We start from the raw sequence: 56879 nt of genomic DNA on the forward strand, positions 1-56879 counted from the left end.
AATACACGTAAGTGTCCAGAACGCCCACCCCTACGACCCCGCCCCCTCCGTCTCGTAGCGCGCCTGATCCCCGGAGGGGGGTCAAAGGGGGGAACGCCCCTCCGCCACAACAACGCGCCGGAACACCGGCCCGCCGGCCGCACCTGCAAATCGGGCCAGCCCATGGAGGTGGATCGATGAGTTACTCGCGATGGCTCGACATCTACGAGTCGGCGTGGACCGACGCTTCCACGCTCGCAGGTCACACATGTCCACGCTGCGAACACGCTGATCTGAACCTGGTCTTCACGGCACCAAGGGTGCCTTCTCACGTCGTCATGGCCGCACTCTGGTGCGGTGCCTGTCTCCACGGGATCCATCTCGGGAGATGCCCCAAACCCGAGACCGCGAAGATCTGGAACCGGGACGACGCAGAACGCGAAAAGCCCATACCCAACTACACCCTCATTCCACCGGAGTAGGCCCTGCGCAATCCCTTCCCGCAGGCGCCGCGCTGCCCCCGTTGTGGCGGCGCGCTCACGTTGGCGGAGGGGCACTTTCCGTCTCACCCCCTCCGGGGATCAGGCGCGCTACGAGAGGGAGGGGGCGGGGGAGGTGGGGGCACCCCCGGCCGAAGGCTGGGGGTGGGTGGGCGTTCTGGACACTGGGCGTATTTGTGTGCGGCACAGACGGCACTGACTTGGACCGCCCGCCATGCACGTAAATATGCGTCCAGAATGGCCAGCCCCGGAGGCCCCGCACCCGGCCCACCCACATACGCAGCGGCGCGGTACCTGACCGCGCCGGATGGGGGCACCCCCGGCCGAAGGTTGGGGGAGGGCGGGAGGGTGGGGAAAAACCCAACCGCAACCACAACGGCGCCGCACACAATCACCCCGGGCAGCGCTCACCGTGAATCGGGGCGTCCACGCCCCGAAGCGGACGCCCCGATCCCCCCTTGCGGTGCGCCACGAACTCCGCCGCAATGGACAGCGCCGTCTCCTCCGGCGTGCGCGCACCGAGGTCGAGCCCGATCGGGCTGTGCAGCCGCCCCAGTTCGGCCTCGCCGAGGCCCGTCCCGCGCAGCCGCTCCAGGCGCTGCTCGTGCGTGCGCCGGGAGCCCATGGCCCCGACGTAGGCGACCGGCATGCGCAGGGCCCGCTCCAGCAGCGGCACGTCGAACTTGGCGTCGTGGGTCAGGACGCACACCACGGTGCGTCCGTCGACCCGGGTGCGCTCCAGATAGCGGTGCGGCCACTCCACGACGACCTCGTCCGCCTCCGGGAAGCGCCGGGCCGTCGCGAAGACCGGGCGGGCGTCGCAGACCGTCACCCGGTAGCCGAGGAACGCGCCGACCCGCACCAGGGCGGCGGCGAAGTCGATCGCGCCGAAGACCAGCAGGCGCGGCGGCGGGACGCTCGCCTCGACCAGCAGCGTGAGCGGCTCCCCGCAGCGGCCGCCGTCCGCGCCGATGCCGACGGTCCCGGTGCGGCCGGCGTCCAGCAAGGCGCGGGCCTCGGCCGCGGCGGTGCGGTCCAGCCCCGAGTCGCCGAGGGTGCCCTCGTACGTCCCGCCGGGGCGCACGAGCAGGGCCCGGCCGGGCAGGCCGGCGGGGCCCGCCACGACCCGGGCCAGCGCCGCCGCCTCCCCGCGGGAAGCGGCGGCCAGCGCCCCGGCGAGCTGCGGCGGCTCTCCGGGCGCGATCCGCTGGACGAAGATGTCGATGACGCCGCCGCAGGTCAGTCCCACGGCGAAGGCGTCGTCATCGGAGTATCCGAAGCGCCGGAGCACGGGTTCGCCGGTCTCCAGCACCTCCTGGCAGAGCTCGTAGACGGCGCCTTCCACGCATCCGCCGGACACGCTGCCGACCGCGGTGCCCGCGGCGTCGACGGCCAGCGCGGCACCGGGCTCCCGCGGGGCGCTGCCGCCCACCGAGACGACGGTGGCGACGGCGAAGGGCCTGCCCTCGGCGGACCAGCGGTGCAGCTCGTCGGCGATGTCCAGCATGCGTTGACTCCTCCTAACCGACGCCGAGCCAGCCCTCGATGGGGTGCAGGGCGAAGTAGACGACGAAGACGGCCGTGAGCACCCACATGAAGACGCCGGGCTCGCGGTACCTGCCCTGGGCCGACGTGATCGCGGTGTAGGCGATGACTCCGGCGCCGACCCCGGCGGTGATGGAGTAGGTGAAGGGCATCAGGGCCACCGTCAGGAAGACGGGTACGGCCACCGAGCGGTCGCCCCAGTCCACGTGCCGCGCGTTGCCCATCATCATGGCGCCGATCACGACCAGGGCCGCGGCGGCGACCTGGCCGGGGACGATCTGCGCCAGCGGGGTGAGGAACAGCCCGGCGGCGAAGAGCACTCCGGTGACCACGGAGGACAGGCCCGTGCGGGCGCCCTCGCCGACGCCGGTGGCGGACTCGATGAAGACGGTCTGGCCGGAGGCCCCGGCCACCCCGCCGATCGCGCCGCCGGCGCCGTCGATGAACAGCGCCTTGCTCAGGCCCGGCATGCGCCCCTCGGCGTCGGTGAGCTTCGCCTCCGTGCCGACGCCGATGACGGTGGCCATCGCGTCGAAGAAGCCGGCCAGCACGAGGGTGAAGACGATCATGCCGACGCCAAGTGTCCCGATGTGCTCCCAGCCGCCGAACCCGACGTGTCCGAACAGCCCGAAGTCGGGTGCGGAGACGATGCTGCCGGGCAGTTCGGGGACGGTCAGTCCCCACACCTTCGCGTCGGTGCCGCCGGCCGCGTGGACGGTCACGGCGAGGACGGTGCCGGCGACGATGCCGATGAGGATCGCGCCGGGCACCTCGCGTGCCTGCAGCATGAAGATCAGCAGCAGGGTGACGCAGAAGACCAGAACCGGCCAGCCGGCCAGCTGCCCGCCCGCGCCCAGGGTGAGCGGGCTGCCCTCGCCCCGGCCCACGAACCCGGCGTTGACCAGCCCGATCAGGGCGATGAACATGCCGATGCCGATGGTGATCCCGTACTTCAGCGGCAGCGGGATCGCGTTCATGATGACCTCCCGCAGGCCGGAGACCACCAGGAGCACGATCACCGCGCCGTACAGCACGCACATCCCCATCGCCTGCGGCCAGGTCATGTGCGGGGCGACCTGCGCGGCGAGCACTCCGGAGACGGACAGGCCCGCGGCGAGGGCGAGCGGCACCTTGCCGACGAGGCCCATCAGGAGCGTGGAGACGGCGGCGGCCAGCGCCGTCGCCGTGATCAGGCCGGTCTGGCCGAGCCGGTGGCCGTCGACGTCGGGGCCGGACAGCAGCAGCGGGTTGAGCAGCAGGATGTACGCCATCGCCATGAAGGTCGTCAGACCACCGCGGAGTTCGCGGGCGACGGTCGAGCCGCGTGCGGATATGTGGAAGTACCGGTCGAGCCGGGTCCGTACGGCGGGCCGGCGCGCCGGCGTGCCGGGGTCGTCCGGGGCGGTCGCGTGCAGGGCTGACGGGGTCGACTGGGTCATGCGGTGCCACTCCCAAGGTTCACAGGGACACCCGGACGACTTGCGCCGTACGGGATTTGGGATGGTCCGCAGCACGACCCGGGGGACGGCCCGAGAGTGGTGCGGTGGACCGCCCGGCGCCGGACGGCGCCGGGCGGGGGCTGTCTCACGTACCGGTCAGGTGCTCCGGTCGTACCGGTACGCGGCTCAGGGCGAGCCCGGTCGCCGCGCGGATCGCGGCGACGACGGCCGGGGTGGAGGACAGGGTCGGGGCCTCGCCGACGCCACGCAGCCCGTACGGGGCGTGGTCGTCGGCGAGTTCGAGGACGTCGACCGGGATCGGCGGCGTGTCGAGGATGGTGGGGATCAGGTAGTCGGTGAAGGACGGGTTGCGCACCATGGCCTTGTCGGAGACGAGGATCTCCTCCATGACGGCCAGGCCCAGGCCCTGGGTCGTGCCGCCCTGGATCTGGCCGAGGACCGACAGCGGGTTGAGCGCCTTGCCGACGTCCTGGGCGCAGGCGAGTTCGACGACCTTGACCAGGCCGAGTTCGGTGTCCACCTCCACGACGGCGCGGTGCGCGGCGAAGGAGTACTGGACGTGCCCGCGCCCCTGGCCGGTGCGCAGGTCGAAGGGCTCGGTGGGGCGGTGCCGCCACTCCCGCTCGATGTCGATCGCCTCGTCGCCCAGCACCTCGGCGAGCTCCGCCAGCACCTCGCCGCCGTCGGTGACCACCTTGCCGCCCTCCAGCAGGAGTTCGGCGGTGGCCCAGGCCGGGTGGTGGGTGCCGAGCTTGGCCCGGCCCATCTCCAGGACGCGTTCGCGCACCGCCTCGCAGGTGTGCTTCACCGCGCCGCCGGTGACGTAGGTCTGCCGGGAGGCGGAGGTGGAGCCGGCCGAACCGACCCGCGTGTCGGCCGGGTCGATGGTGACCTGGGTGACGCCGAGCTCGGTGCGGGCGATCTGCGCGTGGACGGTGACGCCGCCCTGGCCGACCTCGGCCATCGCGGTGTGCACGGTGGCCACCGGCTCGCCGGCGATCACCTCCAGCCGGACGCGGGCGGTGGAGTAGTCGTCGAACCCCTCGGAGAAGCCGACGTTCTTGATGCCGACCGCGTAGCCGACGCCGCGGACGACGCCCTCGCCGTGGGTGGTGTTGGACAGCCCGCCGGGAAGGGCGCGCACGTCCACCGCGCCGCCCGCGCTCTCCCACTCCCGCTCGGGCGGCATCGGCATCGCCTTGACCCGGCGCAGCAGTTCCGCGACGGGCGCCGGGGAGTCGACGATCTGCCCGGTGGGCATGACGCTGCCCTGGGACATGGCGTTGATCCGCCGGAACTCCACCGGGTCCATGTCGAGGGCGGCGGCCAGCTTGTCCATCTGCGCCTCGTAGGCGAAGCAGGCCTGGACCGCGCCGAAACCGCGCATGGCGCCGCAGGGCGGGTTGTTGGTGTAGAGCGCGAGGGCCTCGATGTCGACGTCCTCGATGACGTACGGACCGGCGCTGAGGGAGGAGGCGTTGCCGACGACGGCCGGGGAGGAGGAGGCGTAGGCGCCGCCGTCCAGCACGATGCGGCACCGCATGTGGGTGATCTTCCCGTCGCGGGTGGCGCCGTGCTCGTAGTGCAGCCTGGCGGGGTGCCGGTGGACGTGCCCGAAGAAGGACTCGAAGCGGTTGTAGACCATCTTGACGGGCTTGCCGGTGCGCAGCGCCAGCAGGCAGGCGTGGATCTGCATCGACAGGTCCTCCCGCCCGCCGAAGGCGCCGCCGACGCCGGAGAGCGTCATGCGGACCTTCTCCTCGGGGAGGCCCAGGACGGGGGCGATCTGGCGCAGGTCGGCGTGGAGCCACTGGGTGGCGATGTAGAGGTCGACGCCGCCGTCCTCGGCCGGGACGGCGAGGCCCGACTCGGGGCCCAGGAACGCCTGGTCCTGCATGCCGACCTCGTAGTCGCCGGTGACGATCACGTCGGCGCGCCGGGCGGCCGCGTCGGCGTCGCCGCGGACGATCGGCTGGCGGTGGACGATGTTGGGGTGCGGGACGTGGCCGCTGTGGTGGTCGGTGCGGTCCGCGTGGATCAGCGGCGCGCCGGGGGCGGTGGCGGTGGCCTCGTCGACGACGACGGGCAGTTCCCGGTACTCGACCCGGATCCTGGCGGCGGCGCGGCGGGCGGTCTCGGGGTGGTCGGCGGCGACCAGCGCGACCGGTTCGCCGTGGTGGCGGACCCGGCCGTGGGCGAGGACGGGGGTGTCCTGGATCTCCAGGCCGTAGTGCCGCACGTCGGTGGGCAGGTCGTCATAGGTGAGCACGGCGTACACGCCGGGCTGCGCCAGCGCCTGCGAGACATCCAGGGAGACGATCTCGGCGTGCGCGTGCGGGCTGCGCAGCGTGTGGCCCCAGATCATGTCCTCGTGCCACAGGTCGGAGGCGTAGGCGAACTCGCCGGTGGTCTTGAGGACGCCGTCGGGGCGCAGCGTGGACTCGCCGATGCCGCCGCGGGTCTCGCTGCCCTGGGTGGTGGGAGTGGGGGTACGGGTCACGCCCATCGCGGTCAGGCCTCCGTCCCCGTACGGGCGGCCGCGAGGCGGACCGCGTCGAGGATCTTCTCGTAGCCGGTGCAGCGGCACAGGTTGCCGGAGAGGGCCTCCCGGATGTCGGCGTCGGTGGGCTGGGGGGTGTGCTCCAGCAGTTCGTCGGCGGCGACCAGCAGCCCCGGGGTGCAGAAGCCGCACTGGACGGCACCGGCGTCGATGAACGCCTGCTGTACCGGCGACAGTTCCGTGGCGGGGCCGGCGGGACGGGCCTGCCACCGCTGTGCGGCGCCCGGGTCGGTGCCGGGGCCGGCCTCGCCCGTGTCGCGCTCCTTGGCGAAGTCCGCCAGGCCCTCGACGGTGACGACCTCGCGGTCCTGCACCTGGCCGGCGGCGACCAGGCAGGCGCAGACCGGCACGCCGTCCAGCCGGACCGTGCAGGAACCGCACTCGCCCTGCTCACAGGCGTTCTTGGAGCCGGGCAGGCCCATGCGCTCGCGCAGGACGTAGAGCAGGCTCTCGCCCTCCCACACGTCGTCGGCCTCCTGGCGCCGTCCGTTGACGGTGAAGGTCACGCGCATCGGGCGCTCCTCTCGTTGCCGCGGTACTCGTCCCAGGTCCAGCCGAGGGTGCGGCGGGCCATGACCTTCAGGGCGTGGCGGCGGTAGGCGGCGCTGCCGCGTACGTCGTCGATGGGGCTGGCGCAGCCGGCGACCAGTTCCGCGAACTGGCCTGCCACGGACGGCGGGATGATCCCGCCGCTGTCCCACAGCCCCTCCTCCTCCAGGGCCGCGGTGAGGAACTCCTCGGCGGTGCCGGCGCGGATCGGGGTGGGGGCCGCCGAACCGATGCCCGTGCGTACCGTGCGGGTGGCCGGGTGCAGGGCCAGGCCGAAGGCGCAGACCGCGATGACCATGGCGTTGCGGGTGCCGACCTTGGAGAACTGCTGGGGGCCGTCGGCCTTGGCGATGTGCACGGCGCGGATCAGCTCGTCCGGGGCGAGCGCGTTGCGCTTCACGCCGGTGTAGAACTCCTCGACCGGGATGAGCCGGGTGCCGCGTACGGACACCGCCTCCACCTCGGCTCCGGCGGCGAGCAGCGGCGGGTGGGAGTCCCCGGCCGGAGAGGCGGCGCCGAGGTTGCCCCCGACGCTCCCGCGGTTGCGGATCTGCGGCGAGCCCACGGTGCGGGCGGCCAGGGCGAGGCCCGGCAGCTCCGTGCCCAGGGCCTCGATGACGCGGGTGTAGGGGACCGCGGCGCCCAGCCGTACGGTCTCCTCCCCCACCTCCCACTCGTACAGGTCGCCGACGCGGTTCAGGTCCAGCAGGACATCGGGCCGGCGGTGGTCGAAGTTGAGCTCGACCATCACATCGGTGCCACCCGCGATGGGTACCGCCGTGGGATGCTCCGCCTTCGCGGCGAGTGCCTCCTCCCAGCTTGCGGGACGCAGGAAGTCCATGAGCGCTCTCTTCTTCGTCGGGGGGACGGGATGGCTTTTCATGTCCTGTTCACGCTGTGTGACCCAGTACACGTCCGGGTACCCTTCCGGGTGCAGTCACCGAACGCATGAAGCACTTGGCTGGTCGGTACGCTGGCCTTGTAGATTCCTCCGAAAGACGCGGACCTGAAACCTGTCGGCATCGACACGGCAACACCGATGCGACCAAGCGGGCGCCACCCTGGTACCGCCCCGGACAAGGAAGCGTTCGAGACAAGGCGACGACGATGCGGCTGCGCGCACTGCTGGACACCGATGCCCTCGGCCTGCGGCTGCTCGGCGGCGAGGACGAGCTGGACCGCACGGTCCGCGGTGTGATGACCACCGACCTGAAGGACCCCAGCCGCTACCTCTCCGGCGGCGAGCTGGTGCTGACCGGGCTGGCGTGGCGCCGCGAGCCGGAGGACTCGGAGCGCTTCGTGCGGATCCTCACGGCGGCCGGCGTCGCCGGACTCGCGGCGGGCGAGGCCGAACTGGGGTCCGTCCCCGACGACCTGGTGCTGGCCTGCGCCCGGCACCGGCTGCCGCTGTTCGCGGTGGACGAGGACGTCGCCTTCGCCTCCATCACCGAGCACGTCGTACGCCAGGTGTCCACCGAGCGCGCCGGGGATCTGGCGGCCGTGGTGGAGCGGCACCGGCGCCTGATGACGTCCGGCCCCGAGGGCGGTGGCCCCGACGCCGTACTCGACCTGCTCGGCAGCGATCTGGACCTGAGGGCCTGGGTGCTCTCCACGACCGGCCGCCGGATCGCCGGCTCGGACCACCCGCTGCCCGGCGGCGTACGGGCCGAACTCGCCGGGGAGCACCTGGCCGCGGCGCGGACCGGCCGTCCGTCGCCGCACCGCGCCTTCACCGCGGGCCGCCACTACTCGCTCTTCCCCATCCGCAGCGGCGACCCGGCCGACGACATCCGGGGCACCCTGCTGTCGGACTGGTTCCTCGCGGTCGACGCCGACGCGGGCGACTGGCCGGCCGAGCGGCTGGACCTGCTGGACGGCGTCACCCAGCTCATCGCCGTCGAACGCGACCGGCGGGACGCGGCGCGCACCGTGCGCCGCCGGCTGGCGGCCGAGGTGATGGACCTGGTGCAGACCGGCGCGCCGCCAGGCGAGATCGCGGCGCGGCTGCGGGTCGCCGCGCCCGTCCTGGTGCCGGGGCTCGGCACCGCTCCGCACTGGCAGGTCGTCGTCGCCCGCGTCGACTGGGCGGGCGGCGGGCCCGCCGCGGGACCGGTCGCCCAGGCGCTGCTGGAGGAGGCCCTGGTGGACCCCGGCGCGGTGGGCCCCGACCCGGCCGACCGCATCGCCGTCGCCCACGGGGGCGAGGAGGCGATGGCCCTGGTGCCCCTGTCCTCGCTCGAGTCCGACGGCCCCGCCCCCGAGCTGTCCGCCCGGGGACTGCTGGACGTCCTGCGCGGGCCCCTCACCCGGGGCCTCGACGGGGACGGCAGGCTCACCGTCGGCGTCAGCGCCACCGTCCACTCCGCCGAGGGGCTGCGCGGCGCCCTGGAGGAGGCCCGCCACGCCCGCCGCGTCGCGGCCGCCCGCCCGGGCCGGGTGTGCGTCGCCGGCCACGAGGAGCTGGCCTCCCACGTCCTCCTGCTGCCGTTCGTCCCCGACGACGTACGCCGCGCCTTCACCGCCCGGCTCCTGGACCCGCTGCGCGCCTACGACCGGCGGCACCGCGCGGAGCTCATCCCGACCCTCGAGGCCTTCCTCGAGTGCGACGGCTCCTGGACGCGCTGCGCGAACCGGCTGCATCTGCACGTCAACACTCTGCGCTACCGCATCGGCAGGATCGAGCAACTCACGGGGCGTGACCTGTCGCGCCTGGAGGACAAGCTGGACTTCTTCCTGGCCCTGCGGATGAGCTGACGGAGGTCCGTCCCGGCCGGTTCGGCGCCCGGGCGGGCTCGCTCGGGGATTCGGGGGCCGGGTGAATCGAGTCCGGTGCCCTGGGGCCGTTGCGGGTGCGCCGGGAGGGCCGGACGGGAGCGCCGGAAACGCGCCGCGGGAGTGCGAACCGCGGCCGAGCCCACGCGAGAGCCTCGTCGCGGTCGCCCGAACTCGCCGCCCTCCGACAGCGGCTGGGGATGCAAGGTCCCCCCATGGATCGGGCGCCGCACCAGGGACGACTGCCGCGGTACCCGGGTCGCACGGGCGCTTCCTCGGGGTCGAGTGGTACCGGTCGTTCACCAGGTCGCATCTGCCGTAGCCGCGCGCCGCGTTGGCGGCGTCCGGCGCGACGAGGCCCCGAGACGCAGTGCGGCGACGGTGGCGCCGACGGCACCGATACGGGCACGGGTCGGGACATGCGCACGGCCTGTCACCTCCACGCCACAGGCGGCCGGTGAACACCATGCGCCCCACCGGATACGGCACGGATGCGGCCCGGTTGCGGGGCGCTTGCGGCACCGGAGATCAATTCGCGGGCGGGAAATCGATCACGGTGGCGTCCGCCCTCTTGGCGTGGCACCCGGTGTCGTGCTGGACTTCGCCCCAACCGGCTCGATGACGCGCTTCGGGGAGGGCAAGTGGCGGAAACCGCCATGTCGGACGCAGAGGTGGGACCGAAGGTGCCGGGTGGCGGCACGCCGCCCGATGTGTCGCGGCTGCGGGGCCGCGGGTGCTGGACGGAGGCCGCGGAGCTGCTCGCGCCCCATGCGGAGCGACTGCCCGAGGCGGCGACGGGGCGGGCTGCCCTGCTCATCGAACGCTGCATGTTCACACTGGACGGCTGGGCGGAGGCGGAGGACGCACTGCGCGCCGCGGAGGCCCTGGCCCGCACCGACGACGAGCGTGGCGAGGCCGCCTGCGAACGCGGGCACCTGGCGTACCTGGCGACGCTCTTCGGGATCCGCGACCGGGCCGACGAGGCGCGGGCCGCCCTGATGCGCGGCGCCGCGCTGCTGGCACCGGGCGCGGCGGGGCGGCCGCTGCTGGACTTCCGGCGCGGGCTGATCGCGGAGAACCTGGGCGGCGACCCGGCGGCGGCGCGCGCCTCGTACCGCCGGGCGCACGCGGGGGCGGTGGCCCACGAGGACGTGCTGCTGACCTCCTACACCTGGCGGCACCTGGCGGGTCTCGCGGCCCTCGACGGCGAGCTCGCCGACGCACGCCGCGGCTTCGCCGAGTCGCTCCGGATCCGCGTACGGATCGGCTACGCCGTCGGGGTCGCACCCGCCCTGGTCGCGCTCGCCGGAGTGCAGCCCGACCCCGAGGCCGAGCGGCTGCGCGCCGAGGCGGCGCGGCTGTTCCGGATGCTGGGCGGCGTGCCCGTGTGGCTCGCCGAGGACGTGGACGTGGACGTGGACGCCGGCTGACGTCACGCCCCGGAGAAGTGCTCGCGCACGAGTGATTCCGCCGCGGCGAGGTCGCCGGCGACCAGCGCCTCGAGCAGGACCGCGTGCTGGGTGGCGTCGGCGATCAGCCGGGCGCTGACGCCGCGCACGGGAGCGCTCCCGCCGGGGCGGGCATGCGCGTGGTTCTCGGTGACCGGCCACTGGGCCCGGCGGTGCAGCTCGTCGGCGACGGCGACGAGCTGCCGGTTGCCGGAGAGTTCCAGCAGCGCGCGGTGGAAAGCGCGGTCCGCCTCGGCGTAGGCGACACGGTCGCCGAGGGCCGCGGCGGCCACGGTGGCCTCGGCGAGCGGGCGCAGCTGCTCCCAGCGGGACGCGGGAAGGGTGCGGGCCAGCCGGAGCACGACGGGGACCTCGAGGAGCGCCCGGACCTCGGCGAGCTCGGCGAGGTCCCGGCTGCTGCGCTCGGCGACCCGGAAGCCCTTGTTGGGCAGGGCCTCCACGGCACCCTCGCGGGCCAGCAGCTGCATCGCCTCGCGCACGGGGGTGGCGGACACCCCGAAGCGCTCGGCGAGCGCCGGAGCGGAGTACACGGATCCCGGCCGCAGCTCCCCGGTGACCAGGGCGCCGCGCAGGGCGTGCAGGACCTGGTCCCGCACGGTGTGCCGCTCGGGCAGGCGGCGCGGGCGGGGGAGCCCTTCGGCGCGCCCCGGGGCGGGCTCGGCCCCGGGTTCGGCGTGCGGGTGGGCGCCCCTGACCCGTTCGTCGTGGCCCGGGGGCTGAGCGGGGGCCGCCGCGGCGGGCGCCGCGGGGCGCCGCGCGGCGCGGGGGGCGTACTCCACAGTGGCTCCTTCGGACAGTCGTGTGCGCTGGCGCACTCCCGCGGGGAATATGCGCCGCCTCCTATTGCAACACGCTCCGGGACCTGCTTCGAGACCCCGGTGCGGCACCTCTTCCCGGGCGGGATCGACCGGGGCGGGACCCACCTCATGCGGATCCGTCGCCCATGCCCCCTGATCACCCGTCAGGCGCAGGTTTCAACTCGATCAACTGAGCTAAACCCACTTCCCAGTTCGAGCATTCTGTCCACCTCGTCCCACGCCACCCCTCCGTTGGCGTTCTCTTGCCCTGAAACCGCGTCACGCGCCCCAGGCGTTCGCCAGGATGGCGCGCGGACGCCGTCTCGCGGCCCGAGCGCGACGGTACTGCGACGCAAGGAATCGCACGATGAGACTTACGGACATAACGCTGGACTGGGCGCTGCCGGCCGCCCTGTGTCTGGCGGTCCTCGCCGCCGCGGCGGTGATCCTGCGCAACCGCAAGGCCCGCAAGGATGAAGCGGGCCAGGCCGATTCCTGGGAGCGCGCCGAGGAGCGGCGCCGCAAGAAGGAGGCCCTGTACGGCACGGCTTCCTACGTCCTGCTCTTCGGCTGCGCCTCGGTCGCCGCAGCCTTGTCCTTCCACGGCCTGGTCGGCTTCGGCCGGCAGAACCTCGGGCTCTCCGGCGGCTGGGAGTACCTGGTGCCGTTCGGTCTCGACGGCGCGACGATGTTCTGCTCGGTGCTCGCCGTGCGCGAGGCGAGCCACGGTGACGCGGCGCTGGGCTCGCGCCTGCTGGTGTGGCTGTTCGCGGGCGCGGCGGCCTGGTTCAACTGGGTGCACGCCCCCCGCGGCGGGGGCCACGCGGGCGCTCCGGAGTTCTTCGCGGGCATGTCCCTGTCGGCGGCCGTCCTCTTCGACCGCGCCCTGAAGCAGACCCGCCGGGCCGCCCTGCGCGAGCAGGGGCTGATCCCGCGGCCGCTGCCGCAGATCCGCATGGTCCGCTGGTTGCGCGCGCCCCGCGAGACGTACGGCGCCTGGTCGCTGATGCTGCTCGAGGGCGTCCGCACCCTGGACGAGGCCGTCGAGGAGGTCCGCGAGGAGCGTGCCCGCAAGGAGCAGGAGGCCATGCGCCGCCGCGAGCACGAGCGCCTGGAGCGGGCCCGGATCAAGGCGATCAACCGGCAGCACCGGATCTGGAACCGCGGGGGCAGCAAGTACGAGCTGCCCGCCTCGGCCTCGGCCGGGGCCCAGACCGGCGCGGAGCCTGCCATAGAACCGGAGAAGGCCGAACTGCCCCTGCGCTCACGGCCCGCCCTGTCGCCCGTACGTGAGGAGGCCGGTCGTACGACGATCGACCTCACGGCCGAGGACGACACCATGGCACTGCCCAAGCTGGACTCCCTGGAGCGCAAGCTCGCCGACCTGGAGCGCCAGTACGGCTGACCCCGGCATTCACGACGTCTCATCAGATCGCTGCCCCGGTCCGGTTCCCCGGCCGGGGCAGCGGCCTTTCCCGGGACGGTACGGCCGCGGCTCAGCAGGCGCCGGCGTCGAGTTCGAACCAGACGATCTTGCCGGTGCCGTCGCCGTCGGGACGGACGCCCCATGCGTCGGCGAGCGACTGGACGAGCAGCAGTCCGCGACCGGAGGTGCGGCGTTCGGAGGGGGCGCGCAGGCGCGGGTGGCGGGTGGTGAAGTCCCGTACTTCGACGCGCAGTCGGCGGTCGGCCCCGGGCGGCAGCGTCACGGTGAGGACGGCGCCGCGGTCGGTGTGGCGGAGGGCGTTGGTGACGAGTTCGGTGGTGAGGAGTTCGGCGGTGTCGGCGAGGGCGGGCACGCCCCAGTGCCGTAACGCCTCACGCAGCACCCTGCGGACGTCGGCGACGGCCGGCAGGTCGGCACGCTGGAGAGGCCGGTGCAGCCGGCGCACCTCGGCGGGCCCACCGGCGTCCCTGCCGCCCGGCTGGACAGGCTGACGTTCCATCGGCTCCGCTCCGGCCACTGAGCCCTTTCGGGTTCGAACATCTACGCGCAATGCATGCCCCACCACGGCCACGCCCAGTCATGGAGCGGGGACGGAGCGCTTTCCACATGCATTGCATGCAATGCATGCAATGGATACAGTGGTGGTGTGCAGCAGACGGACGCCGCGCGCACGCGGCTGCGGGAACTGATCCTGGACGGGGTGTACGCCCCCGGCCAGCGCCTGACCGAGCTCGAGGCCGCGGCGGCGCTGGCGATGAGCCGTACGCCGGTGCGGGAGGCGTTCCGGGCGCTGGTGGCCGACGGCCTGGTCCGCTCGTCGGGGCGCGGGGTGAGCGTGGTCGAACTGGGGCCGGAGGCGCTGCGGCACGCGTATCAGGTGCGGGGGGTGCTGGAGGGGCTGACCGCGGAGCTGGCCGCGGAGCGCCAGCGGCGCGGGGAGATAGCGCCCGCCGAACTGACCGCGCTGGAACGGCTCGCAGCGGGCGCCGAGGAGGCCACCGCCGCGGGCCGGCTGGTGGAGGCCGTCCGGCACAACCGGTGCTTCCACGCCAGGATCGCCGCCCTGTCGGCGAATCCGGTGGCGGCCGCCTCGCTGGAGCGGTTGTGGGACCAGATCCAGGTCTCCACACGGCGGTCGCTGGCCGCGCCGGAGAGGCCCGACCAGGTCGCCGCGCAGCATCGCCGGCTGCTCGAGGCCATCGTGGCGGGCCGAGGCCGGGAGGCCCACGCGGCGGCCCGCGAACACGTCATGGACACCTGTGCCGCCTCCGAGCGGAACGGCACGCAGGAAGAGGAGCGTTAGCCGTGCCGGACATCAGCAGACGCCACACCTACGCGACCGAGGTCACCTGGACGGGGAACCGGGGCCCGGGCACCAGCACGTACCGCGGCTACGGCCGGGACCACGAGATCACCGCCCCCGGTCTGCCCGTGCCGCCGATATCCGGAAGCTCGGACCCCGCCTTCCGCGGCGACTCCGCCCGATGGAACCCCGAACAACTGCTCCTCGCGGCGCTCTCGCAGTGCCACATGCTGTCGTACCTGCACGTGTGCACCGTCGCGGGCGTGGTGGTCACCTCGTACACCGACCGGGCCGAGGGCACGCTGCAGGAGACCGCCGACGGCGGCGGCCACTTCACCGACGCCCTGCTGCGGCCCCGGGTCGAAGTGGCCTCCGCCGCCATGGTGGAGGCTGCGGCCGCGTTGCACGCCGAGGCCAACCGGTTGTGCTTCATCGCGAACTCGGTGGACTTCCCCGTACGGCACGAGGCGGAGGTCACCGTCGCGGCCGGCGCCTGACGGACCGCACCGCACCGCCTCGACCGCCTCGCACCGACTCGCACCGCTCAGCGCAGGCCGCGCAGGACGTTGCCCTCGGTGGTGAGGTGGTGCGAGCGGTAGTCGAAGCGGCGTGCCCTGGCGAACAGCAGGTAGTAGTACTTCGCGTTCTCGCTGAACCAGTAGCCCGGGGTCAGGTCGCCCAGTTTCATCGGGCGGGCGGTCACGTCACGCACCACGGTGTAGCCGTTGGCCACCTTGCAGTACCGCTTCTGGCGCCGGAACATCTCGGCGGCCCGCTGCCGGTAGAGCTCCTTGCCCGTGGCGAGCCACAGGAACAGGCAGGAGTCCACGTATTCCGGGCGCAGCGGGTAGGAGGCGTCCAGGACCCGCATGCGGTGGTAGTCGACGCTCTCGGGCGGCAGGCGGAACGTGCCGAGGACCGTGGCCCAGCTGTCGTGGTAGGCCTCCCCCTCGGCGACCCGGCCGCTCTGGGCGAGCAGCCCGGCGTAGAAGGCGGTGAGTTCGGACTGGGCGTGCCCGGTGGCGGCGCCGGTCCGCATGTCCGCCTGGCGGAACCAGAGCCGTCCGGAGCGGCGTTCGGCGAGGTGCTCGAGGACGGCCCCGGTGAGGGTGGTGTACCAGATGCGGAGTTCCTCGTCGCCGTACAGCTCCCAGCCGTCCCAGAGGTACTCGTAGAAGGAGTCGACGGGCGGATCGAGGGTGGCGGTGGTGCCGGTCCACACGCCCGTCTCGACGTTCATGCCGGTGCCGAGCAGGTTCAGCCGCGAGCGGCGGTCGTAGACGGCGCGCAGGGCCTTCTTCGCGGCGTCGTAGTACTTCCGGTCGCCGGTGAGCCGGGACAGCTCGCCGAACTCCGTGATGCAGGTGCCGATCTCGGCGAGGTAGTTCTCCTTGCCGGAGACCGCGCCGGTGGCCAGGTTGACGTAGCGGTAGGGGGCCCCGGTGGGCGACCGGGTGAAGGCGGGCAGCAGCCGGTCCCCCAGTTCGCGGGCGCGGTCGAGCAGGACGGTGTCCTTGGTGGCGAGGTGCCCCGAGAGCAGACCGCCCACCAGGCGGATGATCGTCTCGAAGACCTGTACGGGGGCGTCCTGGCGGAGTACGAGGTCGTCGCGCACCCACTGGACCCCGGCCTCCAGTTCCTCGTCCAGCTCCATCAGGTAGAGCGTGTCGAGCGCCTCGACGATCGTCAGGCCGAGCGTGCCGCCCGGGATGAAGAAGTCCGAGCCGCCCCCCGCGAGCGGCCGCAGTTCGTCCCGTCCCCAGGCGAGCCTGCGGTAGGCGTCCCAGGCGCTGCGGAACTCGGTGACCGCGTCCCGGGCGAGCGCGGCGTACGGGTCGGGGGCGGCGACGGCCGTGCCGGGAAGGGACACGGACGGAACGGCGGCGAGGGGGCCGAGCCTGGCGGCGGCACCGAGCAACCTGCGCCGGGAGAGCCCGCCGGGACGCGCGATTCTTCTCATGCCCCGAAAACCGCGTCCGCCTTCCGGGCGTTACGGGACGCCACCGCATTGACGGGGAATCCATCCGGTGAGCCGACGCGAGGAGCCGCGATGCACGACGACCGTCTGCTGGTCGAAGGCCGTCTGACCAGGGCCATGAACCAGTTCGTCAGGCCCGCCCTGTACGCCGACCGGGTGCCGCTGGGCATGTCGGTGTGGCACGTCCGGGATGTGCCCGTCCCGCCCGGGGGCGGACTCGGCGGTCCGGTGCCGGTGGCGGAGGCGCTGAAGGCCTCGGCCACCGGCCGTTTCGAGCCCTTCTCGGTGGGAACGCCGTGGGGACCGCCCTGGTCCACCAGCTGGTTCCGGCTGGAGGGCACGGTCCCCGCTGCGTGGGCGGGCCGCCGGGTCGAGGCCGTGATCGACCCGGGGTTCGGAGGCGACGGCCCGGGGTTCGTGGTGGAGGGACTGGTCCACGACGCCGAGGGCGTGCCGGTCAAGGGGCTCCACCCGCTCAACCGCCATGTCCCGGTGGCCGCTCCCGCCGCCGGCGGCGAGCGGGTGAGCCTGCTGCTGGAGGCCGCCGCCAATCCCGCCGTGCTGCGCGACTGGCGGCCCACCCCGCTGGGCGACGTGCTGACCGCGGGAACCGATCCGCTCTACCGCTTCGACACCGCCGACCTGGCCGTCCTGGACGAGGACGTCTGGCATCTCGTCCTGGACGTCGAGGTCCTCGAAGGCCTCATGCACGAGCTGGACTTCCACGATCCGCGCCGCCACGAGATCCTGCGCTCGCTGGAAGACGCCCTCGACGCGCTCGACCTGCACGACGTGCACGGCACCGCCGCCGCGGCCCGCCGCGAACTGGCCGGGGCGCTGTCCCGGCCCGCGCACGCCAGCGCGCACCGCGTCTCGGCGACCGGTCACGCGCACATCGACTCGGCCTGGCTGTGGCCGCTGCGGGAGACCGTGCGCAAGGCCTCCCGTACCTTCGCCAACGTCACCGCGCTCGCCCGCGACTACCCCGAGCTGGTCTTCTCCTGTTCCCAGGCGCAGCAGTACGCCTGGGTCAAGGAGCGCCAGCCGGTGGTGTGGCAGCGCATCCTGGAGGCGGTCAGGAAGGGCAACTGGGCGCCGGTCGGCTCCATGTGGGTCGAGTCCGACGCCAACATGCCCGGTGGGGAGGCGCTGGCCCGGCAGCTCGTCCACGGCAAGCGCTTCTTCCTGGACGAACTGGGCGTGGAGACCGAGGAGATCTGGCTGCCGGACACCTTCGGCTACACCGCCGCCTTCCCGCAGCTCGCACGGCTGGCGGGGGTGCGCTGGTTCCTCACCCAGAAGCTGTCCTGGAACCAGTCGAACAAGATGCCGCACCACACGTTCTGGTGGGAGGGCATCGACGGCACGCGGGTCTTCACCCACTTCCCGCCCGTCGACACCTACAACTCGCAGCTCGCGGGCCGCGAACTGGCGCATGCCGTGCGCAACTTCGCGGAGAAGGGGCGTGCCACCCGCTCCCTGGTGCCGTTCGGCTGGGGCGACGGCGGCGGCGGTCCGACCCGGGAGATGATGGAGAAGGCGCGTCGGCTGCGCTCCCTGGAGGGCGCGCCGCGCGTCGAGATCGAGAAGCCCGCCGCCTTCTTCACGGCGGCCGAGGCCGAATACGGCGACCGGGCACCGGTGTGGTCCGGCGAGCTCTACCTGGAGCTGCACCGCGCGACCTACACCACGCAGGCCAAGACCAAACAGGGCAACCGGCGCAGTGAACACCTGCTGCGCGAAGCCGAGTTGTGGTGCACGACGGCCGCGCTGGCCGCCCCGTCCGCGTACGCCTACCCGTACGGGGAGCTGGACCGGATCTGGAAGACGGTGCTCCTGCACCAGTTCCACGACATCCTGCCGGGCAGTTCCATCGCCTGGGTGCACCGCGAGGCCCGTGACACCTACGCCGCGGTGCGGGAGGAACTGGAGGCCCTCGTGGACGCGGCGGTGCGGGCACTCGGCGGTTCGCCGGACGGCCCCCCGGTGCTCCTCAACGCCTCGCCCTACGCGCGCCGGGAGGTGGTGGAGCTGGGCGCCCCGGCGGCGGCCGCCCTGCCGCCGGGCGGCGGGGCGCAGCCCCTGGCGGACGGCCGGGCGGCGGTGGCGGTCGACATTCCGGCGCTGGGTTCGGCGGCCGCCGGGGCGTCGGCGGCCGGTGCCGCCGCGGACCCGGTGCGGGCCGCACGGGAGGACGGCCGGATCGTGCTCGACAACGGCCTGCTGCGGGTGGCCGTCGACGCGGACGGGCTGCTGGCCTCCGTGTACGACCTCGCCGCCCGCCGCGAGGTCCTGGCACCGGGGGCCCGCGGCAATCTGCTGCAACTGCACCCCGACCACCCCACCAAGTGGGACGCCTGGGACATCGACCGCCACTACCGGCGCAGGCACACCGACCTGACGGCGGCGGAGTCCGTCGAGCTCGCCGAGGAGGGCCCCCTGCGGGCCGCGGTCCGGGTGGCACGTGCCTTCGGCGGCAGCCGCGTCGTCCAGGAGCTGCGGCTGACGGCGGGCAGCCGGCGGCTGGACGTGCTCACGGAGGTCGACTGGCACGAGTCGGAGAAGGTGCTGAAGGCGGCCTTCCCGCTCGACGTGCTCGCCGACCGCTCCACCGCCGAGATCCAGTTCGGGCACGTGCACCGCCCCACCCACGCCAACACCGGCTGGGACGCGGCCCGGTTCGAGATCTGCGCCCACCGCTGGCTGCACGTCGCGGAACCCGGCTACGGGATCGCCCTGCTCAACGACTCCACCTACGGCCACGACGCGGGCCGCTCCGGCACCGACACCACCGTCCGGCTCACCCTGCTGCGCGCCCCGCACAGCCCCGATCCGCAGACCGACCAGGGCACACACCGCTTCCGCTACGCCCTGCTCCCCGGCGCGGACATCGGCGACGCGGTCGCGGAGGGGCTCGCGCTCAACCTGCCGTTGCGGCACACCGCTTCGCTTCCACCGGTCGAGCCGCTGCTGCGGATCGGCCACCCCGGCATCACGGTGGAGTCGGTCAAGCTCGCCGACGACCGCTCCGGCGATGTCGTGGTGCGTCTGTACGAGTCGCGGGGCGGCCGCGCCTCGGGGGCGCTCACCGCGGGTTTCCCGCTCGCGCGCGCCCGGGTCGCCGATCTGCTGGAGCGGCCCCTGGAGGACGCCCCGCGCGACGGTGACGCGGTGGCCGTCGCGCTGCGACCGTTCCAGATCCTGACGCTGCGGCTCACCCCGCGGGCGCGTCAGGCGTCCCAGACGGCGACCGCCGTACGGTCGTCGGCGTAGCCCTTGACGCGGGTCTGGGTGTCGCCGAGGAAGGCCGGAAGGCCCGGGGGCTCGGCGGCACCCCACCGCTGCGCCAGGCGTGCGACGAGGTCGGGCTCGCCGCGCAGCGGGCCGGCCAGCCCGCCGCTGCACAGCAGCAGGGTGTCCCCGGAGCGGGCCACCGAGGCGCGGAAGCGGAAGCGGATGGCCGGGCTGTCCTCGGCCTCGGCGTGCTCGTCGGGACGCCAGGGGTCGAGGTCCTGCCACTCCCCGCCGCGGATGCGGAACAGACCGCCGTCGCCGACGCCGAAGAAGAGGCGGATGCGGCAGTCCGGGTCGACGGGCAGCAGCAGGCAGCGGAGCGTGGCACTGTACTCGGCCGGGTCCAGGCCCAGATCCTCGCCACGGGCGCGCAGCCGTCCGTAGCAGCGGTCGGTGAGCCGGTGCAGCCCCGACTTCAGGGAGGCGCGGCGGGAGGTGCGGATGTCCTCGGAAAGCCTGGGCTGGCTGCGTCCCACCGCCGACGCCATCCAGGCGCAGGCGTCCCGGGCGGCGCGGTGGGCGGTGTCGGAGGTGCGCGGGCCGGTGGCGACGGCGATCAGCAGCAGCGCGTCGTCGCCGGTGCCGAAGCGGGCGGTCAGGACGGCGTCCCGGCGCGGCTCTCCCCGGTAGCGGGCGGAGTCGCCGCGCACCGAGGCCGTACGGACCGTCAGCAGGCCGTAGTGCGCACCGTCGAGCACCGTGTCCGGGACGAGGTCGTCGAGGTCGCCCGGGTCGGCGGGCGGCCAGGCGGTCGGCTCCGGGTCGTAGGTGGGCGGGCCGTCCCCGACGTACGGCACTTCGGCGAGGGTGGGCTCGGGCCGGGGGGAGGGAACAGGCGCAGCGAGCGGGGCGGAGGGGCCCGGCGAGGCGGCGGGCACCCCGGGCTCCGCGGACGGGTCGGCGGGGGCCCAGCCCGGGGGCAGTCCGGGCGGCTCGGCCGCCGGTTCGAAGGCCACCCGGGGGTGGGGCGGGCCCTGGTACTGCCACGGACGCGGCGCGGTGGCCGGGGGCGGGGCCGCGCGGCGCAGCCGCAGGGTGTCGGGCGGTCCGGCGTCCTCACCCAGGGCGCCGTCTTCGCCGTCGGCGCCGGTTCCGCCGTACGACCTGTCGTACGGCACGTCGTACGGCACGTCACCCGGTCCGGCGTCCCCGGACCGGGGCGCGGTCTCCTCCGCCGGCGCCTCGTCCCGCGGGGCGGCCTGCGGCGGCAGCGGGTGCCCGGTGCCGGGCTCGCCGCCGAGCGCGCTGACCGCCGAGCTGTAGCGGTCGTCGAGCGTGTCGCCGGGCTCCCGGCCCCCGGGGTCCGGCTGCCCGTACAACTGCCGCCACCACTCGTCCTCTTGGCGGCGGTCCGTCTCCCCCTGCTGGCTCATGCCCCTATTGTCCACCGGGAGGCCCGCGGCGAAACAGAGTTCGGGTACGCGAATGGCCCGACGGGCGGCCGGCCCCCTCCTCGGGCCGCACGTCGGACGATCCAGTAGGGACACCTTGCCAGGACAGGGGTTCGAACAGGGATGATGGCGTGCGGCGGGATTGCGCCATGGCTCATTTCCGCCACGTCCGCGTGTTGTGTTCTTCGGATCCGGGGAAGGGGCGCCCGTGCTCGGTGCCATAGGGCTGGATGATGCCCAGGAGGCGGCGTACCGCGCCCTGGTGGGGCTGGGAGCCGCCGAGGTCGTCGACCTCTCGCACCGGCTCGGCCTGCCCGAGGACGAGGCGGCCAGGATATTGCGGCTGCTCGAGCGGCAGGGGCTGGTCGCGCAGTCCTCCGCCCGGCCCGGCCGCTGGGTGGCCGCCCCGCCCACCGTCGCGCTCGGCGCGCTGCTCAACCAGCAGCGGCATCAACTGGAGATGGCCGAGCTGACGGCCGCCGCACTGGCCCAGGAGTACCGCGGGGAGGCGGCCGAGCCCTCGGCGCACGACCTGGTCGAGGTGGTGACCGGCGCGAGCGCGGTGGCGCACCGCTTCCACCAGCTCCAGTTGGGGGCGGAGAAGGAGGTGTGCGCGCTCGTGACGGGCACCCCGATGGTCGTGTCGGGCATGGAGAACACCGCCGAGGAACGCGCCGTCGAACGGGGTGTGGCCTTCCGCGTGGTCGTCGAGCGGGAGGTCATCAGCGGGCCCAACGGCATCGCGGAACTCACGGCGGCGCTCGGCCGCGGCGAGCAGGTGCGGGTGGTGGAACGGGTCCCCACCAAGCTGGTGCTGGCCGACCGTTCGCTCGCGATGGTGCCCATGGCCCGCGACGCCTCGGGCCCCGCCGCGCTGGTCGTCCACGGCAGCGGCCTGCTGGACTCGCTGACGGCCCTGTTCGAGAGCGTCTGGCGGGAGGCCCTGCCGATCCGCCTGGACACCGGGGGCACCCCGCGGGAGGAGGCACCCGACGCGCCCGACGCCGTCGATCTGCAGATCCTCTCGCTGCTGCTGGCCGGACTGACTGACGCCAGCGCCGCCAAGCAACTGGAGCTGGGGCTGCGGACGGTGCAGCGCCGGGTCAAGCGCCTGATGGAGCTCGCGGAGGTGACGACCCGGCTGCAGCTGGGCTGGCACGCGTACGAGCGCGGCTGGGTGGACCGCTCCCCCGGCTGAGGCCCGGGGGCCCGTGGCGGAATGGAACGGAACGGAACGGACCGCCGCGAAGCCGGGAAACCCGGGGGCGCGGCAGGCCCCGTTCCGGCAGGCTGGGCTCATGGGGACCGGACAGCTGTGCCTGATCGGCGCCGTCATGCTGTCCGGGCTGCTGGGCGTGCTCGTACCGGGCGCGCCGGGCCCGCTCATGTGCTGGGCCGCGGTCCTGTGGTGGGCGACCCATCTGCACACCCCGCTGTCCTGGGGCGTCCTGGCCGCGGCCACCGGTGTGCTGTTGCTCAACCAGGCCGTGCAACTGCTGCTGCCGCCCCGTTCGGTGCGGGACGCCGGGGTCTCGCGGCGCGCCTTCCTCGTCGCCGGGCTGTGGGCCGTGGCCGGCTTCTTCCTGCTGCCGGTCGTCGGCGCGCCGGCCGGCTTCGCCCTCTCCCTGTACGGCGGTGAGCGCATGCGGCTCGGCAGCCACGGCGCGGCCTGGTCCTCGACGCGTACGGCGATGCGGGCGGCCGGGACGGCCGTGCTCGTGGAGCTCTTCGCGTGCCTGCTGGTCGCCGGGGCGTGGCTCGGGGCCGTCCTCACGTCCTAGCCGCCCGGACCCGGCACCGCGGGGCAGGAGCCCGGGCAGGTGAACGGGACGGGCCGGCCGCGCCGTTCGGCTCGCTTCGTCGCCGTACTCCGGCGAAATGGTCAGAGATCCGTAACACGCGGATCCCCTCTGTCCCCTCCCCCGTCCTCCCTGGTGGCCCGACCGGAACACGAGCACGAGCACGAGGAGCGGAGCGGACATGGGGTGGAGCGGGATACGCGGGACGAACGGCCGTGTGCTGGCGGCGGCGCTGGGCGTGGCGGGGGTGGCGGCCCTGGCGTCGGTGTGGACCGCCCATGCCGGCACCGCCGACGCGCGGCAGGCGGCGGCGGAACGCCCGGTGAAGCCCGCCGCCTCCGCCAAACCCCGGCCCATCCCCGGGCAGACCTCCGTACCCGATGCGGAACTGCCCGCCCCCGTCGTCAACATGGACATCGCGCACGCCTCCGACAAGGGCCCCAGGGGCGTCAACATCACCGTCGACGACGGACCGGACCCGGAATGGACCCCGCGGGTCCTGCAGGTGCTGAAGGACAACGGGGTCAAGGCGACCTTCTGCATGGTCGGCACCCAGGCGCGGGCCCACCCCGAGCTGGTGAAGGCGGTGGTGGCCGCCGGGCACCGGCTGTGCGACCACTCCGTCACGCATGACACGACCATGAACAACAAGTCGCGGGAGTACCAGGCGAAGGAGATCCTGGACGCCGAACGCATGATCACCCGGGCCTCGGGGGGCGTGCGGCCCCTCTACTACCGCGCTCCGGGCGGCGCCTTCACGCCGTACAGCCGCCAGCTGGCGGCCTCCCGCGGCATGCGCCCGCTGGGGTGGAACGTCGACTCCGAGGACTTCAAGCAGCCGGGCAGTGCCGCTCTGGTCTCCACCGTGGAGAAGGAGATCTCCAACGGGCCGACCGTGCTCTTCCACGACGCGGGCGGCGACCGCGGCCAGACCGTCGAGGCGCTGCGGCAGCTCCTGCCGTGGCTGAAGCAGCAGGGCTATGCCTTCGGCTTCCCGGTGCGCTGACCCGGCGCCCGGACCGCCGCCGGACCGCCGCCGGACCGCGGCCGGACCGCCGCCGGACCGCGGCCGGCCGGACAGCACAGAGAGCGCTCTCAGAGCCGTTCGCCGAGCGACGGGGAGAGCGCTCTCTCCCCGGTTCCGGGAAGGACTACGCTGTTCCCGTCCCGAGAGGAGCCCCCCTTGTCCGACCAGATCTCCGCAGCGCGCCCGACCCTCGAAGCCGTCGCCGAACGGGCCGGCGTCTCCCGGGCCACCGTCTCCCGGGTCGTGAACGGCGGGACGGGCGTGCGCGAGGCTCTGGTGGAGAAGGTCCGCAGGGCCGTCGAGGAGCTGGGCTACGTGCCCAACCAGGCGGCGCGGTCGCTGGTCACCCGGCGCACCGGCGCGGTCGCCGTCATCGTCGCGGAGCCGGAGACCCGGGTCTTCGCCGACCCCTTCTTCGCCCAGCAACTGCTGGGCATCAGCCGCGAACTGGCGGTCCACGACTCCCAGCTCGTGCTGCTGCTGGTGGAGGGCACGGCCGACTACGACCGGGTCGGCCGCTACCTGGCCGGCGGCCACGTGGACGGCGCGCTGGTCTTCTCGCTGCACGCCGAGGATCCGCTGCCCGGCATCACCCGCCGGATAGGGCTGCCCACCGTCTTCGGCGGGCGCCCCGGCTGGCCGGGCGCGGACGGGGACCGCAGCGTCCTGTACGTGGACTCGGACAACCGCGGCGGCGCCCGCGAGGCGGTACGGCACCTGGCCTCGCTGGGGCGCGAGCGCATCGCCACCATCACCGGGCCCCTCGACCAGACCGCCTCGGTGGACCGGCTCGACGGGTACCACGACATCCTGATGGACGCCGACCCGCGGCTGATCGCCGAGGGCGACTTCTCCGAGGCGGGCGGGGCGCGCGCCATGGCCGTGCTGCTGGACCGGGCGCCGGGCATCGACGCCGTCTTCGTCGCCTCCGACCTGATGGCCTCCGGCGCGCTGCGGGTGCTGCGCGAACGGGGCCTGAGGGTGCCGGAGGACGTCGCGATCGTCGGCTTCGACGACATGGCCTCGGTGGCCGAGCTGACCGATCCCCCGCTGACGACGATCCGTCAGGAGATCGAGGAGATGGGCCGGTTGATGGTGCGTCTGCTCGTCCGGGGCTTGGAGCGGCGGGCGGAGGAGGACAGCGGCGGCCGTCCGCTGTCCTCGCTCGTCACCCCGACCCGACTGGTCCGGCGCGCCAGCGCCTGACCGGCCGGGGTTCAGAGCGCGCCCTGCTCCTTGACCACCCGTCGGGCCTGGGCGAAGAGCATGCCCACGTTGACCGACCGGCGGCAGACCACGACGGCGACGACGTCCTCGTTGGTGTTGTTGCGCAGGAACAGGTGGGTCAGGTTCTCGCTGTTGACGAGGATCTCCTGGAAGTAGTGCTGGTCGCTGGTGACCCCGCGGCGCTCCTTGAAGACGTCCTCGATCATCACCACCGTACGCCCCTGGAACAGGTCGAGGGTCGCCGCGGCGAGCAGGTCCAGAACCTCCGGGGGATGGCTGTCGACGGTGTCGACGGAGAGCAGCATGCCGGTCGACATGTCGACGATACCGGCGGCGAGGCAGTCGGGGACCTCCTGGCGCAGGCTCTTCACCAGGACCATGACCTGGTCGGACAGATTGCCGTGCGGGCGTTTTCCGGTCGTGCTCACAGCGCTCCTCCTACGGTCGCTTCAGGGTCTTCGGTCGTCATCCGAGAACTCCCTCGGGATCGTGTGCGGGTTCCGGCACGCGCGCGGCCGCCGGCTCGGGATCGGGTTCGAGCAGGATCGCGCCGATGCGCTCGACGGCCGACCGCGCCTCCACGTGGAGTTGGGGGACGTTCACGCCCTCGTCCCCGACGACGACGAGGAGCGCGGTCTCGCCCACCGCGTACACGGCGGTGTAGCCGCCGCTGCTGCAGGTCACGGTCCGGCGGAGCGGGCCGCGCAGGGCGGCCGCGGCGATCCTCCCGGCGAGCCCGAGGCTGGCGGCGGCCAGCGCGGCGAGCCCGTTGGGGTCGATGGCGTCCTCGGTGTCGGCCGCGATCAGCAGGCCGTCGACGGCCGCCACGGCCGTGTCGGTGACTCCGACCACCCGGTCCCGCAATGTGCGCATCTCGGCGACCAGGGCGTCATGATTCATGCACGTGCACCTCCTTGAATTCCCTTCGGTCGATGTTCCTTGGGTCCCCGGGGATTTCGGTCACGGGGAATCGGGACGGCTCCGCCCTCGCGGCCGGAGAAATCCTTTCCAGCCCGATTGCGGGCGGGTGGCGTCGAGTGCCTCGCGGATACCGCTGGCACCCGGTTCACGGCGCGGCAGCCCCTCGCCGGCCGGACCCGGGGCGGATGCCTCCCCCGGCTCGCCCTCCGGCCCTCGCGGCGGTGGGGGCGGGTAGGGGTACGGTTCCGCATCCGGGGCCGGATACGGGTACGGAGCCGGGGCGCCGGCCGCGGGAACGGCGGGCGGGTACGGCGCGACGGACTCCGCCGGCCCGACCGGAACCGCCGTGGGCGGCTCGGGGCCGGGAGCCGCCGCGGGCGGCGGTGCCGGGGGCGGCAACGGGTACGCGGGCGGGGGCGGGACGGTATCGACCATGCCCTCGGCCCGCATCCGGGTGACCTCCACGGTGATCGTGTAGACCCCGCGGCCGATCAGAAAGGCGATGTCCCGGGGGCTGCGCCGGCCGTTGGCGCAGCCGAGGATCTCCCGGCGCACCGGGGCCAGGGGCTCGTCCGCCCAGGCGGGCGGCCCCACGGCGGCGACCCGGTCGCGGTCGGGGGAGACCGGGTGCGGCAGCGCGGCCAGCGCGGCGATCCGGCGGCCGCCCTCGACCAGCAGTTCCTCCGGTTCCACCCCGGCGCCTACGCCGGGCGGCAGCACGGGCCGCGGCGCGCCGGCCGGGGCGGGGTCGAAGGCGCAGTCGTCCATCCGCCCCGCCAGCACGGCGAAGACCGCGTCCTGAACGGCCATCATGTGCAGCACCTGGAACTCGGCCGTGCCGAGCCTGCCGCAGCCGGCGATCGCCGCCCCCGGCCACAGCGCGGTGCCGGCCGCGTCATGGGCCGCGTTCCACTCCTCGGCGTCGATGCGTCCGGAACGCACCAGCAGCGTGCCCACACCGGGGGCCCCGGGGCTCTCCACGGCCACGACCGAGCCGCCGAGCAGATGGAACGCCCCGCCGGGGCTGCCCTGCACCCGCAGCACCCCGGTGGCCCGTTCGTCGCGGCACCTGGACAGCGCGCGGCCGAGCAGACCGTGAGCGGCATTCCGGGCGGGCACGGAACCGGATGGTGCCGAGGTCATCGCTCCCCTTGCTGCGGTTGTTCGGGCCTACGGGCATGCGGGTTCACGGGCATACGGACGGGAGTCACGGAAATGCCGTACGCATGCACGAACAATCACGCCGGCGGGTAATTTCTAGCAGCCCTCCGAGACGTTCTTCCGGTCATCACACGACATGGCCGAGGGCGAATACTTGAGTCCTACAGATGTCGATTTCATGTGCCTCCCCGACCGTTTCCGCGACAACGGACGAAGTCATCCGGAGAAGGCGGCGGAGGGTCACGGCGCGGGGGCCGTGCCGTCAGGACATGGACCCGCGGCGTGGCCCGGACGCCCCATCGACCGTTACGCGTTCGACTCTTGACGAATCACCGGATGCGGCGGCAATCTCCTGGGCATCGCTTGAGAGCGCTCTCAAAAGCCGCGTCCGAGGGTCCTCTCACCCGTCCCGAAGCCATGGGAGGCTTCCATGCCCATTGCCCGAGCCGCCAGACGCGCCACCCTCCGACTCGGGGCGGCCGCACTCGCCGGGGCGCTCCTCGCAGCCTGCGGATCCGGCTCGACCGGCACGTCCGCGGAGAAGGACGGCAAGGTCACGATCACCGTCGACCTGTTCGGCACCTTCGGCTACAAGGAAGCCGGTCTGTACGACGACTACGAGAAGCTCCACCCGGGCGTCACCATCAAGCAGACCAGCACCGAGAACGAGGCCGACTACTGGAAGGCCCTGCAGACCCGGCTCGCGGGCGGTGGCGGACTCGCCGACGTCCAGGGCATCGAGGTGGGCCGCATCGCGTCGGTCACCCAGCAGCAGGCCGACAGGTTCGAGGACCTGAACGCCCTGGGCGCCAAGGACCTGAAGGACGACTTCTCCGCCGCCAAGTGGGCCGCCGCCACCACCTCGGACGGCCGGACCCTGGGGCTCGGCACCGACGTCGGGCCCGAGGCGATCTGCTTCCGCACCGACCTGTTCAAGAAGGCCGGCCTCCCCACCGACCGGGCCGAACTGGCGCAGAAGTGGTCCACCTGGGAGGGGTACCTGGAGCTCGGCAGACAGTACAAGACCAAGGCGGGGGCCAAGAGCGCCTGGATGGACAGCGTCGGCAGCCTCTACTCCGTGATCGTCGGCCAGGAGAAGGAGCGCTACTACGACGCCTCGGGCAAACTGATCTACGACGGCAACCCGGCGGTCAAGACGGCGTGGGACCTCTCGGTGAAGGCCGCCCGGGACGGGCTGAGCGCCAAGCTCGCCCAGTGGACGCCCGCCTGGAACCAGGCCTTCAGCAGCGGCTCCTTCGCCACCATCGGCTGCCCCGCCTGGATGCTGGGCTACATCAAGGGCCAGGCCGGGGACGCCGGCGAGGGCAAGTGGGACGTCGCCCCCCTCCCCGGCGGCGCCGCGGGCAACTGGGGCGGGTCCTACCTGGCCGTCCCCAAGGGCTCCGCGCACGCCAAGGAGGCCTTCGCCCTGGTCAAGTGGCTCACGGCCGCCGAGCAGCAGGCCAAGCTCTTCAAGAAGCAGGGCAGTTTCCCCTCCAACGTCGGGGCGATCGAGTCCGTCAAGGACGTCACGGACCCGTACTTCAGCAACGCGCCCATCGGGCAGATCTTCGGCGCCGCGGCCGAGGCCTCGCCGGTCCAGGTCCTCGGCGTGCACGACGGTGACGTGAACCAGCAGATCACCAACGCGCTCGGCGAGGTCGAGCGCAAGGGCACGGACTCCGCGACGGCGTGGAGCCACGCCCGGAAGGGCGTCGAGAACGCCGTCGGCTGACGGTCCCCGCCCCCGCCCGCGTCGGGCGCGGAGGGCCGCTTCCCCCGGACCTCCGCGCCCGACCGCCTCCGACGCCCCGGGGTGACCGCGCGTCACCCCGGCCCGACCCGAAGGCCCCGCCCCCATGACCCTGACCGCCACCGCGCCGGCCCCCTCCGCCCGGCCCTCGGCGCCCCCGCCGCGCCTGCTCGCCCGGCTGTCGCCGTACGCCTACATCGCGCCGTTCTTCGCCCTCTTCGCCGCGTTCGGGCTCTTCCCGCTGCTCTACACCGCGTACGTCTCCCTCTACCGCGTCGAGCTCCAGACCCCCGGCGACATGGAATGGCGGGGCCTGGACAACTACACCGCGCTCCTCGGCGACGGCTTCTTCTGGACCGCGCTGCGCAACACCTTCACCATCGGCGTCCTCTCCACCGTGCCGCAGCTGCTCATGGCGCTCGGCCTCGCCCACCTGCTCAACTACAGACTGCGCGGCCGGACCCTCTTCCGGGTCACGATGCTCCTGCCGTACGCCACGTCCGTGGCCGCCGCGACCCTGGTCTTCGCCCAGCTCTTCGGCCGTGACTTCGGGCTGATCAACTGGCTGCTGGGGCTGGCGGGGATCGGGCCGGTCGACTGGCAGTCCGGCACCGTCGCCTCTCAGATCGCGGTGTCGGCCATCGTGACCTGGCGCTGGACCGGCTACAACGCGCTGATCTACCTCGCGGGCATGCAGACCATCCCCGAGGAGCTGTACGAGGCGGCGGAGCTGGACGGCGCCTCACGATGGAGGCAGTTCCTGCACGTCACGCTGCCCGGACTGCGGCCCACGATCCTGTTCACGATCGTGGTCTCCACGATCGGCGCCACCCAGCTGTTCGGCGAACCGCTGCTGTTCGAGGGCAGCATCTCGGGCGGGATCTCGCACCAGTACCAGACCCTCGGGCTCTACATGTACGAGCAGGGCTGGGGCTACTTCCATCTGGGGCGCGCCGCCGCCATCGCATGGGTGATGTTCGTCCTCATCGTTCTGCTCGTACTGGCCAACACCGCGCTCGCGCGGCGGCGTTCACGGAAGGGGGCACGCCGGTGAGCGCGCTTCTCACACGGCCCGGGTCCGAACGGGAGGCGAGTGCCCCGCGCACCCTGCCGCGACCGCGGCGGTCCCGCGCCGGCCGGCAGCACCACGGTGGCCGCCTGGCCTACGCGATCCTGATCCTCGCGGCCCTGGTCTCCGCCTTCCCCTTCTACTGGACGATCGTCGCCGCGACCCGGTCCAACGCCGAACTGGCCGCGACCCCGCCGTCGCTGATGCCCGGCGGCAACCTCATGCACAACTTCCGGCAGGTGCTGGAACAGGCCGACATCGGCAAGGCGCTGCTCAACTCGCTGATCGTGTCGGGGTCGGTGACGGTCGGGACCGTGCTCTGCTCCACGCTCGCCGGGTTCGCCTTCGCGAAGCTGCGCTTCCGCGGCCGCAACGCGCTGCTCTCGCTGACGGTGGGGACGATGATGATCCCGCCGCAGCTCGGCGTGATCCCGCTGTTCATGCTCATCGCCGAACTGCACTGGGTGAACCAGCTGCAGGCCGTGATCCTCCCGGGGCTCGTCTCGGCGTTCGGGGTCTTCTTCATGCGGCAGTACCTCGCGCAGTCGCTGCCGGACGAGTTGATCGAGGCGGGGCGCGTCGACGGCGCCTCGACGGCGCGGATCTTCCGGAGCATCGTCGTGCCCATCGCCCGGCCGGGGATGGCGGTGCTGGGGATGCTGACGTTCATGGCCTCGTGGAACGACTTCTTCTGGCCGATCATCGCGCTCACGTCGCAGGAGCCCACGGTGCAGGTCGCCTTGCGGCAGCTGGGTGGGGGGTACGTCCACGACCAGTCCGTGATCATGGCGGGCACGCTGCTGGGGACGGTGCCGGTGCTCTTGGTCTTCGGCGTGCTGGGGCGGCAGATCGTGGGCGGGATCATGCAGGGCGCGGTGAAGGGGTAGGGCGGTGCCCTTGTGTGTGGCCGGTGTTCGTGTGCGGCGCCGTTTGTGGTGGCGGTTGCGGTTTCTCCCCCACCCTCCCACCCGATTGCCCGGCGCGGTCGGTGCGGGCCGCGCACCATGTGCCTGGGGTCGGTGCCGCGCCGGCGCACTCCCCCAGCCTCCGGCCGGGGGTACCCCCACCAGCGCTCGCGGTTTACGCCGACATCATGCGGCGCCGGGTTCGCCGCTCGTCTCCCCCAGCCTTCGGCCGGGGGGAGCACCCCGCCACACCCCCTCCGGTCGTATAGGCGCACGACGACCAGTGGGGGGTCAGCAAGGCACCTGCGGCGACCCCGAACCGCTTCCTCACCCCCTGCATCCCCCAGCTACCGGTGGGGGTCGGCTAGGCAACCGGGGCGACCCCGGACCGCCCTTTGACCCCCCTCCGGGGATCAGGCGCGCTACGAGAGGGAGGGGGCGGGGTCGGAGGGGTGGGCGTTCTGGACACTGGGCGTATTTGTGTGCGGCACAGACGGCACCAACATGGACCGCCCGCCACGCACGTAAATATGCGTCCAGAATGCCCAGCCCCGGAGGCCCCGCACCCGGCCCACCCACACACGCGCGAGGCGGCACCTGACCGCGCCGGGCAATCGGGAGGGCGGGCGGGGAAAAACCCACCGCAACCACAAACGGCGCCGCACACAGACACCGCGCACCACCGAACCGCACACGAGGAGACCCCGTGACCACGACCGCCCCCCACCCCACCAACACCCCGCACACGACACCGGCCTTCCCCGAAGGGTTCCGGTGGGGCGCCGCCACCGCCGCCTACCAGATCGAGGGCGCCGCCGACGAGGACGGGCGGACGCCCTCGATCTGGGACACGTTCAGCCGGACGCCCGGCAAGGTGCGCAACGGGGACACCGGGGACATCGCCGCCGACCACTACCACCGCATGCGCGAGGACGTCGCGCTGATGGCGGAGCTGGGCCTGACGGACTACCGCTTCTCCGTGTCGTGGCCGCGCGTGCAGCCGACGGGCCGGGGCCCGGCCGTGCAGAAGGGGCTGGACTTCTACCGCGCCCTGGTCGACGAGCTGCTGGACCACCGCATCCGTCCCGTGCTGACGCTGTACCACTGGGATCTCCCCCAGGAGCTGGAGGACGCCGGCGGCTGGCCCGTGCGGGCCACCGCGGAGCGGTTCGCGGAGTACGCGGGCCTCGTGGCGGACGCGCTCGGAGACCGGGTGCCGTTGTGGACGACGCTGAACGAACCCTGGTGCTCGGCCTTCCTGGGGTACGCCGAGGGGGTGCACGCGCCGGGGCGGACGGAGCCGGAGGCGGCGCTGCGGGCGGCGCACCATCTGAACCTGGGGCACGGGCTCGCCGTCGGCGTGCTGCGCGAGCGGCTGCCGGTGCGGGCGGAGGTGTCGCTGACGCTCAACCTCGCCGCGGTGCGGCCGCACACGGCGAGTGCCGCGGACGCCGACGCCGCGCGCCGGGTCGACGCACTGGCCAACCGGATCTGGCTGGATCCGCTGTTCCACGGCCGCTACCCCGAGGATCTGCGGCGGGACACGGCGGCGCTGACGGACTGGTCCTTCGTCGAGGACGGCGACCTGGCGGCGATCTCCCGTCCGGTCGACCTGCTGGGTCTCAACTACTACGCCCCGACGGTGGTGGCCGCCGGCGCCCATGCCGGGCCGTCCCCGTGGCCGGGGGCGCTGGAGCATGTGCGCTTCGTGCCGGCGCCGGGGCCGCGGACCGCGATGGACTGGCCGGTGGACGCCGAGGGCCTGTACGAGCTGCTGGCCCGGCTGCGGGACGAACTGCCGGACACGCCCGTGCTGATCACCGAGAACGGCGCCGCGTACGACGACTACGCCGACCCTGAGGGCGAGGTCCACGACCCGGAGCGGATCGCCTATCTGCGTTCGCACCTGGACGCGGTGCACCGGGCGATCGCGGACGGCGCCGATGTGCGGGGCTACTTCCTGTGGTCGCTGCTGGACAACTTCGAGTGGGCCTATGGCTACGGCAAGCGGTTCGGCATGGTGCACGTGGACTTCGCGAGCCAGCGCCGCACGCCGAAGGACAGCGCCCGCTGGTACGCCGGGGTCGTCGCCCGGGGCGGCCTGCCACCGAAATGAGCGGCACATGCGGACAACTCGGGCCCGCAGTCTGTGAGTTGGACCGCCCGGCGTGTGAGACGGTTCGGCCACGGGAAGGTCACGGACAGACATCGAAGGTGAAGGTGCGGTAAAACGCGCCGCGAACGGGATGGAGAAGCCATGGTCTACTCGATCGTCCTCGGCGTCGTCATCGTCGCACTCGGCCTCGGCAGCGTCGTCTACACGTTCTGGCACGAGGGCAGTCCGCTGTCCTTGCGCCGCGAGCAGCGCCACGACGGCGCCGGATGACCGCCGGCCCGGCTCCCCGCCGGGGAGCCGGGCCGGAACCGGTCAGTACACCTTGCGGTGCCCGCCGCCGCGCTTGCGTTCGTACATCTCCCGTCCCGCGGCGGAGCGCAGCTTCCACTCGCGGCGCATCTCCGAGCGGAGCCGGGCGTCGGTACGGGAGGCGATCCACGCGTTCTCGCGGAGCAGCTTGCGGTAGCTGTCCAGCCGGCGGTGGGTCAGGGCGCCGTCCTCCAGGGCGGCGAGGACCGCGCAGCCGGGCTCGGAGGTGTGCGAGCAGTCGTGGAAGCGGCACTCGCCGGCCAGCGCCTCGATGTCGGAGAACGTCTGGGTGAGACCGGCGTCGGCGTCCCACAGACCGACCCCGCGCAGCCCCGGGGTGTCGATGATCACCCCGCCGCCGGGCAGCGGCAACAGGTCGCGGGTGGTCGTGGTGTGCCGTCCCTTGCCGTCGCTGTCGCGGATGGTCTGCACCTCCTGGACCTCGCGGCCCAGCAGGGCGTTGGTGAGCGTCGACTTGCCCGCGCCCGACTGCCCGAGCAGCGCGGATGTGCTGCCGGTCAGCGCCTCCGCCACCTCCGGGACGCCCTCGCCGGTGGCGGCGCTGACGACCAGGACCTCCACGCCGGGCGCCGCGCCGCGGGCGTCGTCCAGCAGATGGGCGGGGTCCTCCACCAGGTCGGCCTTGGTGAGGACGACCAGCGGCTGCGCGCCGCTCGTCCAGGCCAGGGAGACAAAGCGTTCGAGCCGCCCGAGGTCGAGTTCGGCGGCGATCGACACGGCGATGACCGCGTGGTCGACGTTGGCCGCCAGGACCTGGCCCTCGGACCGCTTGGACGAGGTGGAGCGGACGAAGGTGGTGCGGCGCGGGAGCAGGGCGCGTACGGCGGGACCCGTGTCCGTGGTCTCGTCGACGGCGGCCCAGTCGCCGGTGCAGGCGATCCCCATGGGGTCGCGGGTGAAGACGTCCTCGGTGTCGGCGCGTACGGTCATCAGGCCGCCGGAGCCGTCGGGGAGGACGACGTCGCACAGCCCGCGGTCGACGCGGACGATGCGGCCGGGTGTGAGTCCCCGCTCCGCGTGGACGGCGAAGTCGGAGTCGAGTGCGGAGTCCCAGCCGTAGGCGGTGAGCGCGGTGGACGGCTGCGGGACGGATCCGTTGTTCAACGGGGAGGGAGCCCTTCGGGAGGGCGGTCGCGCGCGGCTGTGCCGTCGGTTGCTTCGCGACGGGCGGGGTCAGCCGGCGACCGCTGAGGTGGGGTTGATGATCTTCTGAATGCGGGCAGCGCCCAGCTCGACGGCAGTCATCGTTCCAACACCTCCCGGTTTGCTCGCGGTCTGACGGCGACACTTTAGCCGGTGCGCCGGGAGACCCCGCAACTGGTTTTCCGCGGCCGTCTCAGGCCGTCTCGGTGTAGCGCTCCCCCGCGTACGCCCGGATCACCGGGACGACCGCGTCCACGCCGCCGGGCAGCCGGTCGAGACGCACCAGGGCGAAGGCCTTGTGACCGTCGACGATATAGCTGGGGTTGGCCTGCGGACGGGTGCCCGGCAGCGGCCACACCACCAGCCAGGGCCGGGGGTCGGTCTCGGTCGGCGGGCGGCCGACCGAGACGGCCGCGAGGTCCTGCCAGGAGAAGAACGCCTCCTCCTCGGCGACGTCGCGCATGCCGATGCCGGCGGGGCCGACGCGCAGCCGCAGCGGCTTGCGCCAGCGCCCGTACGAGCGGATCGCGAGGGTCCAGCAGCCGATCGCGCCGAGCGGACCGAGGGCGGCGAAGGGCTCGGGGCCGACGATGCGGCCGTGGACGAGTTCCCAGAACGAGTAGGTGAAGACGAGGGCGAGCGCCGCCCAGACCAGGGTCCGGGTGCCGGCCCGCCGGCCGTCGACGAAGTACCGCTCCCCGCCGGGCACGACGAGTTCGGGCCCCGAAACGGTCACGGGGATCGGCGGACGCACGGCTCGCGGCGCGGTCTCGAAGGCGGCGCCGCCGTGTTCGGCGAGGGCGGCCGTCAGCACGGAGACGCTCTGGTCGAGGTCCGCGCAGTCGACGAGCGTGTAGCGCGACGGGGTGTCCCACCTGCGGTCGGGCTTGCGGGGGAACGTGACGCCGGGGGCCGTCCGGAGCGTGAGCCGGGGCTTGGGCGGCGTGGTGGTCTCGCTGTCCTCACCGGTGTTCGGGACGTGCCAGAGGGAGACCGCCTCGATCTGCTCCCAGGCGAGTTCCGCGTCATGGAGCGTGATGCCGAACGCGTCGATCCGCAGCCGGAACGGCAGCCGGGCCTTGCGCAGATCCTTCACCCCGCCGTAGACCGCCGCGATCGCCAGGAACCCCACCAGGGCCGGCCCCGTGCCCTCCCGGGTCAGGATCAGCCAGACCAGGGCGCCCGCCAGGGCGACCAGACCTCCGGTCACCCACCGCCGGCCCCGTCTCACCAGTGTCCGCTCGACTGTGAACTCCACTGCTCACGCCCCCTTTTTGCGCGTCCGCGCCCGGCTCTCATGATGCGCTCGAGGGGGTGCGCGGCTGCGGCCGCGAGCCGGGTGTTGCCCAACCGTGACGCCCGGCCGCGTGACGGCTCCGGCAGGTCGCCGCCGCGTCGCCCGCCGTTCACCGAAGGCCCCTCCGACGCGGCTTTGCCTGTTCTTTACAACCCGGTCCCGCGCCGCCTCGTCTCTTCGCGCGATCAGTTGCCCCACCCGTCCTGCCCCACCCGGGAGCAGGACGGGGTGACGAAGGAGAGCGATACATGCGCAGGAGAGTTCTCACCGCCGCGGCCGTCGCGTGCGCCGCGGTGCTGGCGGGGACGGCGCCCGCGTTCGCCGACGGACCGAGCGCCCAGCCCTCGCAGGCCCCCAGCGCCGCGCCCACCCGGAGCGCGAGCCAGGCGCCGTCCCCGGTGCCGACCTCACGCCAGGTGCGCACCGTGCCGGCGGGTGCGCCCGACACCGGTGTGCAGTCCCCGGCCGACGCGAACGGTCCCGACGGCACGGTGATGGCGGCTGCCGCGGGAGGCCTGCTGCTCCTGGCCGGCGGCACGTTCGTGGTGACGCGACGCAGGCGCAGCACCGCCGGATGACCCCGCGGGCACGGTGGGCCGCGGTCGCGGCGGTCCTGGCGGCACTGCCCTGGGCGGGCGGGTGCGCGAGCGGTTCCGGCGACGGGCCCGTCGCCGCGCCGTCCGTCGTCACCGCTCCGCCCGCGGCGGCCCGGACCCGGCCGTCTCCGCCGGCGCCGCTCGCCCGCTCGGTCCCGGTTCGGCTGCGGATCCCGGCCATCGGGGTCGACACGCCGGTCATGGAGCTGGGGCTGGCCCCGGACGGCACGGTGGAGGTCCCGCCGGTGGCGCGCGACTCGCCCGCCGGCTGGTACCGCCACTCCCCCACGCCGGGCCAGCTCGGCCCGTCGGTGCTCCTGGCCCACGTCACCGTCGGCCGGTACGGCGACGGGGTGTTCCGCGACCTGGCGCGGCTGCGGCCGGGCGACCGGATCGTGGCCGGGCTGCGGAACGGCGCGTCGGCGCGGTTCACCGTGGACCGCGTGCAGACGGTCGCCAAGGCGCACTTCCCGACAGAGCGGGTCTACGGCGACGTGGACCGGCCGGAGCTGCGCCTGATCACCTGCGGCGGCCCTCGCACCGCCGACGGGAGCGGATACCGCGACAACGTCGTGGTGTACGCCTCCCTGACCTCGGCGGGCCGCCCCTAGGGCGCGGCCGGCCGGCCCGGAGCACCCCCCGGGCCGGCCGGCCGGCGGCATGCCTCGGGCATGATGAACGACGGAATGTGGAGAGTGTTGAAACGGTCTTCCCGGGACGAAGCGGCGTCCGAGCTGTTCGCCGCCCTCTACCCCCGCCTCGCCGGCTGGTGCCGGCGGCTGGTCGACGACGACGAGACGGCCCACGAGATCGCCTCGGAGGCCTTCACCCGGTTGTGGGCACGCTGGACGAGCGTGGACGAGCCGCGCGGCTTCCTCTACGTCACGACCGCCAACCTCGTGCGCGACCACTGGCGGAAGCTGGAGCGCGAACGCCGGGCGATGCGGCGCGCCACCGCGGAAGTGCTCGTCGACGGACAGGGCGAGGGACGTGACGGGCAGACCGACCCCTCGGTGCGGATGCTCGTGCAGTCGCTGCCCGAGCGGCTGCGGGTGACCGTCCTGCTCTACTACTACGCCGACATGCCGGTCCGTGAGGTGGCCGCTGTGACGGGCCGGAAGGAAGGAACCGTGAAGGCCGATCTCCACGCGGCCAGGGAACGCTTGCGAGCCGGACTGAGGAGAAGCCTTGATCACACCCATTGAGGGCCCGGACGAAAAGCGCGACCCGGCCCTGGACGCACTGCTGCAGCCCGCCCCGATCCTCCTCGGACCGCCGCCCGGCCGGTTCCGGGAGGTCCGCCGCGCGGCGGCACGGCGCAAGCTGCTGCGGACCGCCGCGGGAGCCGGGGTGTCCCTGGCCGTGGCGGCGATCGTCGCCGTGCCGCTGCAACTGCTGTCGACCCCGGGACAGCCCCCGGCGGTCGGACCGGCGGTGCCCGCGATCTCCGTCCCCCCGGCGGCCCACCCGACCTCGCCCGCGCCGACCGAGTCCCCCACACCGGAACCCACCCGGACGCACCAGCAGAACCCCCGCACCGGCTCCCCGCCCCCCGTCCCCGACCCGCGCCGCTCGGCCTCCTCCGCCCGGCAGTCGCGCTCCCTCCCGGCCACGCCGCTCCGCGGTGTCACGGCGGAGGCGACCCCCAGTCCCCGCGGCTGACCCGGGGGCGCGCAGCGCCCGTGTCCGATTCCTTCAAGACGACCCGGGCGGACGGCACCTACCGTTGCGGCATGACTCTTCGCATCGATGTCGTCGAGATCGTCGTGGCCGACATGGCCGCCTCCCTGGCCTTCTACCGGAGGCTGGGCCTGGACATCCCCGCCGGGGCGGACGCCGAACCGCACGTGGAGGCGGCGCTGCCCGGCGGGCTGCGCCTGGCGTGGGACACCGTGGAGACCGTCCGCTCCTTCGACTCCTCGTGGACGCCGCCGCAGGGCGGGCACCGGATGGCGCTCGCCTTCGCGTGCGACGGACCGGCCGAGGTGGACGCGGCGTTCGCCGAGCTGACCGGGGCCGGGTACGCGGGGCACCTCAAGCCCTTCGACGCTCCCTGGGGCATGCGCTACGCCGCGGTCCTCGACCCGGACGGCAACCCGGTCGACCTCTTCGCGGGACTTTCCTGACCATGTGCCCCCCGGGGCCGGCTGCGGCCTGAGCGGTACGCGCGAGCGGTACGCGCGAGCGGCCGGCTGGCCGGGCGCCGGGAGGTACTGCTAGTGGACGGGCGCGGGTTCGTCTCGCTCCCTTCGGTCGCAAGGCGGCGGGCTGCGGATGGGAGGGTGGAGGCGGGGCCTTCGTGGCAGTGTGCGGGTCCTTGCGTGGTCGGGGTTCAGGCGCCGGAGCGGGGTCGGTTGTTCGTGGGGTGCCGGTCTCGTTGCCGTCCGCGGGTATAGATGGCCGCTTCCACGCCTACCCTTCGTGCGTGGCGCGCCTGCCGTGACCGGCGTCTGCGGGTGATTCCCCTACAGAAAGTGGGCTCGGCAGGTCGATTTCCGAGATCGGGCTCTGTTTCGCCGACATAATCGGTGAAAGCGGGCCCGATCTTCTCCGGCTCAAAGATCGGGCTCTGTTCCGCCGACTATGTCGGCGAAAGCGAGCCCGATGTCCCATGGCCCCCTCGACAGCACCCCGAAGCAGCCGCAGACGCCGGTCACGGCAGGCGCGCCCACCACGAACGGTGGGCGTGGAAGCGGCCATCTATACCCGCGGCCGGGAACGAGACCCCAGCCGCGGGAAAGGCAACCCGCTCCGGCGCCTGAACCCCCGCCGACCACCCACCCGCACCCCGCTGCAAAGGCCCGCCCCCACCCTCCCATCCGCAGCCCGCCGCTTTGCGACCGAAGGGAGCGAGACGGCGAGACAGCCGAACCATCCAGCCCACCACAACCGGCCTGCCCAGCCACCCACCTCTAGCGCAGCAGCTCGCCCAGCGGCACCCCGGCCAGGGCGCGGACGTCGCGGGCGAGATGGGCCTGATCCGCGTAACCCGCGCAGGCGGCCACCTCGGCGAAGGCGTGCCCGCGCCGGGCCAGTCGCAGCGCGTGCTGGAGGCGCAGGATGCGGGCGAGGGTCTTGGGACCGTAGCCGAAGGCGTCCAGGCAGCGGCGGTGGAGCTGGCGTTCGCTGAGCCCGGCGTCCTCGGCGACGGCGTCGACCCGGGCGCCCGCCGCGAGGTTCGCGGCGACCTGCGGGGCCCATGGCGTCGCCGCGCGCGGAAGGCCCCGCCGCAGCACGAGAGCCTCGAGGACGGCACCGGGGTCCGCGGCCGCCGCGACCCGTTCGGTGAGCCGACGCACCTCGGCGCCGGGCCACAGCGCCTCCAGCGGCACCCGCTGGTCGCGCAGTTCGTGGGCGGGCAGCCCGAAAACGGCCGGGCCCACGCCGGGGGCGAAGCGCAGTCCGGCGAAGCGGGTGCCGGGCGGGTCCGCGGAGAGATGGGCGGTGGTGTCGGGCCCGGCCGCGAAGAGCCCGGTGCCCTCACCCCAGATCAGGTCGATGCAGCCGTCGGGCAGCACGCGCGCGGCGCCGGCACCCGCTGTCTTCGTCCACAGCACGGCGCCGGGCACTGTCGACATCCGCTCCCGGTACACCGCTCCAGCATGGCACCGGCCACCGTCACCGGGACGGCTTGCCGCCGCCCTTGCCCGAAGGGCGCCGTCCGCGCAGCCGGGACCGCACGTCGTCCGGGGGCAGGAAGCCCGCCCAGCGCTCGGGGAATTCGGCGGGCGGGTCCTCCGGCCCGACCTCGTCGTCCGGGGCGGACTCGAAGGCGGCGCGGCGGGCGGCGGCCTCGGCGACGAGGTCGGCGGCGGCGCGTTCCCTGGCGCGGGCGTTCTCCTCCCGGGCGGCCGCGGTCTCGATCGACGGCCAGACCCGGTCGATGGCGGCGTTGACGGCGGCGCCGACGAGTACCGCGAAGGCGGACACGAAGATCCACAGCAGCACCGCGACGGGCGCGGCCAGCGATCCGTAGATGGTCGGACCCTCGACGGTCTGGGTGAGGTAGATGCGCAGCACGAAGCTCCCCAGCACCCACATCAGCAGGGCGACGGCCGCCCCCGGCATGTCCTCGTACCAGGGCGACCGCACCGGTACGGAGACGTGGTACAGCGTGGTGAGGAACGCGATCGACAGCACCAGGACGACCGGCCAGTACAGCAGCCGGATCACGGCCTCGCTCCACGGCAGGAACGACACCACCGCGTCCGGGCCGACGACCATCAGCGGCATCACGACGGCGCCGATGACGAGGGCCACGATGTAGAGGAGCAGGGCCAGCAGCCGCGTCTTGACGATGCCGCGCCTGCCCTCCAGCCCGTACATGATCGTGATCGTGTCGACGAAGACGTTGAGGGCGCGCGACCCGGACCACAGGGCGATGACGAAGCCGATGGAGATCACATCGGGCCGGCCGCCGCCGAAGACGTCGTCGACGAGCGGCCGCATCAGCTGGTCGACGCCCTTGTCGGACAGGACGGTCGCGGCGGCCGTGAGGATGTTGCGGCGGATGTTGTCGATCGTGTCGGTGCCGATGATCTCGTCGACGTAGCCGATGGCACCGACGAGGCTGAGCAGCAGCGGCGGCAGCGAGAGCAGGACGAAGAAGGCGGCTTCGGCGGCGAGTCCGGTGACGCGGTACTCCATGCAGGAGTCGACCGTGTCCTTGAGCAGCAGCCAGCCCACCTTGCGCTTGGACACGTTCCGGTAGAGGGCCCGCGCCCGGTGGAGACGGCCTCGCCTGGGCCGCTCGGGTGTTTCGTCTGCTGCCTGCACGCGCCTACCGTAACTGTCATGAGTCCCCCCACACACACCGTGACCAACCAGGCTCCGCCCCTGGTCGGGTATGACGTGTACGCCGCCGACGCCGCCCTGGTGGAGGGGGTGGCGCGGCATGTGGCGCCCGATCTCCGGGAGGAGGTCGACCGGGAGCTCGGCGGCATCGGCCGGGCCGCCGGTTCCGCGCAGGCGCGGGGCTGGGCGGAGGCCGCGAACGCCCATCCCCCGGTGCTGCGCACGCACGACCGGTACGGGCACCGGATCGACGAGGTGGAGTTCCACCCGTCCTGGCACCGGCTGCTCGGGCGGGCGGTCTCGTCCGGGCTGACCGACGCCTGGTCGCGTCCCGGCGGGCACCTGCGCCGTGCGGCGGGCTTCCTGGTGTGGTCGCAGGCCGAGGCGGGGCACGGCTGCCCGGTGTCGATGACGCACGCGGCGGTGCCGGCGCTGCGGACCGACCCGGTGCTGGCGGCGGAGTGGGAGCCGCGGCTGGGCTCGCGCGTCTACGATCCCGGGCTGCTGCCGCCGGGCGGAAAGCCCGGGGCGCTGTTCGGCATGGGGATGACCGAGAAGCAGGGCGGCTCGGACATCCGGGCCAACACCACGCGCGCGGAGCCGCTGGCGGAGGAGGGCGCCTATCTGCTCACCGGGCACAAGTGGTTCTGCTCGGCGCCGATGTCCGACGCCTTCCTCGTGCTGGCCCAGGCTCCCGGCGGGCTGACCTGCTTCCTGCTGCCGCGGGTGCTGCCGGACGGCTCACGCAACGTGTTCCTGATCCAGCGACTCAAGGACAAACTGGGCAATCGCTCCAACGCCTCGGCCGAGGTGGAGTTCGACGGGACGTGGGCGCGCCGGGTCGGCGAGGAGGGGCGCGGGGTGGCGACGATCATCGAGATGGTGGCGGCCACCCGGCTGGACTGCGCGACCGGTTCCGCGGCGCTGATGCGGCAGGCGGTGGCGCAGGCGGTGCACCACGCCGGGCACCGCAGCGCGTTCGGCGGGCTGCTGATCGACAAGCCGCTGATGCGCAACGTCCTGGCGGACCTGGCGCTGGAGTCGGAGGCGGCCACCACGACGGTGCTGCGACTGGCGGCGGCGTACGACGCGGGCAGCGAGCAGGAGCGGCACTTCCTGCGGCTGGCGGTGCCGGTGTCCAAGTACTGGATCACCAAGCGCTGCGCGCCGCTGGTGGCCGAGGCTCTGGAGTGCCTGGGCGGCAACGGCTACGTGGAGGAGTCGGGTCTGCCGCGGCTGTTCCGGGAGTCGCCGCTGAACTCGGTGTGGGAGGGCTCGGGCAATGTGCAGGCGCTGGACGTGCTGCGGGTGCTGCAGCGGGAGCCGATGGCGCTGAACGCCTTCCTGGGCGAGATCGGCCTGGCGCGCGGCGTGGACCATCGACTGGACGGCGCGATCAAGTCGCTGCTGACGGAACTGGCCGATCTGGAGGGCATCGAGGCGCGGGCCCGCCGGGTGGTGGAGCGCATGGCGCTGGTGCTGCAGGGCTCGCTGCTGGTGCGGTTCGCGCCCGTGGAGGTCTCCGACGCCTTCTGCGCCTCGCGGCTCGGCGGTGACTGGGGGGCGACCTTCGGGACGCTGCCGCGCGGCCTGGACGTGGCGGCGATCGTGGAGCGGGCGCGACCGGTGGTGTGAGGGCGGGGGCGGCGGCGGTCCTCCCGGGGTCCCCACGGAAGGACCGGGACCACGGGGAAACGTTCCGCCGCCGCGCCGCACTGAGGGTGGTGCCGCGCCGACTCGGCACCACCCCCGGTCTCGCTTCACCGTCGCACGGATTCAGGGTTCCGTACGAGTGGCGTGATGCGCCGTCACTGTCCGTCGAATGCGCGCATATTCGCAACCGTTGCAGACAGTTGCAAGGTATTGGCCGGATATCCCACCGGACGGACCGGCCCGACGGCACCATATGCACATGGTGTGGCCGCGGAGTACCGCCGCGGCCACTGCCGGGGCGCAGAACGCGCTGCGCACACGGACGCGGGGAGCACCATGAGCCAGGATCCGATCGACGCGCGGTCGTTGTCGGTCCAGTCCGTCCGGGAACCGCGTCGTTCCGCGCGGTTGCTGGCCGACATGCGGGACGCCGCCCTGGGCGGCGGATCGCGGGGCGCGGTCCCCAGACCGGTGATCCAGGACTCCTGGCGGCGCGCCCTGGACCTCGGCGTGGACCCGGACAACGGCAGCCCGGCCGGCATGCTGACCGCCGACGAGATCGAGCTCCGCAGGCGCCGTACGCCGCTGAACGACGTGCTGCCCGCGCTGCGTGACGGCCTGGTCTCGGTGGCCGACGAGGCCCGGCACATCATGGTGGTGACCGACCCCGAGGGCCGGGTGCTGTGGCGGGACGGCAGTCTCGCCGTCCGCAGGAGCGCGGACCGGCTCGGCTTCGCCGAGGGCGCCTCGTGGTCGGAGGAGGCCGTGGGGACCAACGCGATCGGCACCGCCCTGGTCACCGGGCGGCCGGTGCAGGTGCACTCCGCCGAGCACTTCGTACGGGTGCACCACCAGTGGACCTGCGCCGCCGCCCCGCTGCACGACCCGCGCGACGGACGGCTGCTGGGCGCGGTGGACGTCAGTGGTCCCGCGGCGGGCATGCATCCCGCGATGCTGTCCCTGGTCACCGCGGTGACCAAGGTCGCCGAGGCCGAGTTGCGCAGCCGGCACTGGGCGGCGGTCGACCGGCTGCGCTCGCTCGCCGCCCCGCTGCTCTCCCGGCTGCCGGGCCGGGCCGCGGTCGTGGACCCCAACGGCTGGACCGCCGCGGTGACCGGGATGCCGCCGGTGGAGCGCATCACCCTGCCCGCCGCGCCGAGCGCGGGGCGGACCTGGGTGCCCGCGCTGGGGACGTGCACCCTGGAACCGCTGCCGGGGGGCTGGCTGGTGCGGGTCGCCGCGCCGGAGGAGGAACGGACGGCGCCCGGACACGTGCTGCTGGACCTCGGTCGCCCCCGCTCCTGGACGGTGAGCGTCTCCGGCGCGGCGGGCGGCTGGTCGCAGGAGCTCAGTCCGCGCCATGCCGAACTCCTCTTCGTCCTGGCCCTGCACCGCGACGGCCGCTCCGCCGCGGAGCTGGCGGGCGACCTGTTCGGCGACCCCTCCCGCACGGTGACGGTGCGCGCGGAGATGTCCCGGCTGCGCCGCACCCTGGCCGGGGTGCTCGACCACCGCCCCTACCGCTTCGCCGACGGAGTCGAGGTCGAACTGCTGCGCCCGGCCCACCCGGCCGACCTGTTGCCGCACTCCACGGCACCGGCGGTGCGGGCGGCGCGCTTCGCGACGTGAGGGGGCGGCCGGGATCCGGCCGCGGCAGCGAGCCGGGAACCGCTCCCGCCCCGCGAGGCCGCAGAATGTGGCGCATGAGCACTACCGTCACGGTGACCACCTGGTCCCTGGAGCAGACCTCCCACGCCGATCTGCGGCCCTCCCTCGAACCGGACCCGGCGGCCTCGGGCATCCGCATCGCGCGGGCCGAGGTGCCGTCCCCGGAGTTCAGCCGCTTCCTCTATACCTCGGTGGGCGCCGACTGCGCGTGGACGGACCGCCTGCCGTGGTCGTACGAGCAGTGGCGGGAGTTCCTGGACCGCCCGGGGGTCGAGACCTGGGTCGCGTACGACCGGGACACGCCCGCCGGCTACATCGAACTGGACCCGCAGGAGGACGGCCAGGTCGAGATCGCCTACTTCGGGCTGCTGCCCGCCTTCCGGGGGCGGCGGATCGGCGGGCATCTGCTGTCCGTCGGCATCGCCCGCGCCTGGGACCTGGCGGAGCGCCGGCCCGACCGCACCCCGACGAAGCGGGTGTGGGTGCACACCTGCAGCCTGGACGGACCGCACGCGCTGGCCAACTACGAGAAGCGGGGCTTCCGCATCTTCCGCACCGAGACGGGGGAAGAGGAGGAGAGGCCCGTCACCGGGCCGTGGCCCGGAGCCCGGTAGGGACCGGCCGGCGGAAAGGGGTGGGCATGGACGTCGTCGGGGTCGGGGCGCTCAACCTGGACCTGATCACGGGTGCGTCCGCCCTGAACGGAACCCCCGTGCTCGCCCGGCTCGCCGGGCACATGCGGCTGCGTCCGCCACCGGTGAGCGGTGGCGAGCGCATGGTGGACGAGGCCGCCGTCCGCGCCGGGCTGGAGTGGCTGCGCACCGAGGGGGTGCCGCTCACCCCCGAACCGGGCGGTTCGGCCTTCAACACCCTGCACGCGCTGGCCCGCCTGGGCCGGGGACTGCGGCTGGGGTACGTGAGCGTCGCGGGCCGCAGCCCCCTGGGCACGGACGACCCCTTCTCCGTCCTCGACGGGCTCGGCATCGACCGGCGGCTGGTGGCGCCCGACCCCGCCCGGCTCTGCGGGATCTGCCTGTCCGTATACGACGACGGGGAGCGCACGCTGCTGACGCACACGGGGGCGAACACGGGCATCGCCGGCCATGTGCGGGAGCGCTTCGACGAGATCGCCGGCTATCTGGCGGCGGCCCGGGTGGTCCATGTGACCTCGTTCCTCGATCCGGACGGCGGTGCGGCGCTGCATCGGCTGCTCGCGGAGGTACGGAGGCGATCGGCGCGGACGCTGATCAGCTTCGACCCGGGACACGCCTGGTCGGCGGAGCCGACCCCCGATGTGCTCGCCATGGCCGCGCTGAGCGACTATCTGCTGGTCAACGGGCGGGAGTTCGCGCAGCTCGGCCGGTCGCGGACCCGCCGCGACGGTGCGGCCGTGGTGAAGTACCCGGACCGGGTGGAGGTGCACCGGCCCGGAACCGTGGAGCGCTACGCCCATCGTCCGCTTCCGGACAGCCAGGTCGAGGACGCCACCGGTGCGGGCGACGTCTTCGCGGCGGGCCTGCTGGCGGCGCTGGTCGCGGACCGCGCCCAGTTGGGCGCCGGGGTGCGGCTCGGCTCGGCGCTGGCGGGCCACAAGCTGCGCCATGTGGGGGCGCGCGGACACGGTGGATTCCGGGCCATCGCGGCCGATTTCCTCCGCCCGCCGAGCCCCGCCAGGTGACCGACCGCGCCATTATCTCGCCATGCGAGATGATCAAGTCCACATTTTGGATAATGGTGGACTGGCCCGAGATCCCCGTGACACGCTTTCGACATGTCCCGCACTGGAATCGCCTTGGTAGGTCGGCTGCACGTCGATCTCGGACGCATGTCCAGCGCCATCTGTCAGGCGTGCTGAGCACTCGCCGCCGTCCCGTCCAGGACTGACCCGGCCGTCCCCGGCCTCGCCGGCGCAATGATGCGCCCAGGCTTTCCGCTGATTTCGGCGGATCGTCGTATCCGCAGGCCAAGGGGACTTTTCGCGCTACGCCCAACCCGTTTCCAGCCTGCCAGAAGGAATGCATCGCCATGGCTTCCACCCCTGACCAGCCGAACGCCGCCGCGCCGCGCCGCAAGGTGAGCCGCCACCGCGGCGAGGGCCAGTGGGCGGTCGGCCACATGACGCCGCTCAACGCCAACGAGCAGTTCAAGCGGGACGACGACGGTCTCAATGTGCGGACACGCATTGAGACGATCTACCGGTACCGCGGCTTCGACGCGATCGACGGCGCCGACCTGCGCGGCCGCATGCGCTGGTGGGGTCTGTACACCCAGCGCAAGCCCGGGATCGACGGCGGCAAGACCGCGATCCTGGAGCCGGAGGAGCTGGACGACAAGTTCTTCATGCTGCGGGTCCGCATCGACGGCGGCCGGCTCACCACCGAGCAGCTGCGCGTCATCGGCGAGGTCTCCCAGGAGTTCGCCCGCGGCACCGCCGACATCACCGACCGGCAGAACATCCAGCTGCACTGGATCCGCATCGAGGACGTCGCCGAGATCTGGCAGCGCCTGGAGGCCGTGGGCCTTTCCACCACCGAGGCGTGCGGCGACACCCCGCGCGTCATCCTCGGCTCGCCCGTCGCAGGGATCGCCGAGGACGAGATCGTCGACGGGACCTGGGCCGTGGACGAGGCCCACCGCCGCATCGTGGGCAACAAGGAGTTCTCCAACCTCCCCCGCAAGTTCAAGTCGGCCATCTCCGGATCGCCGCTGCTGGACGTGGCCCACGAGATCAACGACGTCGCCTTCGTCGGCGTCCGCCACCCCGAGCACGGCCCCGGCTTCGACGTATGGGTCGGCGGCGGCCTGTCCACCAACCCCAAGATCGGCGTCCGGCTGGGCGCGTGGGTGCCGCTGGAACAGGTCCCGGACGTCTTCGAGGGCGTGATCTCGATCTTCCGCGACTACGGCTACCGCCGGCTGCGCACCCGTGCCCGGCTGAAGTTCCTGGTCGCGGACTGGGGCGCGGAGAAGTTCCGCCGGGTGCTGGAGGACGAGTACCTGGGACGCGAGCTGACCGACGGCCCCGCCCCCGACCAGCCGGTCGAGCAGTGGCGCGACCATGTGGGCGTGCACCGCCAGAAGGACGGCCGCTACTACGTCGGCTTCGCGCCGCGCGTCGGCCGGGTCGACGGCGCCACACTGAGCAAGATCGCGGAGCTGGCGGAGGACCACGGCTCCGGCCGGCTGCGGACCACCGCCGAGCAGAAGATGATCGTGCTGGACGTCGAGCAGGACCGGGTCGACTCGCTCGTCGCGGGCCTGGAGGCGCTGGACCTGCAGGTGAAGCCCTCCCCGTTCCGGCGCGGCACGATGGCCTGCACCGGCATCGAGTTCTGCAAGCTGGCCATCGTCGAGACCAAGGCGCGCGGTTCCTCGCTGATCGACGAACTCGAACGCCGGCTCCCGGAGTTCGACCAGCCGATCACGATCAACATCAACGGCTGCCCGAACGCCTGCGCCCGCATCCAGGTCGCCGACATCGGCCTCAAGGGCCAGCTGGTCCTCGACGACGACGGCAACCAGGTCGAGGGCTACCAGGTGCACCTGGGCGGCGCCCTGGGCCTGGAGGCCGGCTTCGGCCGCAAGGTCCGCGGGCTGAAGGTCACCGCGGAGGAACTCCCCGACTACGTCGAGCGCGTCCTGCAACGCTTCCAGGCCGAGCGCGAGGACGGCGAGCGCTTCGCGCAGTGGGCGGCGCGGGCGAGCGAGGAGGCCCTGTCGTGAGCGAGCGCGCCGCCCCCTTCTACTGCCCCTACTGCGGCGACGAGGACCTGCATCCCGCGGAGCAGGGCCACGGCGCCTGGGAGTGCCGGTCGTGCAACCGCGCGTTCCAGCTGAAGTTCCTGGGCCTGCTGGCCCGGGGGCTGCGGACCGAGACCCCTGAGGGAGGCCCTTCGTGACCACCGCGCAGCGGCACACCGCCGACGGACTGCGGGCACTGGCCGAGCAGGCGGGCCGCGACCTGGAGGACGCCGCGGCGCCCGACATCCTGCGCTGGGCCGCCGACACCTTCGGGCCCCGCTTCTGCGTCACCTCCTCCATGGAGGACGCGGTCGTGGCGCACCTGGCCTCGCGCGTCGCCCCCGGCGTCGACGTCGTCTTCCTCGACACCGGCTACCACTTCCCGGAGACCATCGGCACCCGCGACGCGGTCGCCGCCGTCATGGACGTCAACGTCATCACGCTGACGCCGCGCCAGACGGTCGCCGAGCAGGACGCCGAGTACGGGCCGGCGCTGCACGACCGCGACCCCGACCTGTGCTGTGCGCTGCGCAAGGTCAAGCCGCTGGAGGAGGGCCTGACCGGCTACGACGCCTGGGCGACCGGCCTGCGCCGCGACGAGTCCCCCACCCGGGCGGGCACCCCGGTCGTCGGCTGGGACGCCCGGCGCGGCAAGGTCAAGGTCTCCCCGATCGCGCGCTGGTCGCAGGAGGACGTGGAGACCTACGTCGCCGAGCACGGCGTACTGACCAACCCGCTGCTCATGGACGGGTACGCCTCGGTCGGCTGCGCCCCCTGCACCCGCCGGGTGCTGGAGGGCGAGGACGCCCGGGCCGGCCGCTGGGCGGGGCGGGCCAAGACCGAGTGCGGGCTGCACGGCTGATGACGACGGAACGGACTCCCGGGGAGCGGCGGATGAGCGGGACGGGCACAGGGGCCACGGTGTGGCTGACGGGGCTGCCGAGCGCGGGCAAGACCACCATCGCCCGCGCACTGGCGGAGCGGCTGCGCGAGGACGGGCACCGCGTGGAGGTCCTGGACGGGGACGAGATCCGCGAGTTCCTCTCCGCGGGCCTCGGCTTCACCCGCGAGGACCGGCACACCAACGTGCAGCGCATCGGCTTCATCGCCGAGCTCCTCGCCTCCCACGGGGTGACGGTCCTGGTCCCGGTCATCGCGCCGTACGCCGACAGCCGCGAGGCCGTCCGCAAGCGCCACGACGCGCGGGGCACGACCTATCTGGAGGTGCACGTCGCCACACCGGTGGAGGTCTGCTCGGTGCGGGACGTGAAGGGCCTGTACGCCCGGCAGGCCGCGGGCGGGATATCCGGGCTGACCGGTGTCGACGACCCGTACGAGGCACCCGAGGCACCCGATCTGCGGATCGAGACCCAGGACCACACCGTCGAGGACTCGGCGGCGCTGCTCACCGCGCTGCTGGTGGAAAGGGGACTTGCGTGACCACGGTCGTCGCGGTCGACGAGAGCACCGGGAATCCCTTCGCGCTGTCGCACCTGGACGCGCTGGAGTCGGAGGCGGTGCACATCTTCCGGGAGGTGGCGGGCGAGTTCGAGCGGCCGGTGATCCTCTTCTCCGGCGGCAAGGACTCCATCGTCATGCTGCACCTGGCGCTGAAGGCGTTCGCGCCCGCGGCCATCCCGTTCTCCCTGCTGCACGTCGACACGGGCCACAACTTCCCCGAGGTGCTGGAGTACCGGGACCGCACCGTGGCGAAGCACTCGCTGCGGCTGCACGTCGCCTCGGTACAGGACTACATCGACGACGGCCGGCTGCGCGAGCGCCCCGACGGCACCCGCAACCCGCTGCAGACCGTGCCGCTGACCGAGACCATCCAGGAGCGGCGCTTCGACGCGGTCTTCGGCGGCGGCCGCCGCGACGAGGAGAAGGCCCGCGCCAAGGAGCGGGTGTTCTCCCTGCGCGACGAGTTCTCCCAGTGGGATCCGCGCCGTCAGCGCCCCGAGCTGTGGCAGCTCTACAACGGCCGGCACGCCCCCGGCGAGCATGTGCGCGTCTTCCCGCTCTCCAACTGGACCGAGCTGGACGTGTGGCAGTACATCGCCCGCGAGGGCATCGAGCTGCCGGAGATCTACTACGCCCACGAGCGCGAGGTGTTCCGGCGCGGCGGCATGTGGCTGACCGCGGGCGACTGGGGCGGGCCCAAGGACGGCGAGAGCGTGGAGACCCGGCTGATCCGCTACCGGACGGTGGGCGACATGTCCTGCACCGGCGCGGTGGACTCCGACGCCGCCGGCATCGAGGCCGTCATCGCCGAGATCGCCGCCTCCCGGCTCACCGAGCGGGGCGCCACCCGGGCCGACGACAAGCTCTCCGAGGCCGCGATGGAAGACCGCAAGCGCGAGGGGTACTTCTAGCCATGACCACCGGCACCACCGCCGAGCAGCTCTCGGCCACCTCCCTGCTGCGCTTCGCCACCGCGGGCTCCGTCGACGACGGCAAGTCCACGCTCGTCGGCCGGCTGCTGCACGACTCCAAGTCCGTGCTCGCCGACCAGCTGGAGGCCGTCGAACTGGCCTCGGCCCGGCGCGGGCAGGAGGCTCCGGACCTGGCGCTGCTCACCGACGGCCTGCGGGCCGAGCGCGAGCAGGGCATCACCATCGACGTGGCGTACCGCTACTTCGCCACGCCGCGGCGGCGGTTCATCCTGGCGGACACGCCCGGGCACGTGCAGTACACCCGAAACATGGTGACCGGCGCCTCGACCGCCGAGCTGACCGTGGTCCTGGTGGACGCCCGCAACGGCGTCGTGGAGCAGACCCGGCGGCACGCTGCGGTCGCCGCTCTGCTGCGGGTGCCGCACGTGGTCCTCGCGGTCAACAAGATGGATCTGGTCGACTGGTCGGAGGCCGTCTTCGCCGCCATCGCCGAGGAGTTCACCGCGTACGCGGCGTCCATCGGCGTACCGGAGATCACCACGGTCCCGATCTCGGCGCTGGCCGGCGACAACGTCGTGTCCCCGTCGGCGAACATGGACTGGTACGGCGGCCCGACGATCCTGGAGCACCTGGAGACCGTGCCGGTGGGCACCGACCCCAGCAGCCATCCGGCGCGCTTCCCGGTGCAGTACGTCATCCGCCCGCAGACCGCCGAGCACCCGGACTACCGCGGCTACGCGGGGCAGATCGCCTCCGGCGTGCTGCGCGTCGGCGACCGGGTGACCGTGCTGCCGTCCGGGCTGAGCAGCACGATCACCGGCATCGACGCGCTGGGCACGCCGGTCGACGTGGCCTGGGCGCCGCAGTCGGTGACGCTGCTGCTCGGCGACGACGTGGACGTCTCCCGCGGCGACCTGATCGCCCCGGCCGACGCCGCCCCCGCGACCACCCGCGACGTCGAGGCGACCGTGTGCCACCTGCACGAGCGGCCGCTGAAGGTCGGTGCCCGCGTGCTGCTGAAGCACTCGACGCGCACGGTCAAGGCGATCGTCAAGCGGCTGCCGTACCGGGTCGACCTGTCCCGGGGCCTGGAACACCAGGACGAGCCCAGCGAGTTCGGCGTCAACGACATCGGCACGGTGGTGCTGCGCACCTCGGAGCCCCTGCCGCTGGACGCGTACGCGGACTCCCGGCTCACCGGCTCCTTTCTGTTGATCGACCCGGCGGACGGCACCACGCTGACCGCCGGCATGGCGGGCGAGGCCTTCGCCGCCCGCAACGCCACGGCCGCCGAGAACGCGGCCGGTGACGACGAGGGGTGGGACTTCTGATGGCGTTCGACGACGCCTTCTCGGGATTCGCCAAGGAGGGCGGTCGCGTCGGCAGCGGCTGTCTGGGCAGCGGCACGGGCGGGGTGACGCGATGTGCGCGCTGACCCGGCCTGAACACCGCACCCGCGCCGTGCACACGGCACCGCACCACCGAGAACCAGACAGCCACCACCCCGGCGCACCCTAGAGGGCACGAGCCGGGGCCATCGAGAGGAACGCCTCCCGTGACTGCCGATCGCACCACCGCCCCGAGAACGTCCGCCCGCCGCCGCCTCATAGCGGGCGCCGCCCTTCTGCCGCTGCTGGCGCTAGCCGCCTGCGGCTACGGCTCCGAGAAGAAGGACGACACCACCAACGCGGCCGCGAGCAGCGGCACCAGCAAGAAGCTGTCCGCCTCGACGGTGAAGATCGGCTACTTCGCGAACCTCACCCACGCCACCCCGCTGGTGGGCCTCAAGGAGGGGTTCTTCGCCGACGAGCTCGGCTCCGGCACCACCATCAAGGAGTCGGTCTTCAACGCCGGCCCCGCGGAGATCGAGGCCCTCAACGCCGGTTCCATCGACATCGGCTGGATCGGCCCCTCCCCGTCGATCAACGGCTGGACCAAGTCCGGCGGCGAGAGCCTGAAGATCATCTCCGGCTCCGCCTCGGGCGGCGTCAAACTGGTCGTCAACCCGGACAAGATCAAGACCCTGAAGGACGTCAAGGGCAAGAAGATCGCCACCCCGCAGCTCGGCAACACCCAGGACGTGGCGTTCCTCAACTGGATCGCCGAGCAGGGCTGGAAGGTCGACGCGACCAGCGGCAAGGGCGACGTCTCCGTGGTCCGCACGGACAACAAGGTCACCCCCGACGCCTACAAGACCGGTTCCATCGACGGCGCCTGGGTGCCCGAGCCGACGGCGTCCAAGCTGGTCGCCGAGGGCGCGAAGGTGCTCCTGGACGAGCGCGACCTGTGGCCGGACAAGAAGTTCGTCATCACCAATGTGATCGTCTCCCAGAAGTTCCTCAAGGAGCACCCGGACGTCGTCGAGGCCGTGCTGCGCGGTTCGGTGAAGACCAACGCCTGGATCAACGCCAACCCCGACAAGGCGAAGGCCGACGCCAACGCCCAGCTGGAGAAGCTCTCCGGCAAGCCGCTGCCCGCCGACGTCATCGACCCGGCGTGGCAGAGCATCCAGGTCATCGACGACCCGCTGGCGTCCACCCTGCAGACCGAGGCCGACCACGCCGTCACCGCCGGCCTGCTGGAGAAGCCCTCGCTGGGGGGCATCTACGACCTGACGATCCTCAACAAGATCCTCACGTCCGAGGGCAAGACCAAGATCGACGACGCCGGTCTCGGCGGCTGACGCCCGGCAGCACCCGACGAAGTCCGCAGCCCAGCCCTCAGGAGGTGACGCCATGGCCACCGCACTCACCAACCAGCCCGCCGTGACGGTCGACGCGGCCCCGTACGCCGCACGGCTCGAGCACGTCTCGAAGTCCTTCGGCCGCCCCGGCGAGCAGACGCACGTGCTGGACGACATCAGCATCGATGTCGCCCCGGGCGAGTTCGTCTGCCTCCTGGGGGCCTCGGGCTGCGGCAAGTCCACCCTGCTCAACCTGGTCGCGGGACTCGACCGGCCGTCCGCCGGGGGCATCGAGACCCCCGGCGGCCGCCCGGCCCTGATGTTCCAGGAGCACGCCCTGTTCCCGTGGCTCACCGCGGGCAGGAACATCGAACTCGCCCTGCGCATGCGGGGCGTGCCGCGCGCCGAGCGGCGCCCGGAGGCCGAGCGCCTGCTGGAGCTCGTCCGCCTCAAGGGCGCGTACGGCAAGCGGGTGCACGAACTCTCGGGCGGCATGCGGCAGCGCGTCGCGCTGGCCCGGGCGCTGGCGCAGGACAGCCAGCTGCTGCTGATGGACGAGCCCTTCGCGGCGCTCGACGCCATCACCCGCGACGTCCTGCACGAGGAGCTCACCCGCATCTGGGCCGAGACGCGTCTGTCGGTGCTGTTCGTGACCCACAACGTCCGTGAGGCGGTGCGGCTCGCGCAGCGGGTCGTACTGCTCTCCTCGCGGCCGGGACGGATCGCCCGGGAGTGGACGGTCGACATCCCGCAGCCGCGCCGCATCGAGGACTCGGCGGTCGCCGAGCTCTCCGTGGAGATCACCGAGCACCTCCGGGGGGAGATCCGCCGTCATGGCCAGCACTGAGACGAAGGCAGAGGCCAGGCCGGCCGGCGACCTCGCGGGACTGGAGGCCGGCCTCGACGCCCTGGAGACCCGCTCCACCACACGTGTGCCGCTGGCCCGCGTACTGCTCCACAAGGCCGTTCCCCCGCTCGTCGCCATCGCGCTGGTGCTGGTGGTGTGGCAGCTCGCCTACCACTTCGAGCTCAAACCGCACTACCAGCTGCCCAGTCCGGCCGAGGTCGGGCGCGCCCTGCAGGACAAGTGGCTGGACGGCACGCTGCTCGGCTACGTCTGGACCAGCCTGTCGCGCGGCGCGCTGGGCTTCGTGGCCTCCGTCGCGATCGGCACGCCGCTCGGCCTGCTCGTGGCGCGGGTCCGGGTGGTGCGGGCCGCGATCGGGCCGATCCTGTCCGGCCTGCAGTCCCTGCCGTCGGTGGCCTGGGTACCCGCGTCGATCATCTGGTTCGGCCTTTCGGACGCCACGATCTACTGCGTGGTGCTGCTGGGCGCGGTGCCCTCGATCGCCAACGGACTGGTGGCGGGCGTCGACCAGATCCCACCGCTGTTCCTGCGGGCGGGCCGCACCATCGGCGCCACCGGCGTCCACGCCGTGCGCCACGTGCTGCTGCCGGCCGCCCTGCCGGGCTATCTCGCGGGCCTCAAGCAGGGCTGGGCCTTCTCCTGGCGCTCCCTGATGGCCGCGGAACTCATCGCCACCTCCCCGGACCTCGGGGTGGGCCTGGGCCAACTGCTGGAACAGGGACGCGAACTGTCCGACATGCCGAGCGTGCTGGCGGCGATCCTGCTGATCCTGATCGTCGGCATCGGCATCGAACTGCTGGTGTTCGCGCCGCTGGAGCGTACGGTGCTGCGCAGCCGCGGCCTGTTCGCACGGGGCTGACCATGACCGCGCACCCCGTCCTCCTCGTCATCGCCCACGGCAGCCGCGACCCGCGGCACGCCGCGACCGTGCACGCGCTGACCCAGCGGGTGCGGGCCGCCCGCCCCGGGCTGCGGGTCGAGACCGCCTTCCTCGACCACTGCGCGCCCGGTGTGCCGCAGGTCGTGGACCGGCTGGCCGCGGAGGGCGTGCTCGACGTGGTGGCGCTGCCGCTGCTGCTGACCCGCGCCTTCCACGCCAAGGCCGACATCCCGGCGGTGCTGCGGGAGTCCGCCGGGCGGCACGCCCGGATGCGCGTGCACCGGGCCGACGTACTCGGCCCCTCTCCGCTGCTCCAGGCCGCGCTGGAGCGGCGGCTGCGCGAGGCCGGGCTCGGCCCCGGCGACCGCCGCTCGACCGGGGTCGTCCTGGCCTCGGCGGGCTCCTCCGACCCGGAGGCGATCGCAGTGATCGCAGAAATCGCGCGGGAGTGGCGGCGTACCGGTTGGTGCGCCGTGCGGCCTGCGTTCGCCTCCGCATCCCTTCCCACCACGGACGAGGCGGTGCGCGCACTGCGCGCCGAGGGCGTACGGCACATCGCCGTAGCGCCGTACGTCATCGCGCCGGGCTTCCTGCCCGACCGCATCGCCCGTGGTGCGGTGACCTCCGGGGCCGACGTCGTCGCCGGCGTCCTCGGTGACGCCCCGGAGGTCGCCCGCCTGCTGCTGCGCCGCTTCGACGAGGCACTGCGGCTCCGGCCGGCGCTGGCGCTGGCCTGAGGCGCGGCGCGCGGCGGAGGACGCGCCGTCAGGACACGACGTCCGCCAGGCGCTCCACCTGACCGGTCTCCGACGACCAGCAGTAGAGCATCACTTCGTCGGCGCCGATGCCCTCGTAGCCGGCGACGGCCTCACCGATCTGCTCGGGGGTGGTCAGCAGGCCCTCCGCGACGCGGTCGGCGAAGTCGGTGAAGGCGTAGTAGGCGCGGATGTTCTCGCGGGCCGCGGTGACCACCGCGGCCGGTCCGAGCGCGACATTGGCCTGGGCGACGAGCCGGGGCCGGCCGGGCCGTGCGTGCCGGTCCCAACTCCGCTCCGCCTCCCGGAAGAGGCGGTCCATCGCCTTGGGCGGCATTCCGGCGCCGAGGAAACCGTCGCCGTGGCGGCCGACCCTGTCGAGTGCCGCCGGGGCGAAGCCGCCGAAGAGCACCTCGGGTCCGCCCTGGGTCGCCGGGGCGGGCCCGACCGGCCCGGCCCCGTCGCCGTACGGCTCACCCGCCCAGAGGCGGCGCAGCACGGCCATCTGCTCGTCGAGCAGGCGGCCGCGGCGGCGGAAGTCGGCCCCCGCGGCGCGGAAGTCGTCCTCGCGCGCGCCCACCCCGATGCCGAGGGTGAAGCGGCCTCCGGAGAGGCGGTCGAGCGTCGCGGCCTGCTTGGCCAGGACGGCACTGTCGCGGAGCGGGCTGATCAGGACCTCGGTCTGCAGCCGGATCCTGCGGGTCGCCCCGGCGAGCACGGCGAGGGTGACCAGTGGTTCGGGGTTGTCGTACACGAGGCGGTCGAGCAGGCCGAGGCTGCTGAAGGGACCGTCGTCGGCACGGCGGGCCCAGGTCGTCAGCGCGGCGGGGTCGTCGACGGGAAGGCCGAGACCGATCTTCATGCGGAACTCCTCCGGAAGGGCAGGGACATGTGGTGCCGCCCCTCCGTGACCGCGCACCGACCGTGCGGGCCGCTCCCGTTCTGCGGCGTCCTTCAAGGGAGCGTGATCATCGAGTGTTGCCACCGTAACCCGGCTCCCCCGGTCCTCGCCCCTTCATTTCTCCCGTGTCGGACCGGCCTAGTAGTAGTGGCGCA

General features: G+C 73.2%; 53 protein-coding genes (1 of these 53 running past the window's edge). 35 read left to right on the plus strand and 18 right to left on the minus strand.

Annotated elements, in window-relative coordinates; genetic code table 11:
* Positions 1-870: 870 nt before the first annotated feature.
* The 5 genes from AB0F62_RS13520 to AB0F62_RS13540 all read right to left on the minus strand — a co-directional run bounded on the left by AB0F62_RS13520 (position 871) and on the right by AB0F62_RS13540 (position 7434).
* A complete protein-coding gene (locus tag AB0F62_RS13520; RefSeq protein ID WP_361796692.1) occupies positions 871-1986 on the minus strand; it encodes an XdhC/CoxI family protein in 1116 nt (371 codons plus the stop codon).
* A gap of 13 nt (positions 1987-1999) precedes the next feature.
* Positions 2000-3463 (minus strand): NCS2 family permease, encoded by a 1464-nt coding sequence (locus AB0F62_RS13525; protein ID WP_361796695.1) that lies wholly within the window; start codon positions 3461-3463, stop codon positions 2000-2002.
* A gap of 145 nt (positions 3464-3608) precedes the next feature.
* Positions 3609-5990, minus strand: a complete 2382-nt coding sequence (pucD, locus tag AB0F62_RS13530) for a xanthine dehydrogenase subunit D (RefSeq protein WP_361796698.1) — start codon at positions 5988-5990, stop codon at positions 3609-3611.
* Between the two features lie 5 nt (positions 5991-5995).
* On the minus strand, positions 5996-6556 hold the full coding sequence (locus AB0F62_RS13535) for a (2Fe-2S)-binding protein (protein ID WP_361796701.1): 561 nt from the start codon (positions 6554-6556) through the stop codon (positions 5996-5998).
* The gene (locus AB0F62_RS13540; RefSeq protein ID WP_361796704.1) at positions 6547-7434 is read right to left on the minus strand and encodes an FAD binding domain-containing protein; all 888 of its coding nucleotides are present in this window, start codon (positions 7432-7434) and stop codon (positions 6547-6549) included. The genes AB0F62_RS13535 and AB0F62_RS13540 overlap by 10 nt, the downstream gene beginning before the upstream one ends.
* Before the next feature lie 266 nt (positions 7435-7700).
* Between AB0F62_RS13540 and AB0F62_RS13545 the strand changes: the two genes are divergently transcribed.
* Positions 7701-9347, plus strand: a complete 1647-nt coding sequence (locus AB0F62_RS13545) for a PucR family transcriptional regulator ligand-binding domain-containing protein (protein ID WP_361796707.1) — start codon at positions 7701-7703, stop codon at positions 9345-9347.
* A 674-nt stretch (positions 9348-10021) separates the two neighbouring features.
* Positions 10022-10795, plus strand: a complete 774-nt coding sequence (locus AB0F62_RS13550; protein ID WP_361796710.1) for a hypothetical protein — start codon at positions 10022-10024, stop codon at positions 10793-10795.
* 2 nt (positions 10796-10797) lie between these two features.
* Here AB0F62_RS13550 and AB0F62_RS13555 read toward each other — a convergent pair whose 3' ends face one another.
* Positions 10798-11613, minus strand: coding sequence for a GntR family transcriptional regulator (locus tag AB0F62_RS13555; RefSeq protein WP_361796713.1), 816 nt, complete (start codon positions 11611-11613; stop codon positions 10798-10800).
* Between the two features lie 385 nt (positions 11614-11998).
* Here AB0F62_RS13555 and AB0F62_RS13560 point away from each other — a divergent pair, with 385 nt between their 5' ends.
* The gene (locus tag AB0F62_RS13560) at positions 11999-13036 is read left to right on the plus strand and encodes a DUF2637 domain-containing protein (RefSeq protein ID WP_361796716.1); all 1038 of its coding nucleotides are present in this window, start codon (positions 11999-12001) and stop codon (positions 13034-13036) included.
* A gap of 91 nt (positions 13037-13127) precedes the next feature.
* Here the strand turns inward: AB0F62_RS13560 and AB0F62_RS13565 are convergent, their stop codons facing one another.
* Positions 13128-13577 (minus strand): ATP-binding protein, encoded by a 450-nt coding sequence (locus AB0F62_RS13565; protein WP_361796719.1) that lies wholly within the window; start codon positions 13575-13577, stop codon positions 13128-13130.
* A gap of 147 nt (positions 13578-13724) precedes the next feature.
* On the opposite strand from AB0F62_RS13565, the gene AB0F62_RS13570 reads away from it, so the two are divergent.
* Positions 13725-14381, plus strand: coding sequence for a GntR family transcriptional regulator (locus AB0F62_RS13570; RefSeq protein WP_361796722.1), 657 nt, complete (start codon positions 13725-13727; stop codon positions 14379-14381).
* A 2-nt stretch (positions 14382-14383) separates the two neighbouring features.
* Positions 14384-14878: an OsmC family protein gene (locus AB0F62_RS13575; RefSeq protein WP_361796725.1), complete on the plus strand. Its 495-nt coding sequence runs from the start codon at positions 14384-14386 to the stop codon at positions 14876-14878.
* A 47-nt stretch (positions 14879-14925) separates the two neighbouring features.
* Here the strand turns inward: AB0F62_RS13575 and AB0F62_RS13580 are convergent, their stop codons facing one another.
* Complete coding sequence (locus tag AB0F62_RS13580) at positions 14926-16341, minus strand: glycoside hydrolase family 47 protein (protein WP_361796728.1); 1416 nt, start codon at positions 16339-16341, stop codon at positions 14926-14928.
* A gap of 90 nt (positions 16342-16431) precedes the next feature.
* Here AB0F62_RS13580 and AB0F62_RS13585 point away from each other — a divergent pair, with 90 nt between their 5' ends.
* Complete coding sequence (locus AB0F62_RS13585) at positions 16432-19632, plus strand: glycoside hydrolase family 38 C-terminal domain-containing protein (RefSeq protein WP_361796731.1); 3201 nt, start codon at positions 16432-16434, stop codon at positions 19630-19632.
* Here AB0F62_RS13585 and AB0F62_RS13590 read toward each other — a convergent pair.
* A complete protein-coding gene (locus tag AB0F62_RS13590; protein WP_361796734.1) occupies positions 19590-21026 on the minus strand; it encodes a protein phosphatase 2C domain-containing protein in 1437 nt (478 codons plus the stop codon). The genes AB0F62_RS13585 and AB0F62_RS13590 overlap by 43 nt on opposite strands.
* A gap of 226 nt (positions 21027-21252) precedes the next feature.
* On the opposite strand from AB0F62_RS13590, the gene AB0F62_RS13595 reads away from it, so the two are divergent.
* The 4 genes from AB0F62_RS13595 (at position 21253) to AB0F62_RS13610 (ending at position 25076) form a co-directional block, all read left to right on the plus strand.
* Positions 21253-22242: a helix-turn-helix domain-containing protein gene (locus tag AB0F62_RS13595; RefSeq protein WP_361796737.1), complete on the plus strand. Its 990-nt coding sequence runs from the start codon at positions 21253-21255 to the stop codon at positions 22240-22242.
* Between the two features lie 100 nt (positions 22243-22342).
* Positions 22343-22825: a DUF456 domain-containing protein gene (locus AB0F62_RS13600; protein WP_361796739.1), complete on the plus strand. Its 483-nt coding sequence runs from the start codon at positions 22343-22345 to the stop codon at positions 22823-22825.
* A gap of 199 nt (positions 22826-23024) precedes the next feature.
* Positions 23025-23849 (plus strand): polysaccharide deacetylase family protein, encoded by an 825-nt coding sequence (locus AB0F62_RS13605; protein ID WP_361796742.1) that lies wholly within the window; start codon positions 23025-23027, stop codon positions 23847-23849.
* A 177-nt stretch (positions 23850-24026) separates the two neighbouring features.
* Positions 24027-25076, plus strand: coding sequence for a LacI family DNA-binding transcriptional regulator (locus AB0F62_RS13610; protein ID WP_361796745.1), 1050 nt, complete (start codon positions 24027-24029; stop codon positions 25074-25076).
* Positions 25077-25087: 11 nt separating this feature from the next.
* Here AB0F62_RS13610 and AB0F62_RS13615 read toward each other — a convergent pair whose 3' ends face one another.
* From AB0F62_RS13615 to AB0F62_RS13625, 3 genes are all read right to left on the minus strand, one after another.
* Positions 25088-25477 carry a hypothetical protein gene (locus tag AB0F62_RS13615; RefSeq protein ID WP_361797012.1) on the minus strand — a complete coding sequence of 130 codons (390 nt, stop codon included), beginning with the start codon at positions 25475-25477 and terminating at the stop codon, positions 25088-25090.
* Between the two features lie 85 nt (positions 25478-25562).
* The gene (locus AB0F62_RS13620) at positions 25563-25997 is read right to left on the minus strand and encodes a roadblock/LC7 domain-containing protein (protein WP_361796748.1); all 435 of its coding nucleotides are present in this window, start codon (positions 25995-25997) and stop codon (positions 25563-25565) included.
* Between the two features lie 60 nt (positions 25998-26057).
* Entirely contained in the window at positions 26058-27137 is a 1080-nt protein-coding gene (locus tag AB0F62_RS13625; protein WP_361796751.1) for a MarR family transcriptional regulator, read from the minus strand.
* Between the two features lie 472 nt (positions 27138-27609).
* On the opposite strand from AB0F62_RS13625, the gene AB0F62_RS13630 reads away from it, so the two are divergent.
* The 5 genes from AB0F62_RS13630 (at position 27610) to AB0F62_RS13650 (ending at position 33292) form a co-directional block, all read left to right on the plus strand.
* The gene (locus AB0F62_RS13630; protein WP_361796754.1) at positions 27610-28914 is read left to right on the plus strand and encodes an extracellular solute-binding protein; all 1305 of its coding nucleotides are present in this window, start codon (positions 27610-27612) and stop codon (positions 28912-28914) included.
* 124 nt (positions 28915-29038) lie between these two features.
* Positions 29039-29986, plus strand: coding sequence for a sugar ABC transporter permease (locus AB0F62_RS13635; protein ID WP_361796757.1), 948 nt, complete (start codon positions 29039-29041; stop codon positions 29984-29986).
* A gap of 53 nt (positions 29987-30039) precedes the next feature.
* Entirely contained in the window at positions 30040-30888 is an 849-nt protein-coding gene (locus AB0F62_RS13640; RefSeq protein ID WP_361797014.1) for a carbohydrate ABC transporter permease, read from the plus strand.
* A gap of 724 nt (positions 30889-31612) precedes the next feature.
* Positions 31613-33022: a GH1 family beta-glucosidase gene (locus tag AB0F62_RS13645; protein WP_361796760.1), complete on the plus strand. Its 1410-nt coding sequence runs from the start codon at positions 31613-31615 to the stop codon at positions 33020-33022.
* A 141-nt stretch (positions 33023-33163) separates the two neighbouring features.
* A complete protein-coding gene (locus AB0F62_RS13650; RefSeq protein WP_361796763.1) occupies positions 33164-33292 on the plus strand; it encodes a hypothetical protein in 129 nt (42 codons plus the stop codon).
* A 42-nt stretch (positions 33293-33334) separates the two neighbouring features.
* Here AB0F62_RS13650 and rsgA read toward each other — a convergent pair whose 3' ends face one another.
* Both rsgA and AB0F62_RS13660 read right to left on the minus strand, forming a co-directional pair.
* Positions 33335-34456, minus strand: coding sequence for a ribosome small subunit-dependent GTPase A (rsgA, locus tag AB0F62_RS13655; protein ID WP_361796766.1), 1122 nt, complete (start codon positions 34454-34456; stop codon positions 33335-33337).
* Positions 34457-34688: 232 nt separating this feature from the next.
* Positions 34689-35753: a hypothetical protein gene (locus AB0F62_RS13660; RefSeq protein WP_361796769.1), complete on the minus strand. Its 1065-nt coding sequence runs from the start codon at positions 35751-35753 to the stop codon at positions 34689-34691.
* Positions 35754-36040: 287 nt separating this feature from the next.
* On the opposite strand from AB0F62_RS13660, the gene AB0F62_RS13665 reads away from it, so the two are divergent.
* The 5 genes from AB0F62_RS13665 (at position 36041) to AB0F62_RS13685 (ending at position 38514) form a co-directional block, all read left to right on the plus strand.
* Entirely contained in the window at positions 36041-36370 is a 330-nt protein-coding gene (locus AB0F62_RS13665; protein ID WP_361796772.1) for an LPXTG cell wall anchor domain-containing protein, read from the plus strand.
* Complete coding sequence (locus AB0F62_RS13670; protein ID WP_361796774.1) at positions 36367-36999, plus strand: class F sortase; 633 nt, start codon at positions 36367-36369, stop codon at positions 36997-36999. Before AB0F62_RS13665 ends, AB0F62_RS13670 begins: the two co-directional genes overlap by 4 nt.
* A gap of 87 nt (positions 37000-37086) precedes the next feature.
* Positions 37087-37593: an RNA polymerase sigma factor gene (locus tag AB0F62_RS13675; protein ID WP_361796777.1), complete on the plus strand. Its 507-nt coding sequence runs from the start codon at positions 37087-37089 to the stop codon at positions 37591-37593.
* On the plus strand, positions 37577-38050 hold the full coding sequence (locus AB0F62_RS13680) for a hypothetical protein (protein ID WP_361796780.1): 474 nt from the start codon (positions 37577-37579) through the stop codon (positions 38048-38050). Before AB0F62_RS13675 ends, AB0F62_RS13680 begins: the two co-directional genes overlap by 17 nt.
* A 71-nt stretch (positions 38051-38121) precedes the next feature.
* Positions 38122-38514 carry a VOC family protein gene (locus AB0F62_RS13685; protein ID WP_361796783.1) on the plus strand — a complete coding sequence of 131 codons (393 nt, stop codon included), beginning with the start codon at positions 38122-38124 and terminating at the stop codon, positions 38512-38514.
* A gap of 786 nt (positions 38515-39300) precedes the next feature.
* On the opposite strand, the gene AB0F62_RS13690 is transcribed toward AB0F62_RS13685, so the two are convergent.
* Both AB0F62_RS13690 and AB0F62_RS13695 read right to left on the minus strand, forming a co-directional pair.
* Positions 39301-39966: a helix-turn-helix transcriptional regulator gene (locus tag AB0F62_RS13690; protein WP_361796786.1), complete on the minus strand. Its 666-nt coding sequence runs from the start codon at positions 39964-39966 to the stop codon at positions 39301-39303.
* A 40-nt stretch (positions 39967-40006) separates the two neighbouring features.
* On the minus strand, positions 40007-41164 hold the full coding sequence (locus AB0F62_RS13695) for a YihY/virulence factor BrkB family protein (RefSeq protein WP_361796789.1): 1158 nt from the start codon (positions 41162-41164) through the stop codon (positions 40007-40009).
* A gap of 18 nt (positions 41165-41182) precedes the next feature.
* On the opposite strand from AB0F62_RS13695, the gene AB0F62_RS13700 reads away from it, so the two are divergent.
* From AB0F62_RS13700 to AB0F62_RS13770, 15 genes are all read left to right on the plus strand, one after another.
* Positions 41183-42817: an acyl-CoA dehydrogenase family protein gene (locus AB0F62_RS13700; protein ID WP_361796792.1), complete on the plus strand. Its 1635-nt coding sequence runs from the start codon at positions 41183-41185 to the stop codon at positions 42815-42817.
* A gap of 354 nt (positions 42818-43171) precedes the next feature.
* Positions 43172-44464: a GAF domain-containing protein gene (locus AB0F62_RS13705; RefSeq protein ID WP_361796795.1), complete on the plus strand. Its 1293-nt coding sequence runs from the start codon at positions 43172-43174 to the stop codon at positions 44462-44464.
* A gap of 74 nt (positions 44465-44538) precedes the next feature.
* On the plus strand, positions 44539-45117 hold the full coding sequence (locus tag AB0F62_RS13710; RefSeq protein ID WP_361796798.1) for a GNAT family N-acetyltransferase: 579 nt from the start codon (positions 44539-44541) through the stop codon (positions 45115-45117).
* A gap of 26 nt (positions 45118-45143) precedes the next feature.
* Complete coding sequence (locus tag AB0F62_RS13715; RefSeq protein WP_361796801.1) at positions 45144-46181, plus strand: PfkB family carbohydrate kinase; 1038 nt, start codon at positions 45144-45146, stop codon at positions 46179-46181.
* Positions 46182-46274: 93 nt separating this feature from the next.
* Positions 46275-46358: a putative leader peptide gene (locus tag AB0F62_RS13720; protein WP_322975673.1), complete on the plus strand. Its 84-nt coding sequence runs from the start codon at positions 46275-46277 to the stop codon at positions 46356-46358.
* A gap of 170 nt (positions 46359-46528) precedes the next feature.
* Positions 46529-48226, plus strand: coding sequence for a nitrite/sulfite reductase (locus AB0F62_RS13725; RefSeq protein ID WP_361796804.1), 1698 nt, complete (start codon positions 46529-46531; stop codon positions 48224-48226).
* The gene (locus tag AB0F62_RS13730; protein ID WP_361796807.1) at positions 48223-48402 is read left to right on the plus strand and encodes a hypothetical protein; all 180 of its coding nucleotides are present in this window, start codon (positions 48223-48225) and stop codon (positions 48400-48402) included. Before AB0F62_RS13725 ends, AB0F62_RS13730 begins: the two co-directional genes overlap by 4 nt.
* Positions 48399-49106 carry a phosphoadenylyl-sulfate reductase gene (locus AB0F62_RS13735; protein ID WP_361796810.1) on the plus strand — a complete coding sequence of 236 codons (708 nt, stop codon included), beginning with the start codon at positions 48399-48401 and terminating at the stop codon, positions 49104-49106. The genes AB0F62_RS13730 and AB0F62_RS13735 overlap by 4 nt, the downstream gene beginning before the upstream one ends.
* Before the next feature lie 32 nt (positions 49107-49138).
* Positions 49139-49684 carry an adenylyl-sulfate kinase gene (gene cysC / locus AB0F62_RS13740; protein WP_361796813.1) on the plus strand — a complete coding sequence of 182 codons (546 nt, stop codon included), beginning with the start codon at positions 49139-49141 and terminating at the stop codon, positions 49682-49684.
* Entirely contained in the window at positions 49681-50616 is a 936-nt protein-coding gene (gene cysD, locus AB0F62_RS13745) for a sulfate adenylyltransferase subunit CysD (protein WP_361796816.1), read from the plus strand. The genes cysC and cysD overlap by 4 nt, the downstream gene beginning before the upstream one ends.
* Before the next feature lie 2 nt (positions 50617-50618).
* A complete protein-coding gene (locus AB0F62_RS13750) occupies positions 50619-51968 on the plus strand; it encodes a GTP-binding protein (protein ID WP_361796819.1) in 1350 nt (449 codons plus the stop codon).
* A 224-nt stretch (positions 51969-52192) separates the two neighbouring features.
* Positions 52193-53320, plus strand: coding sequence for an aliphatic sulfonate ABC transporter substrate-binding protein (locus tag AB0F62_RS13755; RefSeq protein ID WP_361796822.1), 1128 nt, complete (start codon positions 52193-52195; stop codon positions 53318-53320).
* Between the two features lie 52 nt (positions 53321-53372).
* On the plus strand, positions 53373-54167 hold the full coding sequence (locus tag AB0F62_RS13760) for an ABC transporter ATP-binding protein (protein ID WP_361796825.1): 795 nt from the start codon (positions 53373-53375) through the stop codon (positions 54165-54167).
* Positions 54154-55047: an ABC transporter permease gene (locus AB0F62_RS13765; RefSeq protein ID WP_361796828.1), complete on the plus strand. Its 894-nt coding sequence runs from the start codon at positions 54154-54156 to the stop codon at positions 55045-55047. Before AB0F62_RS13760 ends, AB0F62_RS13765 begins: the two co-directional genes overlap by 14 nt.
* Positions 55048-55049: 2 nt before the next feature.
* On the plus strand, positions 55050-55805 hold the full coding sequence (locus tag AB0F62_RS13770) for a sirohydrochlorin chelatase (protein WP_361796831.1): 756 nt from the start codon (positions 55050-55052) through the stop codon (positions 55803-55805).
* Between the two features lie 28 nt (positions 55806-55833).
* On the opposite strand, the gene AB0F62_RS13775 is transcribed toward AB0F62_RS13770, so the two are convergent.
* The gene (locus AB0F62_RS13775) at positions 55834-56685 is read right to left on the minus strand and encodes an LLM class flavin-dependent oxidoreductase (protein WP_361796834.1); all 852 of its coding nucleotides are present in this window, start codon (positions 56683-56685) and stop codon (positions 55834-55836) included.
* Positions 56686-56862: 177 nt separating this feature from the next.
* Positions 56863-56879, minus strand: partial view of a glycosyltransferase family 39 protein gene (locus AB0F62_RS13780; protein WP_361796837.1) — the end only. It continues 1459 nt past the right edge of the window; 17 of the gene's 1476 nt are visible here — the last part of the coding sequence; its start codon lies beyond the right edge, outside the window; its stop codon occupies positions 56863-56865.

It is taken from the genome of Streptomyces sp. NPDC026673 (genome assembly GCF_040638135.1).
Classification (GTDB): Bacteria; Actinomycetota; Actinomycetes; order Streptomycetales; family Streptomycetaceae; genus Actinacidiphila.

Coding starts and splice junctions, on each gene's coding strand:
- AB0F62_RS13520 (WP_361796692.1), bottom strand. CDS start 1,986: ATGCTGGACATCGCCGACGAGCTGCACCGCTGGTCCGCCGAGGGCAGG.
- AB0F62_RS13525 (WP_361796695.1), bottom strand. CDS start 3,463: ATGACCCAGTCGACCCCGTCAGCCCTGCACGCGACCGCCCCGGACGAC.
- pucD (WP_361796698.1), bottom strand. CDS start 5,990: ATGGGCGTGACCCGTACCCCCACTCCCACCACCCAGGGCAGCGAGACC.
- AB0F62_RS13535 (WP_361796701.1), bottom strand. CDS start 6,556: ATGCGCGTGACCTTCACCGTCAACGGACGGCGCCAGGAGGCCGACGAC.
- AB0F62_RS13540 (WP_361796704.1), bottom strand. CDS start 7,434: ATGGACTTCCTGCGTCCCGCAAGCTGGGAGGAGGCACTCGCCGCGAAG.
- AB0F62_RS13545 (WP_361796707.1), top strand. CDS start 7,701: ATGCGGCTGCGCGCACTGCTGGACACCGATGCCCTCGGCCTGCGGCTG.
- AB0F62_RS13550 (WP_361796710.1), top strand. CDS start 10,022: ATGTCGGACGCAGAGGTGGGACCGAAGGTGCCGGGTGGCGGCACGCCG.
- AB0F62_RS13560 (WP_361796716.1), top strand. CDS start 11,999: ATGAGACTTACGGACATAACGCTGGACTGGGCGCTGCCGGCCGCCCTG.
- AB0F62_RS13565 (WP_361796719.1), bottom strand. CDS start 13,577: ATGGAACGTCAGCCTGTCCAGCCGGGCGGCAGGGACGCCGGTGGGCCC.
- AB0F62_RS13580 (WP_361796728.1), bottom strand. CDS start 16,341: ATGAGAAGAATCGCGCGTCCCGGCGGGCTCTCCCGGCGCAGGTTGCTC.
- AB0F62_RS13585 (WP_361796731.1), top strand. CDS start 16,432: ATGCACGACGACCGTCTGCTGGTCGAAGGCCGTCTGACCAGGGCCATG.
- AB0F62_RS13590 (WP_361796734.1), bottom strand. CDS start 21,026: ATGAGCCAGCAGGGGGAGACGGACCGCCGCCAAGAGGACGAGTGGTGG.
- AB0F62_RS13600 (WP_361796739.1), top strand. CDS start 22,343: ATGGGGACCGGACAGCTGTGCCTGATCGGCGCCGTCATGCTGTCCGGG.
- AB0F62_RS13605 (WP_361796742.1), top strand. CDS start 23,025: ATGGGGTGGAGCGGGATACGCGGGACGAACGGCCGTGTGCTGGCGGCG.
- AB0F62_RS13615 (WP_361797012.1), bottom strand. CDS start 25,477: ATGGTCCTGGTGAAGAGCCTGCGCCAGGAGGTCCCCGACTGCCTCGCC.
- AB0F62_RS13620 (WP_361796748.1), bottom strand. CDS start 25,997: ATGAATCATGACGCCCTGGTCGCCGAGATGCGCACATTGCGGGACCGG.
- AB0F62_RS13630 (WP_361796754.1), top strand. CDS start 27,610: ATGCCCATTGCCCGAGCCGCCAGACGCGCCACCCTCCGACTCGGGGCG.
- AB0F62_RS13635 (WP_361796757.1), top strand. CDS start 29,039: ATGACCCTGACCGCCACCGCGCCGGCCCCCTCCGCCCGGCCCTCGGCG.
- AB0F62_RS13650 (WP_361796763.1), top strand. CDS start 33,164: ATGGTCTACTCGATCGTCCTCGGCGTCGTCATCGTCGCACTCGGCCTC.
- AB0F62_RS13665 (WP_361796772.1), top strand. CDS start 36,041: ATGCGCAGGAGAGTTCTCACCGCCGCGGCCGTCGCGTGCGCCGCGGTG.
- AB0F62_RS13670 (WP_361796774.1), top strand. CDS start 36,367: ATGACCCCGCGGGCACGGTGGGCCGCGGTCGCGGCGGTCCTGGCGGCA.
- AB0F62_RS13685 (WP_361796783.1), top strand. CDS start 38,122: ATGACTCTTCGCATCGATGTCGTCGAGATCGTCGTGGCCGACATGGCC.
- AB0F62_RS13690 (WP_361796786.1), bottom strand. CDS start 39,966: ATGTCGACAGTGCCCGGCGCCGTGCTGTGGACGAAGACAGCGGGTGCC.
- AB0F62_RS13700 (WP_361796792.1), top strand. CDS start 41,183: ATGAGTCCCCCCACACACACCGTGACCAACCAGGCTCCGCCCCTGGTC.
- AB0F62_RS13705 (WP_361796795.1), top strand. CDS start 43,172: ATGAGCCAGGATCCGATCGACGCGCGGTCGTTGTCGGTCCAGTCCGTC.
- AB0F62_RS13710 (WP_361796798.1), top strand. CDS start 44,539: ATGAGCACTACCGTCACGGTGACCACCTGGTCCCTGGAGCAGACCTCC.
- AB0F62_RS13715 (WP_361796801.1), top strand. CDS start 45,144: ATGGACGTCGTCGGGGTCGGGGCGCTCAACCTGGACCTGATCACGGGT.
- AB0F62_RS13720 (WP_322975673.1), top strand. CDS start 46,275: ATGTCCCGCACTGGAATCGCCTTGGTAGGTCGGCTGCACGTCGATCTC.
- AB0F62_RS13725 (WP_361796804.1), top strand. CDS start 46,529: ATGGCTTCCACCCCTGACCAGCCGAACGCCGCCGCGCCGCGCCGCAAG.
- cysC (WP_361796813.1), top strand. CDS start 49,139: ATGAGCGGGACGGGCACAGGGGCCACGGTGTGGCTGACGGGGCTGCCG.
- AB0F62_RS13750 (WP_361796819.1), top strand. CDS start 50,619: ATGACCACCGGCACCACCGCCGAGCAGCTCTCGGCCACCTCCCTGCTG.
- AB0F62_RS13760 (WP_361796825.1), top strand. CDS start 53,373: ATGGCCACCGCACTCACCAACCAGCCCGCCGTGACGGTCGACGCGGCC.
- AB0F62_RS13765 (WP_361796828.1), top strand. CDS start 54,154: ATGGCCAGCACTGAGACGAAGGCAGAGGCCAGGCCGGCCGGCGACCTC.
- AB0F62_RS13770 (WP_361796831.1), top strand. CDS start 55,050: ATGACCGCGCACCCCGTCCTCCTCGTCATCGCCCACGGCAGCCGCGAC.
- AB0F62_RS13775 (WP_361796834.1), bottom strand. CDS start 56,685: ATGAAGATCGGTCTCGGCCTTCCCGTCGACGACCCCGCCGCGCTGACG.